Here is a 56,119-nt window from a genome sequence, read left to right as displayed (position 1 = left end):
ATCAGGCACAACGTCATCACTCGCAGGCACACCCAACTCGAATGAAAAGGCATCGGCTGGAATCAAAAAATCACTATCAACATCATAGCTTCTCCAGCTTTTATGCTGTAAACCGTCAATTTCAACCACAACATTATTGAGCGTAAGCATTTAATAAATCTCCCTCTTTAATAAAATTCGGCAATCTGATAGCGGGGTTAAGCAATAACAATTCATCCGCACGGGTATAATCACCATAAAAACGGTGTGCCACTTGGTGGATAGTGCCATTTAACGGGCAAGTCTTAACCACCAGTGGGGGCTTTTTATTGATGACCGAAACCACTAATGCCGTAAAATCGTGTGCCGTTTGGCGTAACTGTTCAATCAACGCCTCTGCACTTTCATAAATTGCTGTGGTTTTCGCATTTTCACTTACCACGCCGTCTGCTTGCTGAGCTTGTCGAATCTTATTAATTAACACCAGCACCTCATTACGCACCACATAATTAAGCTCTTCAAGTTCATAGCTGATTAACGTTTCCTGTTCGTCCTCAATCAACAAGGTGGCATATTCGGTTAATTTAGCCAAACAGATTAAGTCCAACATCATTGACAATTCGCTCACATCGCTCGCCGTCAATTTCACGGTTTTAGAGCGATTAAGCGTTTCATCCTCAGACACCGCCTGCGGAATGGCTTTGATATTCGCCACCGCCTCCGTCACATTGCGTAACCGTGCCGAAAACGTTAAAGCCGTACGGCTAGAGGCAGAATCAATACCTAAATCAATCATCTCTTTTAACTGATTGATAGCCCCACTCGCCTGTGTTGCATAATGTTTGCTTGAAGCATAAGACGACACTGAGTATTTTTTCTTATCCAAACTAAAAAGCGAACGCACCGCTTCAAAGCTAGCGTACAACCCTCCCCAAATACCTAATAAGCGCGCTTTCCAGTTTGCTCCTGCTGAAATGCTACTCATTACTGCATTCCAAAAATCAGCTCCCGTATTAAATAGATCCTCAAGTTGTACAATTAAACCGTCAATTTTGCTGACGATCGCGGACTTAAACACAAAAATCGGCTCGGCTTCGGTTGCCTCTTTAAAGGTTAAATCCAACGTACAATGATTGATATTTTCCGCATCATGTCGTACACGGTGCGAGGAACACATCATATTTGGCATTCGCCCTAAAATAGGGTGTACCAACACCCCCGCCCCTTGTTTTTGCAACACCGCAAGCAACTTAACCAAATCAGTGTAATACCCCTCGCCAAAGAAAATGGCTTGCACTTGCACCGTTTTAGGATTTAACCCCATATCTTCAAGATCGCCACCATTGACGTAAGGATATAAATGCTCAACCAATGCACGTTCGGCACTGTCTTCAATAGAAATAACATCAAAACTCACCCCCTTATAAGAGGCCGTGTGCATTGGCACAACCCAACCACTAAACATTAAGCCACCCCGCGATTTAAAAAGTTAAATTGACGCTGAGATACATTCTCTGCAATCACCGCGCCATCAAGCTCCACTGTAATGCGGTTATCGAGTGTGTGTGATTGTGCCGCCAAGCCTGCTTGTAAACCGGCAGAAATCGTTTCCCCAAAGGCATTAAAATCCGCCTGATATTGCGAAAGCGTACCTGTTGCCGCTTCCACCTGCCCCTGTATAGAGGTTTGAGATAAGGCTAAGCTACTCACTTGTCTTGCCTCCTCATAATCTGCGACCACTCGCTTGGCTCGTTCAATATTTTCTTGAGGGATAAAGAACTGACGAAAACGACTACCTAATAACTCTTTAGCGTGGTCATACTCTCTTTTCTGTTGTGCAGCTTGAATTTTATTAATATATTCTTTCTTCTCTTCCTCTGACATCATTTTCATTTTTGCATGATCTTCATGTCGAGTATTAATCCATTCATTTTCCCCTTTATTTAATTCTTCAGAGTGTAGAATCAAGTCAGCAACCACACCACCTTTAGCTAAAAATCCCACGCCCTTACCAAATTTACCCAGTCGGCTCGCCCCTTTTGCACCTTTACTGCTTCTCCTGAGCAAATCCCCAGCTCCTGCACTTCCACTTTTACCCCCGCCCAACAAACTAATCGAGCCTGCTGCCGCTAGCGCAGCTGCACCAAGTGCAGCAATCCCGGTACCAGCTCCTGCCAATGCAGCGGTTAAATCAGGATATTCAGCCATATAGTCAGATAATTTTTCGCTTGCCGAGCCTAATAAATTATTAAATCCCTTAAGCCCCTCCATTTGCCCAAATTCGGCTTGCGATTTCATCTTATCTACTTTGTAATCATTCGTGTCTGCAATCACTTTATGTGAGGTATCTACAGCACCTTCACTGTTTTTAATTTGTTTTTTAACTTCTTCGCCTAACTCAGCATTGTTTCTAATTCCCACCAATGCCATTACGGCTTGTCTATCCGAGATAATTTGCCCAATTGCTGTCGCCTCAACGATGTCGGTCATTTCATCAAGGATTTTTTTCTGATCTTCTTTTTTGGCTGTTTTTAGCCTCTGTTGTAATGCCTTGTAGTTTTCATCACTCCCCACCACGTTATCCATAATTGCCATAAAAGCTTCAAGTGAGTTTTTACCTTGTCCCTTATAAGCCTCCATTGATTTAGCAAAGTTGATGCTGCGTGTTTTGCCTTTGCTATCAATATATTCATATTTTTTAAAACGTTCGTTAGTTTCTTTTGCTGTAACCTTAGCAAGCAAGTTAACAAGGTTATTACCCGCCTCATCATTTGTCCCTGCGGTAACGCGTGCTTGCTGATTTGCTACAAGTAACGTTTCAAACCCTTCCAACCCTTGTAAACCCATTGATTTTGCAGCAGCCATTTGTTGTGGTAGCCATCGTGCCATATCTTGTAGTTCAAATTGCCCCGCTTGCCCTGCTGCCACAGCCATATCTAACGCCTTGCCAATATCTGCCTGCGCAATCCCATTTTGCAAAGCTGAGATCGTAATCGCCGCTAAGTCCTCCGCACTTGCGCCTGTGGCAACCGCCCCTTTTTGCAACGTTGGTAATAAGTCCATTGCGATTTTAGCGTCCATACCTGAGGCAAGTAACGCATTTAACGAGGCAAGGGCTTCTTCTTTTGTGCCACCAGCTGATTGCACCGCTCCTTTTACCGCCTCGTGTAGCTCTTTCTTGCCTGCAATTCGCCCAGCCACATCACGGTCGGAGAATGCCGTATTTGCCACCATTGCCAATTCACGATCATAGCTCATAGATTTACGCACAGGCTCACGCATTACCATTGCTCCAGCGGCAACGCCTGCAGCAACGCCCATCATCCCACGCCCCACATTCGCTACACGCTGCCCAAGCGGGGTTTTACCCATTTCTGCTTGCAACTCACGTTCTTTGCGAATGACCGCCTCACGAGCTTTCATTAAATCCCGCGCCGATGCCACACCGCTTTTTGCTAAGGTTTGATAAGCCTGACGAGTACGTCTTAACTCCGCCTGCAAATCTTTTTCAGTACGAATCCCCAGCGTGCGTGTCGCCTCCGCTGCACGTTTAGCTCGCATTGTGGATTTAGTCGCAATATCGTCCACCACTCGTGCGGTCTGCTGTTTTGCTTCCTGTTGAGCCTGTTCGTTCTGTTTGGTTGATTGGGTAACGCTATCATTAGCACGCTTTGTTTTTGCTACCACACCGTCCAGCACACGGCTGGCTAAGTCCTCTGCTCTTAGTTTCAGTTTAAGTTCTAAATCCGACATTTAAACGTCCTTTAAATCAACAAAAAAGGGGCGTTAAAGCCCCTTTTATTACCGTTTTAATTCTCTCAGCGGAATGCGTTTTGAATACACCACACTATCACCGCTACCGCCCTCTACTGCCGCTTGTGTTGGTTTAACCCCAAGACTCTCCATATACGTTCGTACCCAAGCCCCAACCTCAAGCGACGGCATTGCCCATACTTCTTTTGCACTAAAGCCCATTTTTGCCATAACAAGGCAAGCCTGACGATAATACTCAAAGGCTTTTTCTACGCAGGCTCGTTCTCGCTTTCCGCTAAGTTCGGGCTTTCCCCAGCGTTTATACGCTTTTTTCGCAAATCCGCAATCAAGCTATTTAACACGGTATAATCATCAGTGGCTAGATGCTCTAACAAATACAGTGCGGTAACTTCATTTTCGGGAATACCCACCACACGAATTTGTTTTGCCATATACGCCAAATCATTCAACACCTGATCTTTGGTGCTAGGTGTTTCAGCGTTTAAGTTGAGAGCTTCAATGCTTTCCAGTACCTCGCATTCTGTTCCCATTGTTAAAACACGAGCTTCAACCTCATAATAGAGCTTGCCGTTATACGGCAAACCTAATAACAACAAGCCTTTTTGTGTTAGTTCCATTATTCAACCACCTTGTTTAACGCACCCATTTGAATATCAATCACTGCCTCATTGTCCACTGTGTAGCTTTCGCCTACTTCAGTGGTAAAACAGCCTTGATAAGTGGTACGAGAGCCATCATCGCCCAATGGATAAAACGTAACTTTCGCGTTGGTAATGTTATCCCAATCAATTTTCGCACCGTCTTTCGGTTTCACAGCCGTAATTGAGAGCGTGTATTCCGCAATACCTTGAATAAAGCCACGCATACGCCCCGTACGGTTTAAGGTTTTCACCCCTTTACGTCCGGTACTGACTTTCGGATCACATTTCGTTACCTCCACCTCAACACCGTCCACTTCAAGCACAATTGCCCCTACATATTCAGCCATTTACGCCCCCTTATGAAACCAACATTACTTTGGTTGCCAACACATGCAACCCTTTCACCACATCCGCAGGCACTTCAGAATCAATACGAGTATCATCTTGTGCATTGATTGTGCAAATCAATTTCGCCTTATTGGCATCAACACTTTGCCAAATTTCCGCATTTTCCAGCCGATACATCACATCTAAAATTTCAGACCGTACCGCCGAAGGCGTTTTTGCTTTCACAAGTTTAGATCGCCCAAAACGTAACGCTAAACGCTGCTCAATCGCTTTTCGCCCATAATCTAACGAACGAATCGTGCCAAGCTCTAAATAACTTGGGTCATCTACACCCGTTGCCGATTTTGTGTAAGTGGTAATCGCACGCATAATCTGCACCGTGCTATTGACGATATTTAACGGGCTTAAGCCGTTATACAACGCTTGGTTATATTCCGCCCACGTTGGTATTTGCGAATCATCAACCAAACTTAACCCTTTCACAGCTAACGTATTAAGCGGACGTGCTGGATCTTCTTCGCTGGCAATAATCGCTGCATAACCTGCTGCAATCAATGCACAAGGTTCAATACAGCCCTTATACCACGCCACAGTTAAACGCTCGAAATTTAATGTGCTGGTAAAGGTTGTGCCTGTGGCAAGCGTTTTTCGCCAGCCCATTACACCAATTGCAGGCTTTTTCGCTGTCGGGGCAGACACCGCCTCTAAATGCTCTTTTAACGCATTGGCATTATCGGTATCCACAAACGGACTAACGATAATGTTGTAATGCGTACCCGCCACACTGGCTAAGGCATCCGTCATATCCGCATTTTGCTGACCGTTCGCCATTGGTGTAATCGTAAGTGACACACCTGTTGCCGTGTTGGTATAGCTTAACGAGATTTCATTACCTGTTTCGCCTTTGTTTTTTGCCGTCAAAGTAATCGTATCTCCCGACACTTTCGCCACTACTGGGCTTGCCTCTTGAGCGTTAATATAAGCATTCAAACGGCGGGCAATATCCGCAGCCACCTCGCCTTTTGAGGTGGAAATAGCATATTTCGTCCCCATAATGACCAGTGTTAATACGCCCGCTGTGCTTGCTGTACCGCTTACTTGTATCGCACCTTCAGCCACTACACCCGCTGAATGGTCAGCCAACCCCACCACCGTTAAATTCATATTTGCGTTATTTTTAAGGGCTTGTCGCACCATTAAATGAGCAAGTGAGCCAGCACCAAATGCCGTTGCCGCTTCAGTGTCTGAATACACTTTCACAGGGGCAGAATAGCTTGCTCCGTTTAAATCCAATGTTTGCGGTGCAATAATCAACACTTCTTGCGGATTAACAGGCAATGCCGTGACTGCCCCTGTTACATCGTATTCCGTGTAATTACCCGGCACACGAATGCTGGCAGGGATATTGTTAAACGTGATATTGGTTTCACTCATTATTTCGCCTCCGCTTCATCGGTTTTCTTGGTGCGTGCTGTGCCAGTTGGCTCAACCACTCGGATTAAATCCCCGTCCGCAATACGACGGCGATAATAAAGTGTGTTTTCCACCTCAACCGCAACGCTATCTGTAATATATTTATGCGGTGCATTCTCCATTGGCACTCGCACGCCACTAATCGCTTTTACTTTCATTCAGTTTTACCTCAAAGCCGACTTCGGCATTGTTTGTCGGATTATAAATCTTGCCTGCAATGGCAGATAAATCAGGGTAAGGTTCATCAAGCTCCGCCTGATAATGTTTAAACAAATACTCAATATTGCTTTCATCATCAGAGCCTTCTGGGTACCTCCCATCCTCTAGCGCAGGGGCCTGTAAATAACTTATTTCAAATTCAATCGCATAGGCAGATAACTTTTCTTTTTTTACTTCCTTATTATTCCAAAGAGTGCGAACCCGCAAAGGTTTAATTGGCTCAACCAACTGCCCAAGCGTTTGATTGATTAACAGATATTTCACCGCCTCAATCAACTGATTCGCTCCCACTCGAATTAATGAGCCATGTCGCCCTGTTTGCTCAGAGTGAAAAGATCGGCTAATAACCAAAACCACGAAAGTATCTACATTCTTAAACCGCTTTCCGCTCGACATTCCGACATTAACACTACTAGATTTAGTCCCACCATACGAGACTAACGCTACAGGCAACCGGCGTATATCAAGCTCGGGATCATCGAATTGCCCTGTATAACTTGACACCCCATACACCAAACCGCCTAAACCACGTTTTAAACGGTCAAGCAATGCGTTCTCTATTTTTGTGATCACGGCTAAAAATCCTTGTATTCCCATTGGAAAACATCACAACCATATCGCCTGTTGGGTCATTCTCAAGCTCTTGCTCAATGCCCAGTGCTGTTATCCCTTTGGCAAGCAACGCAAGCTCTTTTAAAGCCTCTTCATAACGCTCCCGTACCTCATCAGTAATCGTTACATTACTCATACTGCATAAGCGGAAACGAGCTAAATCACAGCAAATTCGCACCAAATTTAACGGCACTTTATCAAGCGGCAACTGGTATCGCCCTGCCAAATAACCATCAATCTGCGAGCTACTATCGCCTAATGCGATATTCAGCACCGTTTCATTTACAGTGTGAGTAAAAGGCTGCTCACGGTCGGTAAGCTCAATTGCTTGTAGCTCACCTACCCGTAAAATAAAGTCTTCAACGCTTGCGTATGCCATTATTCGCCTGCTTTTAATGCTTCATACTCTGCCTTGCTCATCGGCACAACTCGCACACACTCCAGCCATGAGTCATTCAGCATTTCTTCAATTTGCTCAACAGACCAATCAAGATCATTAACCTCAACCTCGACACCTCGCGTAAAATGTACGCCACCACGCCAGTAAGAGCCTGTGGGGTGTGATGCTAATAATTTATAAACAGTCGCTTTGGTTACAACTCCGCCGTCTTCGGTAGCAATATCCTCGCCGCTTTCCTCTTCTTCAAACGAAGGGTTTTCAGTCTTGTTATCTCCATCAGTACCTAACACCCCATCAACCACTTTAGCTTCATCAGGTTTATTTTTCGCTCTTGCCATATACACCTCATATTTCCCCTCTCATTAGAAGATAAGGGGACGTTACTTATTCAATAATTTGTGAAGATACAACGACTTTTAAACGACCTTTTAAAATATTGGTCGTACCGTTAATCAACTCGCCTTCACAAATCTGACGAGCTATAAACTCAAGCGAAGGTGGCACAACAATCACATTCGGACGAATGTTAAGCAATTTCCCACCATCACCTTTAAGAGACTGCATTTCAGCAATCACCTTCATCAAGTTTTCCGCAGTCATTTCAGTTTGCTCAACACGATGAGCTAACTGCCAAAAACCGAAACCTGCTGCACCACGAGCACGCACACCCCATAAATAGACGTCTTCCATAAAGACTTTGTCCGATTTTGACGGGTCGAACTTTGCTTCAATTTCAGGTTTTGTACGTTCCTGCCAAATCAGCGGTTTAATGCCGTTGGTTGTGTCAAAAACATAAAATACAGGAGCGGATGCAGTAGAACCTGTTGTGATATTTTTCTGCTGTTTTACAGTACCTGTACCATCCACGTTTTCATAGACAGGATGTTCTGTATCGAAGAAGTTCTGTCCATCGTAACAAAGTGTCGATTTACCTTCTTTCAATAGGCTAAACACCAAATCATCAGGCAACTCAGCAGCAGACTGCCCCGCCTGCTGAACCATTGGACGAAATAATCCCACTTGGTCATCTTCAATATCCGTACGAGGCACACTCACTGTGCTCTCATAGGTTTTATTTTCGATACTCATTCCTTGAGCCTGCATCTTCTGAATTTGACGCTCACCCACCCATTCACGCATTTTCGGGAATTGACCTAAAAAGCCATAGGTATTCACTTTCGTGTTAGAGGAAACTGTCATTGCAATCTCTTGGTATTGTGGTTTGATCAACCCGATACCTGTTAGAAATTCTTTACGAAACTGGGCATCTAAAATGTTAAGTACATCTGATTTTTTAAACGACATTATTTTGTCTCCTTATGGACTTTAATAAATTCTTCTTCGCTCATACCAAGCATTTTCACTGCTGCTCGCTCTGCCTCACTTAATGCTACGGTCTGTTCGGTCGGTTTATCTTGAGATTGCATACCACCCAACGCAGGATTAGGCGTAACTGTTTTCAAATAATCAGACAGTGCGGTTAAATTGGTTTTAGCTAACTCTTCCGCCCACGCTTTTTGAGCAGGCAATAATTTACCTTCCGAAAGCGCGGTTTCAATTAACGCGGCTGCTTTGTCCGCATTCATCTGTGCTTTTACCTGATTAAGCTCACTTTGCACCGTTTGTAATTCCGATAAAGCAACGTATTTAGCAGGGTCTGGGTTATCGACTTTGGCAGATAACGCCACCATTTGCGTGTCTTTGCTTTTAAGCTCATCATAAACCGCACTTAAAGCCACTTTAGAATCGCCTTTCGATGCCGAAAGTGCGGTTAGTTTTTCTTTCATTTCTGCTTCAGTGGCATTCGGTGTGCCAAAAAGCTGTTGTAAAATTGCTAACATTTGATTGTTATTTCCTGTTTGAGAGTGGAAGTCGGCAGATAAGGCATACACTTCGGCAATTTCGTGGCACGCAGGCGTATTGGTTAATGCTGCGTTCACAATCTTGACGACTTTTCCCTCGCTATCTGCTAAGAAAAGTGGAGAAAGGTATTTATATTCACCGCTTTTAATCTGCTCACGAGCTTTATCAGTCCATTTCACGTCAGCAAATAACCCTTGACCTGAAATGTACTCGACCTTTTTAATCCAACCTGAAGCTGGATTCTCCTCGCCAAACTCTTTCGCCCGTAGTGTCTTATGTTCATAATCCACCATTGGTTCGACTTGGCGAGTATTTAGCTCGTCTGCTAATAAATAACCGTTTGAATCATCTACATACCAGCCCCCTTTATCATCTCGACCGTCTGAAGCAAAGAACCGGCCATAAGGCGTGAGCTGGATACGTCCGTTTACGTCTAATTTGCCAATTTCAAAGCTACAAGCGATAGGTGTTAATGTCATTGATTATCCTTAGTCCGATTAGAGGATGACAGAATAGTCCATTACAACGCAGCAAAAAGGGAAAACAGGTTCAGTTTTTTGAGAATTTTAAGAATAAAGAAATGAAAGAAAGTTAAAAACCGTTTTAAAACCGCTTTAAATCGTTTTAAAAGCGAGTTAAATAAACTAATCGAAAAAACTATACTAACATAAAATAAAAACGCCCTAAATGCGTTTTAAGGCGTTATTTTAAATTATTTAATCAGACTACTGAAATAATCTTGCACATCTTCCAACAAATCCTCTTCATCATCAGGAGTAAGTTTTAAAAATGGACGCGCAGGAATTTTCACTTTTTTACCTCGCCCAGCCATACCACCAAACTGGTGTATCGCTGCATAAGGTTCATTGGTACCGACAATCGCATTATCGTTATCGTATTCACTACTAATACTTTCTGACAATACTTCTGAATCAACCAACGGTTTACCACTACGATATTTTAACCCCAGCCATTTTGGGCGACCACCTTCATGGAAATTAGTTTTTACCGCATATTCCATTCGCCCTGCTAATTTTCTCATAAGATCAGTGCGGTGCTTCGCTTTTTCTGCCACCGCCTGCAATACCTTTGCCACCTCATCGGTGTTTTCAATCTTAATCTCAATCATTGGTTTAATCTCTGCCACACTAAAAAAGCGGATAATCCCGTCCGCTTTTAATTAAGGAAACATCATGGATAACAATACAGAGCTTTTAGAAACCTTGCTCGTTGCCCAAATTGCCACTCTTGCTAAACTCATTGAGGCAGAGAGAAAAGCAAGAGGCGTTACAGGCGGCGATTGCTACCGAGAAGCCATTCAAGAAATCAATCGCAACCGAGATCGCATTCTTGGGCAATGCGTGAATAATCTTTCTCGTTAAACTCAACAATCTGTAATTCGTTAATGTAGGCTTTCACATAGAAAAACACCTCATTAACATCAACTGCCGTTAAGCCGTTAAAGTGTGGCAACAGTTCAAGGGCTTTTTTCATTTGTTCTTTTTTCGTTAAAACCATTTTTCTTTCTCCTATGGTTGATTTTAAAAATAAACAGGGGTATATTGACTTAAGAGGCTATTTGACTCCGCCTGATGAATCTCCCCCGCAGGAGCCGCTTGCTGAAATAGTGCAAGTGAGCTGTAACGTAAGTGTAGGGAGCCTTACCTAATAGCCTCGTATTTCCTTTTTTGTCTTTCTATATCCCACTCAATTTTATTTTGTAGCCTTGCAGATACCATAAATAATTCATTTGTATTTTTAATGTGTTTAACAAATACGGTATAATTCTTAAATTCATCAAAACTTTTCACAAATATATAAGTATTGCCGTTCTTAAAAATACTATCTGCACCATTTAATACATCAGGTATTTCTTGATAAGAATCAATGCTGAAATAAGAGTCATCTAATCGGCTATTAAATTGCTTAATTAGTGATTCATCAGATAACCAAACCGTAGCCGTATGCGAGTTTATAAGCTGTTTATCTTTATTGTTCAAAATGCCTGTAGCAAATTTAAAATTTTTACTAATACTCAGCTCAACCTTTTGTAGAAGCTCTTTATTAGTGATTTTTTTATCAATTCCTAATTTAGCTTTTTCAGTCAAATAAGCTTTTTCTAACTGTTCATAATTAAACCTAAACTCCCCCCCTGCCATTTCCGTTTTTGCAAACTGATGCGCCAACTTTTCAGGATATAAATCCAAGTTCGGGCGATAAATTAAACGCCCAATGTTATAATCAAACCCTTTATCGGTTACACGCACCGAACCATCAATCGCCTTAAAGCCCATTGTCTTTTCACGATTACCCTTTTTATCCACACGCTCCACCTCAACTAAACGAGCTGAGCTATCACCTACCTCATCAATTCCACGGCGAGCCAAATCACGCTTATCTAACGCAATCACAGTACAACGACAATTAAACCCATTCGGCGGATAAAACGTCGCCCAAAACGGATCATCATAACGATAAATCTTGCCATTCATCTCCATATGAGCAGGGCGAGTACGACTATCACCCACCGCAGAATATTGCCAATAAGGGCGATTATCCACATTATCCATCATTCGCTGATAACGTGCCGCTGAATAGGCTTGTTGCATATTGGTACGATAAATCATATTCAATCTGCGAGGCGTGCCAAAATACTCGCCTGTTTTGGGGTCTGCAAGCAATTTACCATCAATGCCGCGACTGACTGCTTTATCGTGTCCAAATACCCAGCCTTTACGCTCAAATTCACCCACTAGCTCCTTTTTCCACTGATTAAAGGCCTTGCCCTCACGCATAGCCTTTTCCATAGAGGCATAAATATCTTTGGTCATCTCAAGACTAGAGAGCTTTGCAATCGTCGTGGCACGAGCAAGGCTACTGGCTTGCAACTCTTGAGCAAATACTTTGCTTGCCAGCATTCTCTTCTGCTTTAAGTATTCAATCGCCTGTGTCGGCTCAATACCAATGGCAAATTTAGGTGCGTTCGGCATTGCTTGCCCCCAATAAATCTGCTAAAAATAACGCACTACTTAAATAATATTCGTGTGCCTCACTCGTTAAATTAGGGTAGGCTTCAGCCAGTTTGTCACTTACCTCCTCATAGGATTGACACGACAACAGTACCGCTGTGAGTTTTTTCACAATCGGGGCAAGCTGCTGATTAAAATCAACCTCCTGTAAAGCATGATCAATTAAACTATCCAACTCCCCTTGTTCGCCTTCTGCCTTCTCTTTTGCACTTAATGCCACCATGTTTTGACAACCGCAAGGGCAATGGCTCTGATGTAATCCTGCACTTAAAGCGGTGCTTTCATTCGATTTAACCTCATTGAAAGCACGTTTTAAAACCGCCTCACCCTCTTTTGCCATTGGAATACCAAGTTTGTTATGCGCCCATAACAAAGGAATTAGCATGCCAGAATCAATTAAATTCGGTAATGCCTCAGAGAATGTTTTAATATCCTCATATTCCTTTACATCAAAGGCAAAATAAGGCAAACGTGCAGGATCAATATTCGGAAAGTTGATTTGTAAAAACGGCAAAATTAACTGCTGATTAATGGTCTGTTCAAGCTGTTTTGCATCGCTGACTAACAAATCACGACGTACTTCGTTATGCACTTTACCTAACGCATTAGTAGAGGTTTTACCATCTGCCCCTGAAGTCAGGGTTTGCCCTAAAATAAACTTTGCAGAAAGCTTTTCCGCCCAATCGGTCATTTGCAAATAAGGGTTATTACTTGCAATAGATTGTGAGGCAGCACTATGCAATTCAATTTGCATTGTATCAGGCATAATCCCTGCAGCATTGTGTCCGATATCCGATAATGCGCGCAATAATGCCCGTTTTTCATCTTTGCTTGCGCCCGCCCCATATTTACCAATGCGGATAGGGAAACCATATAGCTCTAAAAATTCGGCAAAGTCCGTAATAGAGTAATGGTTAAACATATAAATCCACGCAAGCGTTCTCCCCAAGCCATTACGAGCTAATGGCGACGAACGGTTTTTGTGCGTATGTACAATCCATTTTTGTGCAATCAATGGCTCACCCATTGGGTTAGTTGGCGAGATTAACAGTGGATTATCCAAATCATCTAATACAAACCATGAGGCAGGACGGTGAATAAATTTCTTCGGCAACCATAGCTCATTTTCATACACCCACTGGATTTCATTAGCCGAAAACCCTTGCAAACAAGCGTCCATTAAATCCATCACAAGATTATCTAGATAGCCAATTTGCGAAAAGAGCTGCTTAACTTCAGAGGTTAAATGTTCCTCGTGTTCTGTTGGGTTTTCAGGGGCAAAAATAGACCAATCCAACGTAAGCGTGGCGCGTTTGCGAGTGCCAAGATGTGAGCCAATCGCCCCGTCTTGTTCCTCAATATCCATAAATAGTTCAGCCTGTTCACGCACATTGCCACTTTCCGCATCATCAAAAATACGTTGTAATTTTTGTGGGGTGATTTTGCGGGCTGGGTGTCCGTCTAACACTCGCCCCATAGCCATCACTTGTGCTTCATCTGATTGTAACGGCTCTACTTTCTCTGTTTTGCCAAAAATGGCTTGTGTAATCTTATTTAAAAAACTCATTTAGTGTCTCCAGCGTCCACCGCCCCCAAATCCTTCAAAATCGTCATCATCCTCCCAGTCATCGTCATATTCTTTGAGTGATTGCCATTCAATTGGTGCAGAGCTACTCACTGCATTTTTCCACAACATCTCAAGACAGTCGGGACCGTCATCGTGATCTGCCTTTGGAAAATGGCGTAACTGGTTCTCAAGTGTGGATTGTGAGCGGTGCAGTAAAATCAACCCGTTTGCAATATGTGGTTGCAGGCTTTCAATACGTAGCATTTTGTCTGTATGAGGTTTTACGCTTGTTAATGGGACTGGAACCCCTCGCAACGCAGAACGTTTGACGATTTCACTATTTAAAAACTCTTGGAATTGAATCCCCTCCCCAAACCAACGATGGCAACCATATTGCATTTGTAATCTAATAATATCTTCGATGATGAGATCTGGTAGGCGTCGTTTGATTTGAGCCTCAATCACATACAGCTTGCCAGTTTTGCGAGAGTAGCCCCCAATTAAAATTGCACTTGGGTCTCGGCTTGCCCCTGCTTTACCTAAACTCGGGTCTACCGCCCCAAAATAGATTAAATCATCAGGCAAATCGCCCTCAGTCCAATACTGCAAGCTATTGGCAAAAATCGCATCATCGCCACTCACCGGATCATTTTGATACTCGGAATCAAAAGCCGAATGCCCATCACTGGCACGAATTTTCATCAACGCAAGAATAGGACGAGCCAACCACGACACCACCGCCCCTGCGTCCATTTCAGCTTTGTGTTGTTGATAAAATAAATCAGAGAGCGTATCATCATCACCTTCTTCGCTAAGGTAAATATTTTCCCATTGATCCCACAACGCCATATTGTCAGGAAAACGTAAAATCGCCTTAAATCGCACCCGCTTCCAGCCTTTGGTATTGAGTACACGGCTAAGCACGCTGTCATAATGCAGGATGGTTCCGACATAAATAACGTCGAATTTCTCGCCTGCTGCACCAAGTTTTAGCACTGCTTTTAAAACCCAGTTATGTAATTTATTACGTTGTGCGGGGGTTTCTACACTTTCATCATTCTCAATATCATCTAATACAACTAAATCGGGACGATAAGCACCGTGACGACGACCACGCAATTTCTGCCCTGCACCGACGGCTTCGACTTTTTGATTTTTACTGGTAACAATCGCCCCTGTACGCCATACCTTACCTGGTTTCAGCTCAGGGAAGTCAATCGCTAAACGAGGGTTAGATTCAATCTCTACCTTGATCGCCTCAAGCATTCCAAACGCTTGCTCTTTGGTATCCATAGCAATAATGCCATAGCGTTTTAAATCGTTGACTAAACACCAAAGTGGGAATAATTGGGTACAAATAGTCGACTTAGCCTCACCACGAGGAGCAGCAATCGCCTGTCGAACCGATTTATCCACCTCACCCACTGAAGCAGGCAAATGCTCAAACAAATATTCGTGTAACTGAGATTTATGTGGCGAACGCACATAATGCGGAAAATAGGCTTGTACAAAATACTCAAAGCCTGTGGTTTTATCCGCAACCTTTAAACGACGTTCCGCAATGGCATTTGGGCGGTCATCCCAGCCTTCAAAATTTGCCTCAATCGCGCGGAGTAAATCAGCCCGTAGGGCTTCAAGTTGTTTTTCAAAATCCTTTGATTTCATAGTTTACACAGCCACTGCAACAAACAATAACCAACCCCAACCGTCTTGACCGCTTAACATAAGTTTTACCGCCCCGACAATACAGGCGAGCTGCACAACCCAACGAAAATAATAATGTTTATGAATAACCGTCTTTTTACTCTCTTTCATTATTTAAATTCCTTCTGCACAAGCACTTCCAGCTCATTAAGCATTTCTAAAAAATCAGGCAATAAATGGGGCTTCTTCGTTTTGATTAAGTTAGCCATCATCTCAATCACTCTTAACGCATTTGCAATCGCACTGGTTTCAGGCAATAACTTTTTACTTGAGGCAGTCATCTTTGCAAATGAATCAGCCAACGCCGAAAGCGCGTCCACCTTGCTTGCCGTTGTCATTTCGGTGTTTTCCTCAAGTTCTGTCACCAACGTACGGTATTTAATTAAAAAGCCTGCTAATAAACCTTGAGCAATGTTTTCAATCCCACCGCTTGCCATTACCTGCACATCACGGGCTTTTTCCCAGTTATCTCCATTGCTTTCCGCATTCGCTTTCCAGCGTCTTGCCGTACCAAAAGACACGCCTGCCTTTTCGGCTGCCATTTCAAGGCTTAAACGGTCAAAAACGTAATAGCTACGCACCGCCTTTTGTACTGATACATCGTGTGCCATTCGCCTACATTCCCAATTTCATTCGCAGCAGTTCAAAACCAACGGCAACCAAACCACCGCCCACACCACCAGCAATAATCGCTTGCTTGCGGTTTTTGTGAGCTAATTCATCAAGTAACAGGCGAGTTTTATGTAACTCTAATTGCAACTCATCAATACGTTGATTTTGTTTATCCACTTTCTGACTGATTTCATTGGTTGTCGCTAAAATTAAATCTAGTTTTTCTGAATCAGTCTGTTTTTGTTTTCTAAGACTCATTATTTGTCGGCCTTTTTATCTAATTTGTTATTCACTTCTTTTAATGAGGATAATATGTCATCTAGCTTATCCTTAATCCCTCGATTGACTTCTTGAGCAAGTTCTTTAGATTGATACTTTTGTTCCATTTCCTCTCTTAATTCTTTAACTGCTTGCTCATTATTGCTAATCCGATCAAACACCACCTTAATCGTAAAACCAATCAAGGGCGAGACGACAAAAGATATAAGCATCTGAAACAATTTCTCATCAAACATAACGCCCTCGCTTAGCACGACTTACAGGGTTACGATTGCCTTGTTTAATGGCTTCTTTCAAGCAATCACGACGCTCTTTCACTTTAGTGGAATATTTTGCCAAGCGGGGGCTTGATTTGCGTTCTAGAAGAAAAGCTAATATGTAAAACAGCGCACTCAGCCCCAAACAAACAAAAGCAATAACTAACAACATCATTTTCTTTCCTCGCGGGTTTTCGGGTTAAATTTACTCACTACCCCTTTGGTAACAGGGCTACCAAACACACACAAAGATACATAAAGCACCCAGTATTCGGAGGCAAATGTTTTGCCCTCTAAATGCGACCAAATCAGCAACCCTGTCGCTACGGCCCAGCTAAAAAATTGAATAAAGCCAGTAGTGGATAGTCGTCCGTCAGTGTTTGTTATCAACTCTTTTAATTTCATACTCACACCTCGTTATCTTTAGCGGCAAAGCGTAAGTTTTCAGCAACTCGGTTCATCCAGCCTTTGCCGAAAGTGATGAAGGTAGAAAGCTTAGTAAAAAAGTTAATACGTTCTGCGTTCATCAAAATAAGCACATCAGATAGCCCCATTGCATTGATTGCCTTGCGAGTTTGCTCACCAATAATGCCGTCATCAGCCACACCAACTGCCCGTTGTAAAATACGGCTAGCATTGCCAGAGCCATGATTCACAGCCATATCAAAAAACTGAAAAGCCACAGGTGTCGGCAATTTCTCGCACTGATAACGCTCCCAAAAGGATTTTTTATAGATTTCAAACGCTTGCTCGCGGGTCATTGCGCGCATATCACCTGTATAACCATTCGCTACTGCAGTGCGTTTTGTGATACCCCAATTAGTTTCACCACCTGGATCTTTGGGGTGATTGACATAACCGCCCTCGTGTCCGATTAGGCGATTAAAAATTTCAGAAAAGGTTAAAATTTTATAGGTTAAAGACATAAAAAAGCCCCTAAGTATGATTAAACTTAGGGGCTAGAATAAGCTTTTAAAGTGGATTCAAAGCGGTGATAAGGTTCAGTTAAAACAGGCTTGTTTGTTGTGTTTGTTGGTTTAAGCTCGCTAACATTTTAAAGGCAAAACGTTCCGTAAAACCATATTTAGGGCAAAGCTCAAGCATTGCGAAATTGCCCGATTTACCCTCGTTTTTTAGTAAATCATATTCAGCCTTAAAACGCAAATTACGCAACCGCTTCAAAGCAACTTCACAGCGGGGGATATACAACCGCTCACGGTCAAAATAGGCACGCAATTTACCCGCCTGTTCAATGCCAATCACTTTGACTAAGCGTGGGAAGTAATGTTTTCCCAGCGAAAAATAGAAATCCACCCCACCAAAATTGGCGATCACTTTCTCCGTATCGGGAAAGCCGATAACCTCCACCATTTCACGCACAACCTCAGGCAATAATTCTTCAACTTGTTTTAATTCGCTCATAGCACCTCCGAAAATAATAGCTATTCTCTCAGACGATTTTTGAATCTGTGAACTTTTGAGGTATTTTTTGCAAAAAAAAAAGTGAAAAAAAAAGACCGCTTGTTAGGCGGTCTTGAAATTTAAGAGAACATAGAGGAATAAGACTTCACCTTTTAAAAACAAATAGCCTGCAAGTAAGCAGGCTATCTTTTATCAATGTATTCGGTAAATTTTATTACTTGTATTTAGAAATAATTTGAATGGCTTGTAAAGCTATTTCCCAAGACTTTTTATGTTCTTGCATAGATAGGTTCTTACAATCAACATATTCATTACTATAATCTGTTGTATCTATCTCATCCTTATTAACGAACAAGATAACCTTTCTTAATGCACAGGCTGAAACAGGATTTTTATCGTGTCCAAACGTCCCTTCTTTCATTGAGTACGCAACATTTCTTAAAGATTGGTAATCTCCTAACATCGCTTTTTCAAGTTCCTGTTGAGCTTTTTCTGTGGCTGCATACCCTATAGCAGGAAGCATTAACACCAAAGAAGCAAATAATTTTTTCATTTTAAACCACCTTTAAAACTAAACTAAAATTAGAAATTAACATAAAAAAAGCGAGCTATGCAAAATATATCGTAATTTTATCTAGTTCTTCTACCATGCCTATGGCTATAAACCGCTAACATCTGCACCAGTTTATAAAGTTTAGCCACATCAAGGGCATTTACAGGCAAATTAAACGCATTGATTGCAATACGGTCGGCATATTGCCACGAGAGTTTATTTTCTGTTAATAATGCCTCAACTTTATTCATCAACATTACACGATCTTTGGTAATCGGCGGTAGGGTTGGTTTTCTGCCTTTGTGTTTTGATTTTACTCTAAAACCTTTTGCTTGCATTGCTTTTAAAACAATCATCAGCTCGCTATCTGTCATCACCGTACAGCTATGCTTATCCACCGTTTCAAGCAAAAACCGAGTGTAGCATTCACGATCCATTTTAAGCTCTGCCTTGCCGATATGGATTTTCTGAATCATCTGTTTACGTGTTTGCGGTTGCATTTAATTTTTCCTCTTTCCACTGTAACCAAAGCTTATAACTTTCAGTATTCTTTACCGTTTCAAGCTGCCCTAAATTTCGCATGCGTTCAATATATTCCACTGCATCAGATTTTTTTAAGTCTATATCGACCTGCGGGCTTTCAGCGTTTTTAGGCTTGTCACATCGGATAACAGCAAACTGAGGCTTGCAACTCTCATAAACTTTTTTCAAATAATTATGGTTAGCGAGCGGTTCAATTCGCCCATTTTCTTGCCGATTTCTCCGCACCTGTGTCACAGTTTCTGATAACGCATGAGCAAGTAAATTAGATGGAGGGTAAATTTCAAGCAGACTATTTAAAATTTTTAACGCCCGACTATTAGCAAGCGTACTTTTTACGGGCTTAAATAACCCCAAATAACTACTAACCGGGCGAGCACACTCCCCTAAACTCAGTATTTTATGCAATAACTCACGCCCCGCCTCATCTTCCACTAATGCCTCAAGATGTAAATCACTGTGGCAAATCGGACAACGACATAATTTCATATCTCCTCCATTTAAAACACATTATTCAGCCCACTTAAATATGGGTTAAATGGGCTGTAAATGTGGTTTAACGATTTTCTTTTTTTGTAATATCAATTTTTGCCCACCTTAAAAATGACTTAATTGATATTGTTTTCATCGTAGCCACAACGCTGTAACTACTTTTATTTTTGCGCTCTTTCAATTCACAATAAGTCACAAAACCATCACTAGGATAAATCTTTAAAATTTCCCTTTTCCCCAGTAACCCTTCTACTGTTTTTTCAGTGTTTGAAGCATATTTATGTCCCACGATCAAGTCAGATTCTTTTAACATTCTTCCTCCTCATTTTCCCATTCCGCTTCCTCAAGAATATCACTCAATATTTTATTGATTGCTTGCTGCATTCTTTTTTTATAAGCCACTTTGCTGTTTAAAACCGCTAGCTGAATAGGAGTGATAAATTCCTCATAACGTTCTAAAAGTTCAAAGCTATTTCCATTAAAATCAACTCTTGAAACATTACCTCCCCACACTTCCGTTTTTGCCGAAATGCTAAGATTCGATAATGCTTCTTTACTCATCATCACTTCTAAACAGATTTTATTAGCCATATTATTTTCCTTAGAGTTCTTTATGAGCATAAAACCGCATTTTGTAAGATATATGTAATTCCCATTCAGCGTCGTCTTTTTTTTCTAACGAGAAGATATACATTTTCATCTTCGTCATACATTTCCCAATCATCGTATTTATTACACTTACTCCTTACCAGCTAATCCCATTTTTAATATTAAATTTCGCCCTGTTTTTAAGGCACTTTTCCACACTTTTTCAGCTTGCTTAAAGTCATTATCATTCGCAATCCATAATGCAGCTTCTAGCTCGCTAATTACCTCTGCCATTTGTTGTCGTAGGTCGCTTTTTTCGGTATCGGTCATCATTATTCTCCATAAAAAGGGCGGTTTACTTGGCCAAGCAAAAATCACGACGTGCTTCACACCATTTTTTACTCGCCTCAAGTGAGGCAAAAAGTAGTGCGCACCCCCAAAGCTTTGCCGCTTCTGCATAATTGCCTGAACGTTCTTTATTTGCCGCTTTATTCGCATAGTGCGAATAGCAATCAAAAGTCTGTTTCTTTTTCATTGGTTACTCCTATTTAGTTAAAACTCATTACGAACGCCCCTTAAAAAAGGCTTTAAAGAGCGTTTAAATAAGCTTTATTTACTTTCTAAAAAGCTTGCAACATCAACTTACGTCCTGCTCAAAAGGGGTGATCACAAAGTCTTCAATCCCTGTTTTAATCGTTACCCCCGCCACCATGCTGGCAAGTTCAGGTTCGTTTAACATTGCCTCCTTATTTACCTCTTCTTTAGTGCGGATAAAGCGAGTAAGTCCTAGAGTATGCAAGTTCTCAATCACGCTATCTGCACCACGCACGCTGACACTTGGTGGACGCTGGCGCCATTGGACATCCCCAGTATTAAAGTTGCCTGTTTTGGTCTTGCCGTTGTTGGTTAGCTCGTCACGGTGGCTTTCGCACCACGCTTGCACCGCTGCCTGTATTGGTTCAAGTTCTGCCTTAATTTCATTCATTTGTGGCGCGTATTCTTCAGTAATCTCAGCTAAGCGGTTATTTTGCTCAATCACTTTGGCTTCCAACTTGCGCTGTAAATCGCCGATTTCTTTAATTGCCACTTCAACTTCATCACGGGTTTGATAACGCACAGAAAAAGTATTGGTTTTAATTCGAGTTGCTTTTCTTGCCATTGCTTTCTCCTACTTTTCGACAGTTGGACAAGTGTACGGATAATGTTCTGCATTGATTTTCGGTGTAATCCCCCCGGCGTATTGGCTGTTATAAACTAAGTAAATCACACCATCAATACACACTTCTCTGATGTGGTTATAGTAATAAGTTTTTGTCAGTTTATTTGCTGAAGCTGCTACATCACACCCCGCAAGACACATTAAGCTAATCAATATTGCAATGCGCATTTTTACCTCCTAGTGGTTAAATTTCTGTTTTAATTCGTTAGAGTAATTTTGCTTACCTTCCCAAATACATTTCACCCCCCGAACGTGCATTTGATAAAAGTCATAACGCACGCCTGCCTTTGTTTTCACACCAAACATCTGCGCAGAGCCATTTTCCACGAAACGTTTGGTTTTATCGTTTTCTCTTAAAATAATTCTTGGCTGATAACCACCTCCCCATTCCACACCTGTTACCTCAAGATCCATTTCTTCACATTCCAACATTGCAAGCTCCAGTTTTACTGTTGCTTCATAAACCGCTTTGGTCTCTTTATTGAGCGCTCGCCCTGCAAATTCGCTATACACTTTCATCTGCGTCATCCTCAGCCCCTAATTTCACAATCGTTATGCCTGTTTTGCTTCTAGCTTGCTGACTTGGTGTAGCAAGCTTTCTCACACTTGCCACTTTGATTCCCAATGTCTCTGCAACATCTTCCACTGTTCCGTCAAAGATAAATTTTTCTCCCTTATACACTGCATAAATCTGTTTATTTTTCATGTTTCCTCCTTAACTAACCTTAACTAATCAGCATTTTGGCAAATTCTTCAATTACCGCTTTGTTAATCGCTGTGCCACTAATCTCTGCACTTCGCACCACTCCGCGAATTAACTTGCTTAATCGGCGGGCATTGCCGTGACTAGCTTTCACTAATAACTCGTTAAATTCATCTGTCCCCATTGCACTAGAGGCTAACAAGGCTAAATCCTCATCAGGCAAAGCATTACCAAGATCTAATGCAAACCCCACTCGACTATAAAGCTGGGCAAGTTCATTGTTTTTGCCTTTTAAGTTAATCAATAAGCGAGGCATACCAGCCAACACCACACCAACCCCGCTCAAGTCGTGAATACGGCGGATAAACTCAAGGGAACGGGTTGAAAGTAATTCTGCCTCATCAATTAACAGCACCATTTCCGAGCCCTCTAACTTGCTTTTAATCCCATCTAATAATTCGTTATTCACCCCTCGTGTGGTTGCCCCAATCGCTTCGGCAATCTTTTTCAATAGCACTTTAGGTGTACAACTTGGATCAACCTCAATCAAAATGGCGGAGCTATTTTCTTCGGCATACTGTTTCAACATTTTGGTTTTTCCTAACCCTGCTGCCCCGTAAATCACGCTAATATCGCCATCAACGTGGGCATAACGGATAATATTCATCCCGCGACGCGCTGCCAACGTTGGCACAAATTCAGCGTTATACTTCGCCTCTAACACCTTCTCTTTCGAGCGGGCAATCAGCTCGTCCACCTTTTTATCAAGGTTTTCCACATCCCCGTTATATAGACCTTTTAAATACAAACTCACAGTCGTCACCGACACACCTAACAACTGTGCCGCTTGTTTTTGTTGCAGCCCTTTGGCTGTCATAAAATCTTTTAATTCTTGGTTTTTCATCATCAATCCCTAGCCAAAGGCTTTCTGTTGTTTACGTTCCCAATCTTCTTTATCTGCTTCGGTTAAGAAAATTGGCATTGCTTGTTTTGCTGTTTTTTGTACTGGGACAAAGCTAAAATCAGGCTGATTTTCAATCGTTCTAACAGGGTTTAACTCCTTATTATTACGGTCAATCTTCGTTTGTAATCGCTTATTCGCTGTGCGTACCGATTTCTCTCTTGCTTGTTCCATATAGCTTTGCGAGAATGCAGCCCGTTTATTGCCGTCAAGTTCTGCTCGACAAATCCAACGCCCGTCCATTGTTTTTACTATTACATAACTCGGATCGTGTATATCAAAGCCTACTCGCACCTTATCGCCGTGATATTCTGCTAGTGCTGTGCTAAAGTAAGTATTTGTATGCAATTCCACCAACCCGCGACTAACAGTACGAATTTCCTCAGGGCGAAATAACAGCTCAAGCTCAAACTCTGTTAACCACCGCAACTGCGGTTTTTCATTGGCTAAAATCCACTCCTTATACTCAAACGGGCTAAAATGTGTGCCATCCGCCTTTTTCGGTAATTCGCTGTGCGGTGTACGGTTATACTCCTCAAACACCCGCTCAACATCGGTAATAAACACCTCAAAGCGTGGCATTTTGTTATAAAAGCGAGCCTGTTCCGCACTCAACTCCTTGCCCTTTTCAATCGCATTCACTGCACTTTCAATTTTGCGATGAATTAAATGTGCCGAACTTTTATCCACCGATTTTGTAACAGCTGTTTCATACTCCCGAGCCAGCGGAATTAACGTGCTTTTCCAAAGTCGCTCCACAATGCCTCGCCCTTGTGGATTGCCCGCAATCCCTGTGGCATGTGTAATGCCAAGCCGAGAAAACAAACCGGTTACCTCACAATCAAGTCGTTTATTTTTCTCACCACCACCGTTATCTGAGTAATACACCAACGGCAGCCCACATCGTTCAATGCTATGTCGCAACGCATCGCCCACCGCAATCACACTCTCCGATTTCGCTAAGCTCCAACCCACCACATAGCGGGTGCGACCATCTACAATTGCTGTAACCTCAGGCTGAAAGCCGTGTGCGTGGTCAGGGTGTCGCACTTTGGCTTTAAAGCCGTGACCGTCGCCCACATACACCTCAAACAAGCCTAAAACATCCCATTCTCGGCGAGTAAACGGCAATTTCGCTTTATACGCAGCTCCTGTTAATCGCCCACGTTGTAAAACAATCTCAGGCGTTTTTGCCATCATTCGTCGCACTTGCGATAGGCTTGGCACGTCCCCTTGATAGGCTTCAACAAATCGCTTATAAGCGTGCGTAACCGAAACCCCAGTCATTGTTTGGTAAAAGGGCAGAAAATCCCGATACCACGCTGCACTTTCCCAATCTCTCGCTTTTCGCCCCAGCCCTGTGGGTACTAAGGCTTTCAGCCGTTCGGTTGGCGTTTCTGCCTTCTCATATTCCAGCACCCATTCATACAAAGTGCGGACAGACAAGGAAATTTTCTTTCTTGGTTTGGCATTGCCTAAGGCAACCATTTTCATCAGCTCATCAGGCAACTCGCCTAACTTCACCTGGTCACAAAATTGCATCATTAATGCGCGACGCTTGCCTTTTTCAGTTCCTTCAATGGTTAAAAAGTAACTGGCCACTGCCATTCTTGCGTCTGCAATTGATATTTGCTTTGCCTTACAAGCTTTTAAATCCAAATTTTCACGCTCCACCGAAAGCGGTGCTTTCGGTTTATTTGCCAACATTTGTGAGGCAAATTTCACTCTTAACTGTTTTTGGGTTTCAAGGGGGAGGCTGGTAAAGTGATATTCAAAAGCTGCTCCTCTTACACCTTGAATTTGCCGTTTCTGCCAGTTTTCCTTAGTCGCTTTCCTTGTAAGATTACTTGGATTACTTGGTAAACCTCCTAATCCAGAAACCTCTTTAGGAGAAAACCACTCTTTCATAAACCACCTCTATAAATAGCGAGAAGGCCATATATCAACCGGTTTTAACCCCAACGCATCTGCAATAATTTTCTCTCCTTTTGGATAAGGTTTATCTAAAGCATTGCGAACAGTTGTTTTAGCTAACCCGTTTTCAATTCCTAATTGAGCAAATGTTTTACCTTTTTTCATTAGCTCACCTCGAATTTCATGATTAGTCATATCTTGAGATCTTTTCTTTCTACTCATTTTGTGAGATCCTTTAACTAGCTACTCAATCTAGTTAAATGGTGTAAACCACTTAACTATTGAATGCATAATATAGTGAATTCCTTTTAAAATCAATATATGAATTCAAAAGAATTCACAAATATCGCGATTATTTTTATAACTAATTGAATTTAAAATAAATTTATTTTAATCTTTTGAATTCAATATGAATTTTCAAGGTGTTATTATGAATTCATATCAAAATAAAGAATGGTTTAGTGCTTTTGAATTGATTGGAAAGGGAGAATTACCTAATCAAGCTACGAATATCACTAGAAAGGCGACTAAAGAAAACTGGCTAAAACGACAAATAAAAGGCAAAAAAGGAGTTGCATTTGAATATCACTATTCTTCTTTACCTGAAAGCGTACAAAATGCGTTAGGCTTTATCACGAAGCCCACAGAATTACCAACTGATAGAGTTATTAAGACAGCTTTACCGCTTAATTTAGCCCAAAAGGAAAGAGATTGCGTAGAAGTCAGTAAAATGCGACTACTTACCGCCATTGAAACACTAGAGGAAATACTAGAGATAACCCACAAAACCATGAAACCAAAAGCAAAAGCCCAAATGGTGTGGATGATTTATGAATTGCTCAACGAAGAAAGCGCAAACGAAAAAATTGTAGATATGATAAAATTAGTAGCTTAGGAAGAACAATGGATAAACACTCAATTCTTAAATTTTTTAACGATAACAGCCAAACAAAATCAAACAATACCAATGACGAAATGTCATTACAAATAATGAATCACGGTAATATTGTGGTAAACTACGGAGACAACGCCACCACGAACGTGGGGTGTGAAGTTAACAACAACGAGAACCTAACCTGCGAAGATAAGGCCGAAGTAAACGCTCTTATCCGCACGTTAGAAAACAAAAAAGCCCACAAATAAGAATAGTTTATTACGCCATCTTAGCCATTTAAAAACAGTTTAAAATCATTTTAAAACCGTTCTATTCACTGCTCATTTTATGCAAAAATTTGTGCAATTTTTTACTATTTTTGCTCATTTTAAAAATCATTAATTTTTGCATACATTTCCACCCCAAAAAAACACAATCCCAATAAATAAGCCCTTCCACGCTATTTTTTTCGCGCAAATTTTTTATCTTTCTTTTATGCAAAAATAAACACTACCCTACAATTTAGCACAAATTCATTGCTCTGCCAAAATTGCGCATATTGCTTATCTCCCCTTACTGCCAGCACTGCTTCAGCAAGATATCTTAACCTCTGCGCTACATCGATTAAAAGAAAGTGGCTTCTCGATTTCAATTGATTTAGTCTCAGTACAGGACTCTGCTATTTTTCAGGAACAGATTCGCCCGATTTTACCGTATATTGATTTTGTGATTATTAACGATGTTGAAGCCTGTATTTTGGCCAATAAAAATACGAGAAACCTGACTGATTTAGCCAAAATTATTTATCAACTTGGCGTGAAAAATACCGTTATTATCCATAGCCCTCAACAAGCCGTCGCTTATAATGCTCAAGAAATAGTGGTTGTGCCTTCCTATTGGGTGGATAAGCGCAACATTCTTAGCACACTCGGCGCCGGCGATGCGTTTTGTGCTGGAGTGCTATATGGTTTGCATAACAATATGCCATTGGAGGAAACATTAAAATTAGGACATGGTCTTGCTTATTTTAATTTATTTTCTTTATCCGCCACAGATGGCGCCGTTTCTTATTCTGAATTACAGCATTTTATTCAATCACAGGTATAGCCTATTGTAGAGCATGCTTTGACGACAGATTAAACAGACGAAAAACATAATTGATGACTTAGTCAGCAATGTGCTTCTTTACTGAATTCCAGCTCTTCTGTTAACCAATCAACAAAGCATTGTATTTTTCGATATTTCTTATATGAATGAGGAAAAACAATATAATGCGCATTAATCGGAACCATAAAATCTGCTCCAAATACCGGAACCAGTTTTCCCGATTGAATATAAGACTGGGCAAGCAAACTGCTTTCTATAATAATACCTAAATTTTGTTTCGCTGCTTCAAAACTCATATAAGAGCGATCAAAACTGAAAGCATAAGACAAATCTTCCGTTTGAATATTGTGATATGCAAACCATTGCTTCCACTGCATAATCATACATTGTGAGCGAATGAGATCATGTTGTAATAAGTCTATGGGTTTACGGATTTGATGTTTTTTCACAAACTCCGGATGAGCGAATACAACCGCATATTCATTTTTCACCGGAATTGCATGTAGCCCTTTCCAAGAAAAGCTCCCATAACGAATATCCACATCAATTTGTGCCAAATTAAATTGTATATTTTCATATGAGCAATCAATATTAATTTGGTATTCTGGATAATGCTTTTTAAATTTTTCTAAACGAGGAAGCAAATAAAGCAGACCAAAGGTTGGGGCGGTATGAATACGTAAGGTTTCTTGCTCTTGCCTTTCAATAATATCTGTTGTGGCAACACTCATTGCATGTAATGCCCCAGAAATATTTTCAAAATACTGTAATCCAACATCCGTGAGCTTCATGCCTCTTCCCGTTCGAAAGAACAGCTTTTTATTTAAGAAATGTTCCAGTGTGGCAATTTGATGGCTCACGGCAGACGGCGTAATATTCAATGCTTCTGCTGCACTCACAATATTGCCCCAATGTGCAACTTGTTCGAATGCTTGAATAGATTTTATTGGTGGAATAGACCCTTTTTTATAAGTCGACATACATGGTCCTTATTATGTTGTCTTACAATCAATTTTTATTGTTATGATATTGACATGAAAAGTAATAAATGTGCTAGCGTTCCATGCTAACACATTCATCAATGACTTAATAAATGGTCATACTCGGAAGATAAGACATCATTATCAAAACCAATAATGATACAAGATAAAATGGTAATAATTCTTTTGCGACACGTCCCATAGGCTCTTTTGAAATCGCAGTCGCAATAAAGAGCGTTGTCCCCACCGGTGGCGTAAAGAGGCCTATACTTAAATTCACCGCCATCATGACACCTAATTGCACAAGATCTAATCCGATTGCCTGCGCAATAGACACAAATGTGGGTCCCAATAGTAAAATAGCTGCCGGGAGATCAAGAAACATGCCAAGCAACAACATAATAAGATTCAACATTAAAATAATTAATAGCGGGTTCTTTAAGGTTTCTAATGCCCAATTAGCGACTAAAGTCGGGACGGATTCAACTGTTAAAATATAACCCACCAAATTAGAGGAAGTAATCACTAGCATGACTACACCTGTGGTTATTGCGGTATGAACCAGCGCTTTATATAAACGCGCTAATGTCATATCTCGATAAATCAAGGCGCTCACCACCGCACCATAAGTTACCGCGATAATACTCACTTCTGTTGGTGTCGCAATACCTGCGCGCAATAAAACGACAATAAACACAGGCATCATTAAAGCAGGTAAAGATTTCAAAAAGACGAGCAATAAATATGACCACGTCATTTTTTCTGTTAATTTAGGAAATTGTCTCAAACGCCCTGATAAAGAACAAACAATAAGAAATCCGAAGCAAAGTAATAACCCAGGCAATACCCCTGCCATAAATAGCGCGGCAATTGATTGATTAGCGACAACCGCATAGAGAATTAATGCGATAGAGGGCGGAATTAAGCCAGCAATAACAGAGGAAGCCGCGACGGCAGCTGCGCTAAATGCCGGTGGGTATCCTTCTCTTTTTTGCCATGGAATCATCATAGATCCTAGTGCAGAGGCTTCTGCTACTGCAGAACCGGAAACCCCGCCAAATACTGTACACCCAACAACGGTCACTTGCCCTAATCCACCATTACGACGCCCCACTAGAGCGGTCGCAAAATTAATTAACCGTTCTCCCAGCTTCCCGCCCATCATAATATTCCCTGATAGAATAAAAAACGGAATCGCTAATAATGGGAAACTTTGTGTCGGTTGAAAAATCTTAGTCACTGCAACAATTAACGGGATTTCATTCGTTAAAATAATGGCAAAACCCGAACTCATAATCAATGCATAACCTATTGGCATGGCTAACACCAAAAGAACAAAGAAAATCAGCAACATAAATACTGTCATGACTTATCCTCCGCCATTTGTCTAACGCTACTGGGTTCGCTATCCGTATAAAACACACGAATAACCGTTGTTAATGCGGTTATGGCTAAACTCAAAAATCCTACTGTCATTGACAAATAAGCCCAACTGGAACTGATATTCGTCACCGGAAAGGTTTCCTCTCCGACGATCTCAATCACTTCAAAGCTCAACCAAGTCAAATACATAAAAATACCCGCAGCTAATAAGTTTATCGATATGAACAGCACCTTATTCATGGATACATTAAGAAATGAGGGAATAATATTCACACTGACATGCATGCCCTTTTGTGCAGCCAACACAATCCCCATCATGACAAACCAAGGAAACAGTAAATTCGGCATCTCATGTGGCCAGCCAAGACTTTCACTCGTAAAATATCGCACAAATACTTCCAATAATAACGAAGCAAAAATCGCTATAATGGATAAAATCACGGCAATAATGGAAACAGCGGTAATACATTTATCAATATACAGGGTATTTTTCAAAATACCCTTTTCCATATTGCTCAAGTTCCCTTGAGTTCTAATCATTGTGCCGCCTTTTGAACTTCATCCAACAATAATTGAGCAAATGCTTTATTTGTTTTTGTCCATTTGTCATAAACGGGTTTTGTTGCCTCCACAAATTGAGCTTGATTAATTTCATTAATTTTCACACCAAGTTCTTGTAATTTGCCCGTTAACTCACTATCTGATTGCATAGAAAGCTGTCGATTATAATTTTTCGCTTCTTCTGCGGCTCGTTTCACCGCATCTTTATCTTGCTCAGACAGCTTATCCCAAATGCGTTTACTCACTAATAAAGGCGTTGTTTGGTAGGTGTGGCCAGTTAAACTAATATATTTCTGCACCTCATATAATTTAGAAAAATAAATATTCATTAACGGATTCTCTTGACCATCAAATACGCCTTGTTGCAAAGCAATGTATAATTCAGAGAATGCCAACGGTGCAGGGTTTGCGCCTAGCGCTCTCATAATATCCAACGTCATCGGATCCGGCGGAGTTCTAATTTTCAATCCTTTCATCTCCTCTGGCGTTAAGATGGGATGTGCATTATTACTCGTATGTCTAAAACCATTATCCCAAATCGCCAATACCTCTAACCCTTTTTGACGAGCATAGCGATTTAACTCTTCACCAACCGCACCGTCCATCACTTTATATGTATGATTCAAATCTTTAAAAAGAAAAGGCAATCCAATTAATGCAAATTCTTTCACAATCCCTGATGTTGTTCCTTGAGAGTTTGCACTAAATTCTAATGTCCCTAAACGCATATTCGTTAATGCTTCTGCATCATCAGCAAAACGTGAATTCCCCCCAACATCCACTTTAATTCGCCCCTCAGTATATTGTTCAACTAATTCTGCAAATTTAATTGAAGCTAAATCTTTTGGATTACCCGCTGCCGCACTATGCGCTAAACGCATATGCGTGGTGGCATAGGCAGAACTCGTCATCAACGCAAAAAGAGAAGCGGACAAGAAAAGCAGTTTTTTCAATTTCATACATAGTCTCCTACTGTGTTAGTCATCGTGATCTACGATTGAGCGATCAATCTTGATTATTTAAGCCATTGCTTAATTTGCGTACAAATTCTGTCTAATGAAATCCCGTAGCGCTCATGTAATGTTGGTAATGCACCAGCATCAAGGAACGCATCCGGTAATGTAATTTGCTTATAATTAATCTGTCCTAAACCATTATTCATCAAGGTGAGAGACAGAGCCTCACTTAACCCACCAATAATGGTATGGTTTTCTGCACTGACAATTAAGCGATTCGGTTGACTTCCAATCTCTTTCAAAATCGTTTCCGTATCTAATGGCTTAATCGTCGGCACATGTAATACACCTACATCAATCTGCTCTTTTTCCAACGCCTCTGCTGCCTCTAATACTCGCATTGTCATCAAGCCCGTACTCACAAATAACACATCTTTTCCGGTTTTGATTAATTGTGCTTTTCCCAGCTTAAACTGATAATTGTATTTATCTAATACTTTCGGCACTCGACCACGTAATAAACGCATATACACCGGTCCTTGATATTCTGCGATCACCGGCACTATCTGTTCTATTTCTACTGCATCACAAGGATCAATCACCATCATATTGGGAATAGCACGCATTAACGCTAAATCTTCACAAGCTTGATGACTCGGTCCATATCCCGTTGTCAATCCCGGCAATGCGGCACAAATCTTAACGTTTAAATGTTCCTCTGCGATTACCTGATGGATAAAATCAAATGCACGTCTTGTCGCAAATACGGCATAGCTTGTCACAAACGGGACTAAACCTGTTTTCGCCATACCACCGGCAGAAGCCAATAATAATTGTTCAGCCATTCCCATTTGATAAAAACGCTGTGGAAACTCATCTCTGAAAATATGTAAATCTGTATACTTGGCTAAATCTGCGGTTAATCCAACAATATTCGCATTTTTCTTTGCAACTTCAACTAAAGCATGTCCAAAAGGCGCTGAAATCGTTTCCTGTCCCTCACTTGCGATAGAAGCTATCATGGCAGAGGTTGTTAATTTTTTCTTGGTTGCTGACATCATTAATTCTCCCGACCATACCGTTCATCTAATAAACTCATTGCTAACGCCCATTCTTCCGCTTCAACTCGAATAAAATGATTCTTCTCACGCTGTTCTAAGAATGGCACCCCTTTCCCCATTAATGTATCGAAAATGATCACTCGCGGTTGTTGATGTTCATACTCTCTTGCCTGATTAAACGCCTGATACACCGCCTGTAAATCATTGCCATCAACCCGCTGAACATACCAACCAAAGGCAGACCATTTCTCCACTAACGGTTCAAAATTCAAAACTTCTTTTGAAGGCGCATCCGCCTGCTGATTATTCACATCAATCAAACAGATTAAATTATCTAACTTATGGTGCGCCGCAGACATAGCCGCCTCCCATGTTGAACCCTCGTCTAGCTCACCATCAGACATGGAGTTATACACAAAACTTGTTTTACCTGTTTGTTTTAGCCCTAACGCAATCCCCACCGCAATAGACAAACCCTGTCCTAATGAACCGCCAGACATCTCCATACCCGGTGTATAAGCCGCCATACCTGACATGGGTAAATGGCTATCATCAGAACCATACGCAGCGATATCTTTAGGATCCAATATCCCTGCTTCCATCAATGCTGCATAATGCGCAATAGCATAATGACCATGGGACAATAAAAACCAATCCCGCTCCTCCCATTCCGGATTTTTAGGATCGATGTTCAAAGCATGGCAATAAGCTGTCGCTAATACATCTGCATAACCTAATGCCTGTCCGACATATCCTTGCCCTTGTACTTCTCCCATCTGTAATGCATAGCGTCGAATGTGATACGCATGCTGCTTAAGTTTTGAAATATCAGTCATTGTAGTCACCTCTTTCATTCCGATTAATGCATATGCATTCCACCATTCACATCTAATGTGATTCCTGTTGAATAAGAAGCTAAATCACTCGCTAAAAACAGGGCGGCGCGGGCAATATCAATTGCCTCTCCCAATCGATTCAAAGGAATACCTGCAATAATATTGGCTTTTTGTGTATCAGATAATTTACCTTGTGTAATATCCGTTTGGATCAAACCAGGTGTAATGCAATTTACCCGAATACCATCATTTCCTAACTCACGAGCCATCGCTTTAGCCAAACCCAATACCCCCGCTTTTGCTGCACTATAGTGTGGACCACCAAAAATACCGCCACCACGCTGGGCCGATACAGATGAAATACACACTATACTGCCTGATTTCTGTTTACGCATAGAGGGGATAACCGCCTGAGACATCAGCAATGTACCACGCAAACTCACATCTAAAACCGCATCATAATGACCCGATTGAATATCCATCACTTTTAATGGCTGTGTAATACCCGCGTTATTGACCAATACATCAATGCGTCCATATTTGGCCAAAATCTTTTCCATCGCCTGCTGAACCTGAGCCTCATCAGCCACATTTATCGCAACGCCTAAATGGCCTTCACCAGGTAATGCTTTCGCAGCATTAATCGATGCTTGTTCATCTAAATCAGCAATCACCACTTTTGCCCCTTGTTGAGCAAATAACACTGCGGTGGCGCGCCCTAAGCCTCGAATAGAAGCGGCTCCCGTAATAATTGCAACTTTGTCTTTTAATAACATAAATAAAACCCCTAACAATAATGACTTTGATTGATAGGCATACCATAGAGGAATATTATGTTGAGAGGAATACACAAATTCTCATGTGTCGTTGAGAAAAATTGAAAGCGTGATAGAAATAACAAAAAAATAACAAAATCTATCGTCTCTCTACTTCAATTTAATACATGTTAGACTTGCTGTATGCTGGATAGGAACGATACTCGCCGTTCTTGTTTGGCAATGCGTTTATTTGACAATTATTCGTATAATAAAAAACGGTCAAAATTGACCGCTCTTTTACTATTTTTCAACGGCTATTAACCGATAATTCAACGACTTATCAATCACATTAAATAAGAAATCAATATTTGGATGTTTGCCTATATTCGCTTTTGCATCAAGGGTGTGCTCCGCAAATAAGGCCAAACCTTTTTCTGCCGAAGTGCGGTCCAATTGACCTGAAAATGCTAAAGCCAGGGCATAATATACCCGTAACGATCCCAATTTTCCCTCAATGGCTGGAATGTGGTGGATAACTTGTTGGTTAACATCTACGATGTCTAAGCCACTTAAATGATCTACCGTCGGTAATGTTGTCAATATTTGTTTAAAATCCATCTTTACTCCTTAACTAATGGCTTGTTCACTATCGATTTCTCCCCTTAGACCAATAAAACGGACTTCAGGTTGTAAGCAAACATTAAATTTTGTCGCAACACATTGGCGGACATGATGGGCAAGTTCAACCACATCGGAACCTGTGGCATGACCGGTATTGACTAAAACAAGCGCTTGATTTTGGTGTACGGCTGCGCCACCAATTTGAAATCCTTTTAATCCACATTGATCGATGAGCCAACCTGCCGCTAATTTTACTGTTCCATCATGCTGGGGAAAATAAGGCATATTAGGATAATCTTGTTTAAGCGCATCTGCTAATTTAGCCTCCACCACTGGATTTTTAAAAAAGCTCCCTGCATTACCCAATATATTGGGATCAGGTAATTTTGTCCGTCGAACTAAACAGACTTCGTCAAAAACTTGCTGAGCCGTCACCGTATTGGGATCAAAGGTTGATAATGAACCATAACCTAACACAGGAGACCACTGCTTAGCGAGTTTCAATCCGACCGCGTAAATAAAATACCCATCACGATATTGATGTTTAAAAATACTTTCTCGATAACCAAATTGGCAGGCCTGTGCATTTAAACGAAATTGTTCGCCATTGTGTAAATTCATGATATCCACATAATCGCATACATCTTTAAATTCCACACCATATGCGCCAATATTTTGAATAGGGGCTGTGCCAACACAACCGGGGATTAACGCCAGATTCTCTAATCCTCCGATGCCATGCTGTAAAGTCCACTCCACTAACCCATGCCAATTTTCACCCCCTTGCACATGCAAATAATGAAATTGGTCATCTTGTTTATGCTCAATACCACGTAAGTGATTAATAAACACCGTGCCATGAAAATCGTCTAAAAACAACACATTACTACCCTGCCCTAGAAAAAGGACTGGCTCATTTTGTTGCTGACATGCCAACCACTGAGAGCGAAGCGCTGAAAGTGCGGTAACTTTTACAATATTTTTTGCTTTGGCCGGCAAAGAAAAAGTATGGAAAGGTTGTAAAGTCTGCATAGCATCTCCTATTCATTAATGTGTCGAGAGGCGGAAATCCATGCGGAGGCATAACCCACAACCGAACAAATCACTAATAAAAACAATACTTCACCAAAACTTAACCCGTTAAGCATAAATTTCACCGCAAAAATATCCGTGACGTATTGAACTGCACTCGTAAAATACCCAATTAAAAGGCTACTTAATAAACAGGCAAATAACCCGCCAAGAAAACCATAAATCACGCCGGTATACAGAAAAGGGCGTAAAATAAATTGTTCTGTCGCCCCCAGTAATTTCGTGACTTCAATATCCGCGCGGCTACTATACACATCTGATCGTATGCTGTTAGCAATCACTAAACATACTGCAAGCGTCATTAGTACAGCGCAAAAAATCGCCACATGCGCAATCAACCAAGTTAATGCCGTTAATTTTTCCATCCAATCATTATCTAAACGAACTTCTTGTACACCTTTAATTTTATTTAAGTTTTCTCGCAAGGTATTCCGTTTGGATAATTCATTATATTCCGTTGTTGGTGTAATCATAACAACAGCTGGTAAAGGGTTATCGTCCAAAATATCTAATTCTTCGCCAAACCCCGACCATGACCGAAATTGGTTAAGGCTTTCTTGGCGTGAAATATAAGTTAATGATTCCACCCCCTCTTGAGCGCGAATTTTTTCGACCACACTATTTGCATCCTCTTCACTTAAATTTTTATGCAAATACACAGTCAATTCACTTTCAGGATAAAACTGTGTCGCGGCTAAGTGCGTGTTTTTCCACAATAAATAACTTACCGTTGGAATTGTTAACGATACAGTGATCACTAAAATCGTCAGCAATGTGCCAAACTTTTTCTTCATTAAATCCGTCCAAACAGAACGGAATACATACTGCATTTGCAACCAAAATGGTGCATCAATACGACGACTCATAACCGGTTCCTAATAACGTAAATGCCCTTGCTCTAGAATAAGGCAAGGTTTGGGTTTCTGTTGAACTAATGCACGATCATGAGTAGCAATTAACACGGTCACGCCGGCACGATTAAATTCTTCAAATAAGGAAAAAATATCTAAGGATAAGGCTTCATCAAGATTACCCGTTGGTTCATCAGCCAATAACAGCTGCGGACGATTCACAATAGCACGAGCAATATCCACGCGTTGCTGCTCGCCCCCTGAAAGATGAATAGGTAGATGATTTGCTCGATTGAGTAATCCCACCCGATCTAAGGCAGCTGAAGCGCGGCGCTTGATTTCATGAGGATGCATACCACTAATAATTAACGGCAAAGACACATTATCCAAAATAGAACGATCAGATAATAAGCGATAATCTTGGTGTACCATACCAATCTGACGGCGTAAAAAAGGAATTTCGTGCTTATTTAAACGGGTAATATCATGGCCGTTAAACCAAATATTCCCCCCATTCGCACGCTCTATTCCCATAATCAATTTCAATAAGGTACTTTTCCCTGCACCAGAATGCCCCATTAAATAAGTCATACTGCCTACAGGCAAATGAAAAGTCAGCCCTTGTAATGCAGGTTTACCGCCTAAATAGGCTTTGCTGACATTTGAAAATCTAATCATAGCGTTACTCTATTCTTCTTCCTGTACAAAAAGGGCATCAATAAATTCGTCAGCATTAAACTGGCGTAAATCCTCGATTTTTTCACCCACACCGATATAACGAATCGGTAAATTAAATTGGTCAGCTATCGCAAAAATGACACCGCCTTTGGCAGTACCATCTAGTTTAGTTAAGCTAATCCCCGTTAAGCCTACAGCCTCATGAAAGATTTTTGCTTGGCTAATCGCATTCTGCCCAGTTCCAGCATCAAGCGTGAGCATAATTTCATGTGGGGCGGTTTCATCATATTTTTTCATCACCCGAACAATTTTCTTCAACTCGTCCATCAGATTATTTTTGTTTTGCAAACGTCCTGCCGTATCCGCAATCAGGATATCTGTGCCACGTGCCGCTGCAGACTGCATGGCATCAAAAATGACTGAAGCCGAATCAGATCCTGTACTTTGAGCAACCACTGGAATATGGTTACGTTCGCCCCAAACTTGCAATTGCTCCACCGCTGCCGCACGAAAGGTATCTCCGGCCGCCAACATAACAGATTTCCCTTGAGACTGAAATTGACGAGCAAGCTTACCAATAGTCGTTGTTTTCCCCACACCATTGACACCCACCATTAAAATGACATACGGTTTTTTATTGTGATCAATCACTAACGGCTGTTCTACTGGCTTTAAAATCTCAGACATTTCAACTTTCAATTGCTGATAAAGCAAATCCGCATCTTGTAATTGTTTACGGCTAGCATGTTGCGTTAAATTATGAATGATCTTATTGGTAGTCGGCACACCAATATCCGCGATCAATAGCTGTTCTTCTAATTCCTCAAACAACTCATCATCAATTTTTTTGCCCCGAAATAAACTGCGAAAGCCCGCCCCAATATTCTGTTTAGTCTTGAGCAATCCTTTCACTAAGCGACTAAAAAAACCACCTTCACTGGGTTTCTCTTGGGTATCACTAGACATCTCTTGAGGCGCTACAACCTCAGAGGCTTCTTCCTCTTCTGAAAAAAGTGGTTCAATATCGACCGCACTTTCTACAACCTCGACACTGGCTGACTTCACGTCCTCTTCAGTAGGCTCTGGCAACACTTGTTCAAGTTCTATAGGCTCAAGCGCCGTCGCATTTTCTTCTAAAATAAGCTGCGTTTCTTCTTTCGCAAAATTTTCCACAACCTCTGTCAGTTCTGGCACAACATCCGCTTGCGTTGTAGATTCATGCGACTCAGGCTCTGAATCAACCTGTTCTGCCTCAACAGGCAATTCTGCTTCTTGTGTTTCCTCAACGCGTTCTTCTACAACATTCTCTTCTTTCTGCTTGCCTAAGCCTAGCCAAGACCAAAAACCTTTTTTCTTCTCTGACATATACTACCTTTCCGCTTGAACAATAGCTCAAAATCTTAAAATAGACTAAAATATGCTTATATTATCATTTATTTGCATATCCGACATGAAAAAAAACCATTCCAACCAAATTTCAAACAATAAGGGTGAAGTCCGTATTATCGCTGGAAAATGGCGTGGGCGAAAACTGCCGGTCTTAAACCGCGAGGGTTTGCGACCAACGGGGGATCGGGTTAAAGAAACCCTATTTAATTGGTTGATGCCTTATATTATTGATGCACATTGTTTAGATTGTTTTGCCGGTAGTGGTTCATTAGGATTTGAGGCATTATCGCGCCACGCGAAAAGTGTCACCTTTGTTGAATTAGATGCCCGCGTAGTCCACCAATTAAAACAAAATCTCGCGACCTTGAATTGTTCACCTGAACAAGGAAAAGTGATCCAGCAAAATAGCTTGGACTTCTTAAAACTTGCAAAAAACACACCGCACTTTGATATTGTTTTCCTTGATCCACCCTTTCATTTAGGACTAACGGAACAAGCCATTCAACTACTCCAGCAACATGATTGGTTAGCGGATAATGCCATAATTTATGTGGAAACCGAAAAGGTTCAGCCCCTCACCACACCGGCTAATTGGCGATTATTAAAAGAAAAAACCACAGGCATGGTATGTTATCGCTTATACCAAGTAGTGCATTAATCCCTGTCTCTAAGGCTTAGGAAAAATCGCCCCCAAACTAACGGTTCGCTGCGCACCTGTCACGCTAGGTAAGTTTGATGGCAACCCTTGCAAACGTTGATACGCTAGCCAAGCAAATGCGGCAGCTTCCACATCATCGGGGTGCAAGCCAAATGCCTCTGTCGTTGTGACATGCCATTGTGGTAATAACGCTATTAAGCGCTCCATTAATAATGGATTGCTTGCTCCACCACCACAGACTAATAAACGACAAGGCAACGATGTATGAATCGTCATCAACGCATTCACAATACTTTGTGCAGTGAACTCAACAAGTGTTGCTTGAACATTTTGTGGTAAAAGTGCGGTATGTTTTTGTAGTTTTTTTTCCAACCATAAAAGGTTGAACAATTCTCTTCCTGTACTTTTAGGGGGAGCCAAGTGGAAAAACGGTTCGTCGAGCAAATCCGCTAACAATTGATGACAAACTTGTCCTGTTCGCGCCCAAGCTGCATCTTTGTCATAGCGTTGCTGTTGATGTTTTTCAATCCATTGATCTAACAAAGTATTACCTGGCCCAACATCGTAGCCTAAAACAGGCTGATTGGGTATGAGACAAGAAACATTACTGATCCCACCAATATTTAATACTACCGTGCCTTGTGTTTCATCTGCAAATAATGCTTGATGAAATGCCGGAACCAATGGCGCGCCTTGTCCACCGTAAGCCATATCTTTGCGACGAAAATCTGCAATCACCGTAATCTGCGTTTTAGCCGCCAAAAGATGCATATCGCCAATTTGTAATGTAAAAGGAAAATTCCCCTGTGGCGCATGCCAAATGGTCTGTCCATGACACCCTATCGCGATAATAGACTCGGGGGGCAGCTGTTGTTTGACTAAAAATTGATTCACACAGTCCCCATACAGCAGACCCAACTGATGATCAATCTCGCCTAATTGTTGTAAATTAACTTCACCAGTACGTAAAAGTGCGGTCAGTTTTTTACGTAAATTTTCCGGCATGGGAACAAAATCTGCGGTAACAAATCGCGGTTCTGATTGTCCAAAATCCATTAAAGCCAAATCTACGCCATCTAGACTCGTGCCGGACATAATTCCAATGTAATATGCTGTACTCATAATATCCTCGCTTAAGGCATATATTATGCGAAATTGACATATTTTCATAGGGCTGGCAATCTATGGCTTGAAAAGGTAAACTACCTGAATTAGTAAAAGAAAAATTTCAATGGTGACCCAGTGCAGTTTCGAAAACTATCCCAACTCACATTTATGCTTTTCTTCAGTGCAAATATTGCTTTTGCAGCGCAATCTGTGTCACTGAAAGTAGAAGGTATTCATAATGCCGCATTAAACGATAACGTGCGTATTCATGTGAATGCTATTAACCCAGAAGAAGCCGACGGTTCTGAACGCTATCAATCTCTTGTTAGCGAAGCCATTGATAAAGCATTACGAGCAGAAGGGTATTATGGTTCTATCATTAGCTATCATCGTAACGGCCAAGAATTAATCGCAAATGTACAAGTTGGCGAGGCGGTTAAAATTGCAGAAGCGGATGTACTTATCATCGGTCAAGCAAGTGATGATGAAGCATTTCAAACCTTAGATAAAGAATTACCTAAACCGGGTACTCAGTTAAACCATGGTACCTATGATGATTATAAAAGTGCGCTCAATACCTTAGCAATCAAGCGCGGCTATTTTGATGCTGAATTTTTGGTTCATCGTTTAGAAGTCATGCCATCAACACATCAAGCATGGTGGCGTTTACTTTTTGATAGTGGCGATCGTTATCATTATGGCGATATCCGTTTTCATCATTCTCAAATTCGAGAAGATTATTTACGCAACATGCTGAAGCTAAAATCCGGAGAGCCTTATTTAATCAATGATTTATCGACTCTGACTTCCGATTTTTCTTCATCTAATTGGTTTTCATCGGTACTTATTCAACCGGAGCTCAATGATAAACAAAAGATCGTGAATCTTGATGTATCCTTGTATCCACGCAAAAAGAACAGCATGGAAGTCGGGATAGGTTATTCTTCTGATGTCGGCCCGCGTTTTCAATTGGGCTGGTCAAAACCTTGGATCAATAATCGTGGACACAGTTTTCGTAGCGACCTATATCTTTCTGCGCCAAAACAAACCTTTGAAGCCACGTATAAAATGCCATTGCTAAAAAACCCATTAGATTATTATTATGAATTTGTGGCAGGGGTAGAAAATGAAGATAAAAATGACACAAAATCCCTCGCTGCAACAATGGGGGCATTGCGCTATTGGAATCACCCAACAGGCTGGCAATACTCTCTTGGTATGCGAGCGCGCTACGATTCATTTACTCAGGCGAATCAATCAGAAAAAACCCTATTACTTTATCCCACGGCCTCTGTCAATCGTACTCGTCTTCGTGGTGGGTTATTTCCTGACTGGGGAGATGCTCAACGTTTAACCGTCGATCTAGGGCGTAAATTATGGTTTTCTGATGTGAATTTTCTAAGCATCCGCGCCTCAACCAGTTGGATCCGTACTTTTGCTGATAACCATCGTTTCTATGTGCGTGGTGAACTCGGTTGGTTGCATACTAATGATTTAGCCCGTATGCCACCGGCATTACGTTTCTTTGCAGGTGGCGATCGGAGTGTACGAGGTTATGGCTATAAAAAGATTTCCCCCAAAAATCATGAAGGGAAATTAGTCGGTGGCTCCCGTTTAGCCACAGGCACCTTAGAATACCAATATCAAGTCTATCAAGACTGGTGGTTAGCGACTTTTGCCGATACGGGTTTAGCCGCTAACTCTTTTAGTACAGATGAACTACGTTATGGTGCGGGCATTGGTTTACGCTGGGCCTCGCCTGTCGGTGCAGTAAAAATTGACATTGCTACCCCAATTCGTGATAAAGATAACAGCAAGAATATCCAATTTTATATTGGCTTAGGATCGGAGCTATAAATGACTAACAGCGAAAACGTTTCTCAGCAAACAGAAGATACTAAAATAACACCGACCAATAAACCTCATAGTAAGAAAAAGCGTTGGTGTTGTGTACTAGGTGGCATAAGTGCGGTCATTTTGGTCCCTGTTTTTGTCTTAGTCGGTATGTTATCCACTAATGCCGGCCAAATAAAACTGATTAAACTTGCAGATCAGTGGTTAGATGCCCTGAGTATTGAACAAGTCAGCGGAGGATTACAAGACGGATTAACATTACAGCAGATCCGTTACCAATCTGAAGGAGTAGATACGCTAATTGAGCAAGCGCATTTACAGCTTGATTTTCATTGTTTATGGCAACGTAAGATCTGTTTAGAAGACCTGAGGATCACACACCCACAAATTCTGATTGATACCGCGAAATTACCGCCATCTCCAGAAGAGGAAGACAAAGACACAACCCCAATGCAGCGCATAAACTTACCGATTTCTGTTGAGGTGAAAAATGTCGAGGTCGATAACCTGTTGGTGAAAATTGATAACAGCGAAATCCAACTTGGCCTCTTTAAAAGTGCGGCCACCTTAAATAATGCATCAGGGCTAACCCTCTTACCAACCCAGTTTGAGCAACTTTATTTTACCGTCCATGACCAAGAGGATGTACAAAAAGTTATTGATGCGACCGCCAATGCCGCCAAAGAAACGGCTGCGAATGTAAAAGATGCTGTGGTTAATGCACAGCAACAAGCCGACAATACGCCTTTAAATACACATTGGAATGAAATAGAACAGCAACTTGCCGCACCTTTATTAGCCAATTTACACCAAATTGAATTGCCTTTTGATATGCACATTACCAATATTCAAGGCAAAGATTGGCGCTATGTCCACCATACTGGTGATAGCCAACAAACGATTACCATTCCACATGTCCAGCTACAAGCTGATGCGACAGATTACACTGTGCAATTAACAACTTTTGACATAGAAAGCTCTTTAGGCAATCTGCATAGCCAAGGAACGATTCAACTCAATGAAGACTTCCCACTCAATTTACACTTACACGGTAATATCCACGAGTTCAACACAGAACAAGAAACGTTACTACCTGACACCACACTTGATTTAACGCTATCAGGATCTTTACGAAAACAAACCGCACTTGAGTTAAAAACCACAGGTATTGATGCTTTATTAACTGCTAACGTATCGTTGAACGAACCTAAAACACCGTTTCAATTACAACTAAGCAGCCCGCAAATACGTTATCCATTTAAAGGCAACGATCCATTTATTGCCAAAAATATCGACCTAAATGCACAAGGCAATCTATTAGATTATCAAATTCAGTTTTCCGGTAATGCTCAGGGTATGGGTATACCCGCGGCACAATTAAAGCTCGCCATAAGCGGTGGGCTGACGCAAGCCAAAATTGACAATGCCCAATTAAACGCCCTTAATGGTACAACAACACTCACAGGGCAAGTAGATTGGAAGGAAGGGTTGCAATGGCAAAGTGCGGTCAATTTAGACAAAATAAATACTGCAACCCATTGGAAAGATTGGGCAGCCACCTTATCCGGCACATTAGAATCCTCTGGTTATGCGAAAAGTCATGACTGGCTGGTAAAACTACCCGTTTTAGATCTTCAAGGCACTTTTTCAGGTCGACCATTGAGCCTCAAAGGACAACTTGATGCCAGCCAAGATAACTTACTGACTATTCCTCAGTTAACCTTGAACTATGGCGACAACCATATTCAAGTAAAAGGTCATCTTAACGATACGTCAGACTTAAAATTGACCATAAATGCCCCGAATTTAAGTGGTCTATTACCCAATTTTAGTGCTGCATTATCCGGCAATGCCCATATTCAAGGCAGTATTCGTGAACCACAACTGAATATAGATTTAGTGGGAAACAATATCCGCTTCCAAGATATGCAGTTAACCAAAGCAAGCATACAAAGCAATATTCACAGCCAACAACAAATTCAAGGACAAGCAGACATTAAGCTAAATGGCTTTCAATATGGTGAAACGAAAATTAGTCAATTAGCGTTAAATCTACAAGGTAATGAACAACAACACACACTCACCCTGCGTTCACAAGGTGATCCTGTGGCCGCAAATTTAGATTTATCCGGCAGTTTTGACCGCACTTCACAAATTTGGAAAGGTAGCCTTGGACAAACGAATATTCGTTCACCTATTGGTAATATCAGTAAAAATCAAGCCGTCAACATTGAATATGATAATACACAATTAAGCGCTACTATCGCGCCTCACTGCTGGCATAGCACTGAGATTGAACTGTGTTTTCCTCAAACCTTTAAAGCCGGTGTCACAGGAGAGGTCCCTTTCGATATCCGCAAGCTTGATCTCACACTGGTCAATAAACTGACTGAACAAGATCAGCTACTGACTGGACAGCTGAAGAGTCAAGGTAAGGTTGCTTGGTTTAGCGATAAACCTTTCACGTTTGACATTAACGTTGAGGGAAATAATTTAGCCGTATCGCAAAAAATCCAACATAATACCTTTAAATTAGCGATTCCATCGCTGAACGTAGAGGCCAAATTGGTTGATAATAATGCCAATCTAAAATCCCAAATTCGTTTGCAAGACCAAGCAACCATCAATGCGGATTTACAAGTTCAAGATATTCAGCAAAAACGTCAATTAGGCGGAACATTAGATATTCGCCAATTAAACTTACGTTTATTTAATCAACTACTCTCCCGTGGGGATAACATTAATGGGCAAGTAAATGCTAACTTACGCTTTGGTGGCAACGCAGAAACACCATTACTCAACGGCTCTTTTAATGCCAATAACTTAAAAATGAATATGGCCAGTTTGCCATTAGAAATCAGTGATGGTGAATTAAACATTGATTTTCATGGAAATCGCTCTACCTTACAAGGTAATATCCAGAGTAACAATAGCCGTTTATCTCTTGAAGGCGACGCCAGTTGGCACGATATCAATCGCTGGGAAGCGAATTTGGCGGCCAAAGCCAACGAGTTTCGTGTCGATATTCCGAATATGGCACGCTTAAGAATTAGCCCTGATGTCCGCGTTACCGCGACACCGACTTTACTCGAGCTATCCGGTGAAATTAACATTCCATGGGCGCGAATTGAGGTAGAAGAACTGCCTGAAAGCGCTGTGACTGTCAGTAGTGATGAGGTTATTTTAACCCATGCGCCAACAGAACGCGTGCATATTCCTACTACCCCACGCCAAGGGCCAGAAGGCATGTTGATTAAATCCGATCTTACGATTAATATCGGAGATAATGTTTGGCTTGATGCATATGGGTTAAAAAGCGGTTTAACTGGATTACTTTCCGTCCGCCAAGAGAAGGGAAAACTCGGTTTATATGGACAAGTTAATATGAAAAATGGGCGCTATGCCTCATTTGGACAAGACTTGTTAATCCGTAAAGGACAAATTAGTTTTTCAGGGTTACCATCACAACCATTATTGAATATTGAAGCAATCCGTAACCCAGAAGCAATGGAAGATACAAATGTTACAGCAGGGGTTAAAGTAACAGGGGTCGCGGATTCCCCAGAAGTCAGTATTTTCTCGGAGCCGAGTATGCCACAAGACCAAGCCCTTTCTTATATTTTAACTGGGCGCTCCTTAGAAAACAGTGGCGATGCGGGGTCTAGTGGTTCTATCGGCGCAGCATTATTAGGACTCAGTCTAGCAAAAAGTGGAAAATTAGTCGGAGGCATTGGCGAAGCCTTTGGTATCCGAGATCTCAATTTAGGCACTCAAGGGGTGGGGGATAGTTCAAAAGTCGTTGTCAGTGGCTATATCACTCCTCGTTTACAAGTGAAATATGGTGTGGGATTATTTGATGGCCTAGCGGAGTTTACACTGCGTTATCGTTTAATGCCCCAATTATATTTGCAATCTGTATCAGGTGTAACCCAAGCCTTTGATTTATTATATCAATTTGAATTTTAGAGAGAGTGATTATGATAGAGAATAATTTATTTCCCAAAGCCGCTGAACTACTCGCTAATCACAACAATGACGGGCGGGAGATCGCAGCCATTGATTTAGGCTCCAACAGTTTTCATATGATTATTGCGCGGATTATCAATGGCTCTATTCAAATTTTGTCACGTTTAAAACAACAGGTACAATTAGCAGAAGGTCTTGATGAAAATAATGTTCTCAGTCAAGCCGCTATTCAGCGTGGTGTGGAATGTCTCGCACTATTTGCTGAACGTTTACATGGTTTCGCCCCCCAAGATGTCCGCGTAGTCGGCACTTACACTCTCAGAACCGCAGTTAATAATCAAGATTTTTTACAACAAGCTCAACAGGTTTTTCCCTATCATATCAATATTATTTCTGGCCAATCTGAAGCAGAATTCATTTATGCCGGTGCCTCACATACCCAGCCAGAAATGGGGCGAAAATTTGTTATTGATATTGGCGGCGGTTCCACCGAAATGATTATTGGTGACGATTTTTTGCCACTCATTACCCAAAGCCGTCACATGGGGTGTGTCAGTTTTGCTAAACATTATTTTCCTAATAACATCATCTCTAAAGCGCATTTTGAACACGCTTATCAAAGTGCGGTGAAAAAAATTGAAGATCTTGCCGAAAAATATCAGCATCTTGGTTGGAAATCCGTTTTAGGATCATCAGGCACGATCAAGACAGTGACCCAAGTCATCAGCCATACGATTAACAATGATGGGCTAATTACACGCCCTCGCTTACAACAACTTATTGAGCGAGTACTTCGTGCAGATCATATGAATAAGCTCATGATTCCAGGCCTACTTGAAGAACGAGTGAACGTTTTTGTACCCGGCTTAGCGATTCTCACCGCGATATTTGACGTGTTTAAAATACGAAAAATGCGCTATTCTGACGGTGCTTTACGTGAAGGAATCATTTATAGCTTAGAACAAGGCTTTCAGGTCAGTAATATTCGCCAACGCACCGCCAAAGGTTTAATGGAACAATTTAATATTGATGAAAATCAAGCACATCGAGTCTATCAAACCGCAGTGTTGCTCAGTCAAGAATATCAAAGTTGGAACAATGCCCATTTGAGTCAAGAAATGCGTAGTATTTTATTATGGGCCGCACAATTACATGAAGTCGGTATTGTCATTAATCATCGAGGCTTGCAGCATCATTCTGCTTATATATTACAAAACACTGAATTACCTGGTTTTGATAAAGCTCAGCAGGAATTGTTAACCACATTAGTGCGCCATCATATCGGCACGTTTAAACGTCGCGAATTACCCAAATTTTCACGCTATGACTATATGGATGTTTTGGCCCTAATCCGCTTATTACGTCTAGCGGTGCTGTTAAATAAATCACGGCAAGCCACAGAGAAGGCCGAAAAATTCTCCTTGAAATTAAACCGCACTTTGACTAATTGGCAGTTAACCTTTGAAAATGACTATCTCTCTCGCAATCCATTAATAGTACAAGACTTAATCGCGGAGAAACGCTTTTTAGAAACCATCGGAACATTAAAATTTCGATTTGCAGATAAGGTAAGCGATTAATATGGCAAAATAAAATGGGCTAATACCTTAGCCCAAAACATCTCATACAAGGGCGTTCTTACTGCCCTCGCGACTATTATCGTCATTAAGACTTATGTTGAAAATATAATACTGTAGCAGCCACTCTAGAATGCACATTTAATTTACGTAACAAATTACGAATATGTACTTTCACGGTTTCTTCTGAAATAAATAATTGCCCAGCAATTTGTTTATTTGATAGTCCCTTAGCGATCAGCTGTAATACATCCATTTCACGATCAGTGAGTGAATAAATCGGATCATGTGAAGGGTGACGCTCTAATAAAAGATTTTTGATAGAGTCACTTAAAATCACTTCACCGCTGGCAATTCGCTTCAATTGCACCAATAACATATCCGGCTCAGTATCTTTCAACAAATACCCATCAGCGCCGGCATCCACTAAAGCGAAAATATCTGCTTTAGCATCAGAAACAGTCAAGATCACAATACGTGCATCAATATCTTCATTACGCAAAGCTCTTAATGTGTCTAAACCGGACAGGCCTTTCATATTGAGATCCAAAATAATGAGATCAGGATTGGTTTGCAACGCTAATGCAATTCCTTCATTGCCACTGCCTGCATCACCTACAACTTCAAAACTGTCTTCCAGTTCAATCAATTGTTTAATGCCGCGACGCATAAGTGGATGATCATCGATAATTAAGATTTTGATTTTTTCCAGCATAGTTCCCACCGAATTTATATGGCTCCAATATGCTTTTTACCATCATACAAAAGCATAAAACGCTATTATAGAGCAAGATAGAAAAATCTGCTATTTTTCTGTCAAAAATCCTTGTTTTAGTGCGCGATTCGACTATGAAATGGCACAATGCGCGCTTGGCCATTTTGGGAGATTAATTGATAAAATTGCGGATAGTTAAAATCATGTTGCACAATACAATAAGGATTTTCTCCATTGCCATTTGCTGTCGTATAGATACGATTGATTTCCCGAATTTTCTGTTCTTTTTCACCTTCGCAATTACGATAAATTTCAATGCGATTGAGTTCATCAAGAATATAAACATTAAAAGTCTGGTCCTGATTATCTTCAAAAAAGAACTGCAAAAACCCCTCACTAGCAAAAAAATCAATTTCAAACGGGTATTTCAATGTGCGATCGACTTTAACCTCAGGTGGAGTAATTTTCTGTTGCAATGTCTGTCCAAACGGCGTATCTCCAAGAACAGGCACACCTTTAATTTCTTGCAAGTTAATCCCTTTCTCTTCAAAAAAGAATTGCCAGGTTTTACCGGCTACGCGCAACATATTAATCGGTTGCTGATTAATTGCGTAACCTGTTTGAACATTAACACATTTATGAATTAAAACGGACAACACGTTGCGTAGCGCCTGACGATAATACTGACTATAACAAAAAACATGGATTGTCGGCGCCGTTGCCCCCTTATGAATTTTATAACTTAAGGTTTTTAAGGCTGTTAAAATTGCATTCGCCCCTTCAAAATGTAAGGTTCTGATTTCATTCCACATATTGCGGTAAATCAGTGCAACACTTCCAACCAAACTTTTTTCCTCTGCACCAAAGCTAAACAAGTCAGACTGCTGAATCTGTTGTTTTAAACTGTCATTAGACAAATGTTGAGTTGGATCAGTATTTAAATTCACCACCACCATCAAATCACGAATTTTACAATTACGCTGCAAATCCGCATCTGTCGCGGGTGGCATGGTTGCTGGCAGCGACAAGCGTAAATCCGCCACAAATTCACGCAGGGTCTCTAAACTCACCCGTCGACTGGAAATATGCAATTCCGTATTCGCTGTTAATAGCCCATTAAAATATGCCCAAGCGACTAATTTATGTAAATGAGGATTAAACTCCACATAGCGCATTTGAGAAAGCTCATTAATATAAGGTGCTTGATTAACGAGATACCAACCGGCTTTTAAATGTCGACTGTCATTGACTTCAATAAAGGTCAAATGGTTTTCTGATAAATCATTAGAAATCTGCGGATTAAGTAGGGTGATTTTATTAGGTAGCTCTTCAAAAGCCGTATACAGTTTTCGTGTTAATACCGTAATATCTTGCGGCATAATACTGGCATCCACTTTGTGTTTGCGAGCAAAATTAACCAAGTTACGATAACTTAGCATTAACACTTGCACCAAACGATTATAAGTTTGCTTGACGCGTTTAATTTTCCATTGCCCGCGCTGATTAAGCTCTTCGATTAATGCCGGAGGCCATTGCCAGTTTTCCACTAACTGTGCTAACTGTTGGTTACGCCAATTGGCAATATGTTCATTTTTACTATCATGGGCTTTTGCATAAAAACAGCGGCGAACAAAATCTAGCCTCGAAAAATCCTCAATTCGCGTCAAATATTCGGTTACTCTATCTAACATGGCCATATAGGGATCGAACTGTTCAAAATGACCATTCTCCCCATGCAAAAAACGCTGTTTAAAATCTAAAGCAACTAAATTTGTTTGGGGATATTCCCATGAGTAGGCCTCTAATAACAAAATTTTTATTACTGCTTTGTAAGGCGAATCAATGCCCTTGAATAACTGCCATAATGTTGCCCCAAAATATTCATTTGCCGATAACGCACCTAAACCACCAAAATCCACCCACTGATTTAAATCTAATTGCTGTTCCTGTACTAAGCGCTGTACTTCTTTGTCATAATATTGTTCGTCTTTTACCGCTAGATGTAGCCATAACAAAGGCTTACCTGCCAGTCTAATGGTCGAACGATAAAACTCATCAAGCAATAAAATATGTTGTGCTGAACCACTATTTTCCGTACTCAAAGAATCCACATGTTGAAAAGAGCGGAAACGTTGTTGATCCATGAAAAAAAGATTCATTTCTACTTTGAAATTCCGCGCCCAATTTTGCAAAGCTATCGCCTTTTGCAAAAGTTTGTCGCGTTCATTGGAAGATAACTGGCTTCGGTGGCAAACCCAAATATCTAAATCAGACTCGGTCGTTTGAGCAACAGAGGAAATACTCCCCATCACATACACACCTTCAATCACAGGCAAAAGCGCGGTTTGTTTTTGCGTAATTTTTTGAATTAAGGTATTCGCTTGCTCTGTGGGCAAGTTCATCATTAAATATTTTCGTTGATAATCAGACAAGACGAAATCGGCAATCCCTTCTGCAGCATCAGGCAAAAAACCTGGCAAACCAGAATGATTGAGGTGTAACAATAATGGTAGAAGCTGAAAAACGTGCTGAAACTCTGTCGTCGCACCCTCTAAGGCTCTAGCTATTCTCGCCTTATCTAATCGTTCAATACGTTTTTTTGCTAACTCAAGATCATAATGCAAGAGTCAATCCTAATGTTATTGTGATTTCCATAGCCTGTGGACTGTAACATGTTCCTATCACTATGTAAAGAAAAGTGGCATTTTTACACCGCACTTCAGAGCTGTGAGGGAACATACCCGTTAAACGCATATTGAAAATCCCCCCGTTCATTTCACTCTGTGATACACTGTCTTTATTATTTACTCATAATGTTTTAAGTGAGGATTTGTAGTGCGTATCAAGCGTTCTGTTTCCACTCGTATTGCACATTATTTACTTATCATCATCGTCTTTGCAGGGCTTATCACTACCCTCAGTTTTGTGATTATGACCAGTAATCGTTCCGACGCCGAATCTATCAATGTATCCGGTTCTTTGCGTATGCAAAGTTATCGCTTAATCTATGAAATACAAAATCATCCTGATAATGTCGAACGTTATCTACAACAATACCAAACCACCTTACATACTCATGCTTTGACGGAGTTGAACAATAGCCTACTTGTCCCGAATACAGTCAAAACAGAATACCAAAGTGTTATCCAGCGCTGGCAAACCCTTGAAAATTATATACGCCATGGTGATATTGAGGCTTATCAACAAAATATTGAACAATATGTGGCACAGCTCGACAAATTTGTCTACGTTTTGCAACAATTTGCCGAGAAAAAGTTAACGCTTGCAACCACTGTTATTAGTGTCTCAATGTTATTGATCGTTGCAATGGTGTCTTATGTGATTTGGTATACCCATAAACAAGTCGTTAAACCGTTACACCGCCTCGCACGGGCGAGTTCACAGGTGCAAATGCGTATGTTTAATCACATTTCTTTAGATACTAATAAAAACGATGAACTGGGTATGTTGGCATTAGTCTTCACTCAGATGGCCAGTGATCTACAAAAACTCTACAGCGCCCTCGAAAAACAAGTGGACGAAAAAACAAAAAAATTAAGCCAAGTGAACCGCTCTTTATCGATGTTATATTACTGCTCACAACAACTCAGTGGCAATGAGCTGGATCGCACGCGCTTACAACAAGTGCTCAATCATGTACTACTTAATGAGCATTTACGCAGTCTTGAAGTACATATTTATCAAAATGAGCAATGGAATATTCACTTAGGTAAAACCGTTGAAGCCTTGAATTGGCAAACTAATCCTATTGATGTTGAAGGACAGGTACTCGGAGAATTACGCTGGCAAGCGGGTTTGCCTTGCCCTGATTACCGTACCATGCAAAATATTGCACAAATGTTAGGCCGCGCACTATACTTTAGCCATACTCAGCGCCAACAACAGCAACTTCTGTTAATGGAAGAACGCGCAATTATCGCACGAGAATTGCATGACTCATTAGCTCAAGTGTTATCATTTTTGCAAATTCAACTCACTCGACTAAAACATACTATTCGCAAAAATAACACAAGCGCCCAAGAAAAAAGCTTAGAAATTATTACAGAATTTGAACAGGCATTAAGCGATGGTTATATCCAACTGCGAGAATTACTCGCAACATTTCGCCTCACCATACAAGAAGCCAATTTACAGCTTGCATTAGAGCAGGTGATTGAAAATTTACAAAACCAAACTGAAATAAAAATCACTTTGGCTTGCTCACTGCCATCACAAACATTTAATGCCCAACAGCAAGTGCATGCTTTACAAATCGTGCGCGAGGCGATTTTAAATGCCATAAAACATTCGCAAGCGTCATTAATTGAAGTCATTGCTCACACCAATGAGGATGGCGAAAATGAGCTTATCGTGCAAGATAATGGAATTGGGATCCCTAGTTTAGAAGAACCTAGTGGTCATTATGGATTGAATATTATGCATGAGCGTGCAAAACAACTTAATGCGCATTTAAGTATCCAAGCACAGCCCACAGGAGGAACACAAGTAAAAATTACGCTTCCTTCATTTACGCCGACAAATCAGGATCACACATAAAAGTGCAGCGCATTTTATCTTCTAATGCGCTGCCCCTTTGGCTAACATTCGTAGCTGCAAAATAACGCGTTCTTTTAACTGGGCACGTTCTTTACTATTCATATCGAGCGCATTTGCCCCAGCCGTAAACACAATAGTCACCATGCCTTCAGATTGCACATAAGCCAACTCAGGTGAAATCGTATTACGATGCATAATATATTCAGCTAATTCATCAACAAAATGTTTAATTTCTCGTGCAGCGGCGGTACGAAATGCTTGTGATGACCCCGAACTTTCACGTAATAACAAACGAAAAACATTCGGGCTATTGTGGATAAATTCAAAAAAAGTTTCGACTGAAATCACAATAACACTGCCACCGCTTTCTAAACGTTTACGCGCTTGGCGCATCAACTGACGAAGAATCAACCCCGCCTCGTCAACCATCGTCAACCCTAACTCATCCATATCGCGAAAATGACGATAAAATGAGGTTGGTGCAATACCGGCTTCTCTTGCTACCTCACGCAAACTTAAATTAGAAAAACTTTTTTCCGCACTTAATTGATTAAACGCAGCATCAATTAACGCTCTACGAGTTTTCTCTTTTTGAATTGCTCTCACACCCGCCATAACTCACCTGTTATTTTGTTGCTAAAATGGGTTTAACTGCTTCACTCACTGCTACCGCGACTTTTTCATAACGATTACGCAGTGGAGAGCCCGGACGATATACAAGTGCAATCGTGCGTGCAGGCTCTGGCGCTTGACAAGGAATGTATTTGACCCCTTTTCGATCTCCTTCATTTAATACCGCTAATTCAGGCATTAAAGTCACCCCGCCATCTGCGGCCACCATATTACGCAACGTTTCTAAACTGGTTGCTTGAAAATGGGCATTTTCTTTGGCTCCTGCAGCAAAACAATAACCTAAGGCCTGTTCACGCAAGCAGTGGCCATCATCTAACATCAGCATTTCTAAACCACTTAACCGCTCAATCGCAATTTCCTTTTCATGTGCCCAAGGGTGATTATCCGGCACAGCAAGTAACATTTTTTCAGTAAAAATAGGCACTTCAATAAACGGTTCTGTTTCAGGGACTAAAGCTAAAATCGCACAATCTAGTTGCCCTGTTTCCAGTTGATCTAATAATTGTTGAGTTTGTGCTTCATACAAATAAAGTTCCAAATCCGGAAACTCTTTTTTCAATGTAGGCACAATATAAGGTAACAAATAAGGCCCTACCGTTGGAATAACGCCAATATGCAATGGCCCTGTCATATCTTTGCCTTGATTACTTGCCATTTCACGCAGAATTTTCACTTCACGTAGAATGGTTCTTGCTTGATCCACCAAGACTAGACCTGATTGAGTAAACAACACCTTTCGACTAGTTCTTTCTAGTAAAATAATACCCAGTTCATCTTCAAGCTTACGAATTTGTCCACTTAAAGTAGGTTGGCTAACATGGCAAGCATCAGCGGCACGACGAAAATGTTTGTGTTCTGCTAAGGCAACTAAATATTCTAGATCCCGAATATTCATTTTTGACCTCACTATAGAAATAAGCGATTAAAAGAATAGAATTAATTGATTGTAACTATATCACATCTTTTCCTATAATACAGCACATAAATTAATGTTCATTTTAACTACTATTGGAGATTATACAATGTCAGCAACAATGGAAGGAAAAAAAGTTCCTCAAGTTACATTCCATACCCGTCAGGGTGATGCATGGGTAGATGTAACCAGTGCAGAATTATTTGATAACAAAACCGTTATCGTATTTTCATTACCAGGTGCATTTACACCAACTTGTTCATCAACTCATTTACCGCGTTATAACGAACTTGCTTGTGAATTCAAAGCGTTAGGGGTAGATGATATTATTTGTATGTCCGTTAACGACACCTTCGTAATGAATGCTTGGAAAGCAGATCAAGAATCTGAAAATATCACCGTGATTCCTGACGGTAATGGTGAATTTACCGAAGGCATGGGAATGTTAGTCGGTAAAGAAGATTTAGGCTTCGGCAAACGTTCATGGCGCTATTCTATGCTTGTGAAAAACGGTGTGGTAGAAAAAATGTTCATTGAACCAAATGAACCAGGCGATCCGTTCAAAGTCTCTGATGCCGATACGATGATCAAATACCTAAAACCTGATTGGACAGCAAAACCGTCAGTATCGATCTTTACTAAACCTGGTTGCCCATTCTGTGCAAAAGCAAAAGGTTTATTAAAAGTAAAAGGCTATACTTTTGAAGAAATCGTATTAGGCCGAGATGCAAGCACTATCTCTGTGCGTGCAATTACTGGTAAAACCTCTGTACCACAAGTCTTTATTGGCGGCCAATACATTGGTGGCAGCGAAGAACTAGAAGCTCACTTTGCGAAATAATGTGAACTGAAAAAGGCGAACGTTGAAGTTCGCCTGTTCTGTTTTTACTATTTTACAAACTCACTAAATGTCAGTTCATAATCATCACCATCACGGCTATAAGAAATAAAACGTGGGAATTTCTCTCCCTTATGTTTTTTGACCATCATATCCTTATCGCCGGTAGAAAATTTATATGTAATCTCTTCGATACCATTTGATAATGTTTTACGACTTGTCTGCAAACGGACATTTTTCATAGGATACAGTTTTTTGCCGTTTGTAATTTGAAAATTCGCCGGCAGCTTATCATAATAACTTAACTGAAATGCTACACTAAATAAATCAAATGTTGGCAAAGTAAAAGTCTCTGTTTTTTGCTCTTTTACTTTACCATATTGAATGGTGTTCATATCAATACGCGCTGTCGCATAATCTTTGCCATTACGACTATCCCGATAACTCAACATATTAAATTGGTTATTACGTTGATAGCCTTGAGTTGTAAATTGAATTTTATACAATGGTACATTTATATTAGCCGTTATCGTATATTGACTATCTGCGCTTTTAAAATGCACATAAGCTGGCATCAAATAATTTGAACTATATTTTATATTAAAATTCTCACTGGCCGCCCAAGCCGTTGGCAAATAACTCAATAAACCTAATATCAATACCTTAATTAATTTCATTTAGACTCCTTTTACACGCAATAATGAAATATATGATCATGTATGATTTTCGCATAAATACAACTGTTATCGCAATTTAGACAATATATAATCAAATAAATTCATTTTTTGAGACAAAGAAAACAAACGCGGATCGTTCATTTTCTCTCATTAGCGATATGCTTTCCTATTATAGTCCGCGATGTATAATGAATTTTACAGAAGAATAGTTGAGGATACGATCTGACCGACCAAATAAAAAGGGCGGTCAATTACCGCCCAAGTTTTTAGATTATTCTACGCGCACACCATAGAACGAGCTATAACCAAATGGACTTTGTTTATAATC

The 56,119-nt window shown here is 40.9% G+C and carries 67 protein-coding genes and 1 pseudogene (2 of these 68 running past the window's edge); 10 read left to right on the top strand and 58 right to left on the bottom strand.

Going from position 1 to position 56,119, the window contains the following annotated elements; genetic code table 11:
- The 14 genes and pseudogenes from CVP05_RS03350 to CVP05_RS03285 all read right to left on the bottom strand — a co-directional run.
- Window positions 1–150, bottom strand: a pseudogene (locus CVP05_RS03350) (phage baseplate assembly protein); it reaches 971 nt to the left of the window's first position.
- Window positions 134–1,444 carry a DNA circularization protein gene (locus CVP05_RS03345; RefSeq protein WP_100288153.1) on the bottom strand — a complete coding sequence of 437 codons (1,311 nt, stop codon included), beginning with the start codon at window positions 1,442–1,444 and terminating at the stop codon, window positions 134–136. Before CVP05_RS03345 ends, CVP05_RS03350 begins: the two are co-directional and overlap by 17 nt.
- Entirely contained in the window at window positions 1,444–3,732 is a 2,289-nt protein-coding gene (locus tag CVP05_RS03340; protein ID WP_100288152.1) for a phage tail tape measure protein, read from the bottom strand. The genes CVP05_RS03345 and CVP05_RS03340 overlap by 1 nt, the downstream gene beginning before the upstream one ends.
- Before the next feature lie 48 nt (window positions 3,733–3,780).
- Window positions 3,781–3,963, bottom strand: coding sequence for a hypothetical protein (locus CVP05_RS03335; protein WP_100288151.1), 183 nt, complete (start codon window positions 3,961–3,963; stop codon window positions 3,781–3,783).
- A 38-nt stretch (window positions 3,964–4,001) separates the two neighbouring features.
- Window positions 4,002–4,370, bottom strand: coding sequence for a hypothetical protein (locus CVP05_RS03330; RefSeq protein WP_100288150.1), 369 nt, complete (start codon window positions 4,368–4,370; stop codon window positions 4,002–4,004).
- The gene (locus tag CVP05_RS03325) at window positions 4,370–4,741 is read right to left on the bottom strand and encodes a phage tail protein (RefSeq protein WP_100288149.1); all 372 of its coding nucleotides are present in this window, start codon (window positions 4,739–4,741) and stop codon (window positions 4,370–4,372) included. The genes CVP05_RS03330 and CVP05_RS03325 overlap by 1 nt, the downstream gene beginning before the upstream one ends.
- A gap of 10 nt (window positions 4,742–4,751) precedes the next feature.
- Window positions 4,752–6,176 (bottom strand): phage tail sheath subtilisin-like domain-containing protein, encoded by a 1,425-nt coding sequence (locus CVP05_RS03320; RefSeq protein ID WP_100288148.1) that lies wholly within the window; start codon window positions 6,174–6,176, stop codon window positions 4,752–4,754.
- Entirely contained in the window at window positions 6,176–6,373 is a 198-nt protein-coding gene (locus CVP05_RS03315) for a DUF2635 domain-containing protein (RefSeq protein WP_100288147.1), read from the bottom strand. The genes CVP05_RS03320 and CVP05_RS03315 overlap by 1 nt, the downstream gene beginning before the upstream one ends.
- Window positions 6,354–7,007, bottom strand: a complete 654-nt coding sequence (locus CVP05_RS03310; protein ID WP_100288146.1) for a DUF1834 family protein — start codon at window positions 7,005–7,007, stop codon at window positions 6,354–6,356. Before CVP05_RS03310 ends, CVP05_RS03315 begins: the two co-directional genes overlap by 20 nt.
- Window positions 6,976–7,425 (bottom strand): gp436 family protein, encoded by a 450-nt coding sequence (locus tag CVP05_RS03305; RefSeq protein WP_100288145.1) that lies wholly within the window; start codon window positions 7,423–7,425, stop codon window positions 6,976–6,978. The genes CVP05_RS03310 and CVP05_RS03305 overlap by 32 nt, the downstream gene beginning before the upstream one ends.
- A complete protein-coding gene (locus CVP05_RS03300; protein WP_100288144.1) occupies window positions 7,425–7,784 on the bottom strand; it encodes a hypothetical protein in 360 nt (119 codons plus the stop codon). The genes CVP05_RS03305 and CVP05_RS03300 overlap by 1 nt, the downstream gene beginning before the upstream one ends.
- Window positions 7,785–7,830: 46 nt before the next feature.
- Window positions 7,831–8,751, bottom strand: coding sequence for a Mu-like prophage major head subunit gpT family protein (locus CVP05_RS03295; protein ID WP_100288143.1), 921 nt, complete (start codon window positions 8,749–8,751; stop codon window positions 7,831–7,833).
- Window positions 8,751–9,788 (bottom strand): phage protease, encoded by a 1,038-nt coding sequence (locus CVP05_RS03290; RefSeq protein ID WP_100288142.1) that lies wholly within the window; start codon window positions 9,786–9,788, stop codon window positions 8,751–8,753. The genes CVP05_RS03295 and CVP05_RS03290 overlap by 1 nt, the downstream gene beginning before the upstream one ends.
- A gap of 233 nt (window positions 9,789–10,021) precedes the next feature.
- Window positions 10,022–10,438, bottom strand: coding sequence for a phage virion morphogenesis protein (locus CVP05_RS03285; RefSeq protein ID WP_100288141.1), 417 nt, complete (start codon window positions 10,436–10,438; stop codon window positions 10,022–10,024).
- 64 nt (window positions 10,439–10,502) lie between these two features.
- On the opposite strand from CVP05_RS03285, the gene CVP05_RS12535 reads away from it, so the two are divergent.
- Window positions 10,503–10,691: a hypothetical protein gene (locus CVP05_RS12535; RefSeq protein WP_133118696.1), complete on the top strand. Its 189-nt coding sequence runs from the start codon at window positions 10,503–10,505 to the stop codon at window positions 10,689–10,691.
- Window positions 10,692–10,970: 279 nt separating this feature from the next.
- Here CVP05_RS12535 and CVP05_RS03275 read toward each other — a convergent pair whose 3' ends face one another.
- From CVP05_RS03275 to CVP05_RS03160, 25 genes are all read right to left on the bottom strand, one after another.
- A complete protein-coding gene (locus CVP05_RS03275) occupies window positions 10,971–12,299 on the bottom strand; it encodes a phage minor head protein (RefSeq protein ID WP_100288139.1) in 1,329 nt (442 codons plus the stop codon).
- Window positions 12,283–13,905 (bottom strand): DUF935 domain-containing protein, encoded by a 1,623-nt coding sequence (locus CVP05_RS03270; protein WP_100288138.1) that lies wholly within the window; start codon window positions 13,903–13,905, stop codon window positions 12,283–12,285. Before CVP05_RS03270 ends, CVP05_RS03275 begins: the two co-directional genes overlap by 17 nt.
- Complete coding sequence (gene terL, locus CVP05_RS03265) at window positions 13,906–15,570, bottom strand: phage terminase large subunit (protein WP_100288137.1); 1,665 nt, start codon at window positions 15,568–15,570, stop codon at window positions 13,906–13,908.
- A gap of 3 nt (window positions 15,571–15,573) precedes the next feature.
- Window positions 15,574–15,720 (bottom strand): hypothetical protein, encoded by a 147-nt coding sequence (locus CVP05_RS12575; protein WP_165773113.1) that lies wholly within the window; start codon window positions 15,718–15,720, stop codon window positions 15,574–15,576.
- Window positions 15,720–16,220: a DUF1804 family protein gene (locus CVP05_RS03260; protein WP_100288136.1), complete on the bottom strand. Its 501-nt coding sequence runs from the start codon at window positions 16,218–16,220 to the stop codon at window positions 15,720–15,722. Before CVP05_RS03260 ends, CVP05_RS12575 begins: the two co-directional genes overlap by 1 nt.
- Before the next feature lie 4 nt (window positions 16,221–16,224).
- A complete protein-coding gene (locus CVP05_RS03255) occupies window positions 16,225–16,479 on the bottom strand; it encodes a hypothetical protein (protein WP_100288135.1) in 255 nt (84 codons plus the stop codon).
- Window positions 16,479–16,712, bottom strand: a complete 234-nt coding sequence (locus tag CVP05_RS03250; protein ID WP_243389193.1) for a hypothetical protein — start codon at window positions 16,710–16,712, stop codon at window positions 16,479–16,481. The genes CVP05_RS03255 and CVP05_RS03250 overlap by 1 nt, the downstream gene beginning before the upstream one ends.
- Window positions 16,713–16,728: 16 nt before the next feature.
- On the bottom strand, window positions 16,729–16,932 hold the full coding sequence (locus CVP05_RS03245; RefSeq protein ID WP_100288133.1) for a hypothetical protein: 204 nt from the start codon (window positions 16,930–16,932) through the stop codon (window positions 16,729–16,731).
- Complete coding sequence (locus CVP05_RS03240) at window positions 16,929–17,162, bottom strand: DUF2644 domain-containing protein (protein ID WP_100288132.1); 234 nt, start codon at window positions 17,160–17,162, stop codon at window positions 16,929–16,931. Before CVP05_RS03240 ends, CVP05_RS03245 begins: the two co-directional genes overlap by 4 nt.
- A gap of 2 nt (window positions 17,163–17,164) precedes the next feature.
- On the bottom strand, window positions 17,165–17,683 hold the full coding sequence (locus tag CVP05_RS03235) for a glycoside hydrolase family 108 protein (RefSeq protein ID WP_100288131.1): 519 nt from the start codon (window positions 17,681–17,683) through the stop codon (window positions 17,165–17,167).
- A gap of 79 nt (window positions 17,684–17,762) precedes the next feature.
- Entirely contained in the window at window positions 17,763–18,179 is a 417-nt protein-coding gene (locus CVP05_RS03230; protein WP_100288130.1) for a mor transcription activator family protein, read from the bottom strand.
- A gap of 214 nt (window positions 18,180–18,393) precedes the next feature.
- Window positions 18,394–18,732 (bottom strand): hypothetical protein, encoded by a 339-nt coding sequence (locus tag CVP05_RS03225; protein WP_100288129.1) that lies wholly within the window; start codon window positions 18,730–18,732, stop codon window positions 18,394–18,396.
- Window positions 18,733–18,809: 77 nt separating this feature from the next.
- Window positions 18,810–19,232, bottom strand: a complete 423-nt coding sequence (locus CVP05_RS03220; protein ID WP_100288128.1) for a phage protein GemA/Gp16 family protein — start codon at window positions 19,230–19,232, stop codon at window positions 18,810–18,812.
- Window positions 19,213–19,761, bottom strand: coding sequence for a hypothetical protein (locus CVP05_RS03215; RefSeq protein WP_100288127.1), 549 nt, complete (start codon window positions 19,759–19,761; stop codon window positions 19,213–19,215). The genes CVP05_RS03220 and CVP05_RS03215 overlap by 20 nt, the downstream gene beginning before the upstream one ends.
- A gap of 67 nt (window positions 19,762–19,828) precedes the next feature.
- Window positions 19,829–20,077: a hypothetical protein gene (locus CVP05_RS03210; RefSeq protein ID WP_100288126.1), complete on the bottom strand. Its 249-nt coding sequence runs from the start codon at window positions 20,075–20,077 to the stop codon at window positions 19,829–19,831.
- The gene (locus tag CVP05_RS03205; RefSeq protein ID WP_100288125.1) at window positions 20,071–20,355 is read right to left on the bottom strand and encodes a hypothetical protein; all 285 of its coding nucleotides are present in this window, start codon (window positions 20,353–20,355) and stop codon (window positions 20,071–20,073) included. The genes CVP05_RS03210 and CVP05_RS03205 overlap by 7 nt, the downstream gene beginning before the upstream one ends.
- 147 nt (window positions 20,356–20,502) lie before the next feature.
- Window positions 20,503–20,685: a hypothetical protein gene (locus CVP05_RS03200; protein WP_133118695.1), complete on the bottom strand. Its 183-nt coding sequence runs from the start codon at window positions 20,683–20,685 to the stop codon at window positions 20,503–20,505.
- Between the two features lie 22 nt (window positions 20,686–20,707).
- A complete protein-coding gene (locus CVP05_RS03195; RefSeq protein ID WP_100288123.1) occupies window positions 20,708–20,887 on the bottom strand; it encodes an ANR family transcriptional regulator in 180 nt (59 codons plus the stop codon).
- Window positions 20,888–20,989: 102 nt separating this feature from the next.
- Window positions 20,990–21,511 (bottom strand): host-nuclease inhibitor Gam family protein, encoded by a 522-nt coding sequence (locus CVP05_RS03190; RefSeq protein WP_100288122.1) that lies wholly within the window; start codon window positions 21,509–21,511, stop codon window positions 20,990–20,992.
- Window positions 21,512–21,520: 9 nt separating this feature from the next.
- Entirely contained in the window at window positions 21,521–21,739 is a 219-nt protein-coding gene (locus CVP05_RS03185) for a hypothetical protein (protein ID WP_100288121.1), read from the bottom strand.
- 9 nt (window positions 21,740–21,748) lie between these two features.
- Window positions 21,749–22,090: a hypothetical protein gene (locus tag CVP05_RS03180; RefSeq protein ID WP_100288120.1), complete on the bottom strand. Its 342-nt coding sequence runs from the start codon at window positions 22,088–22,090 to the stop codon at window positions 21,749–21,751.
- Window positions 22,077–22,277: a hypothetical protein gene (locus CVP05_RS03175; RefSeq protein WP_100288119.1), complete on the bottom strand. Its 201-nt coding sequence runs from the start codon at window positions 22,275–22,277 to the stop codon at window positions 22,077–22,079. The genes CVP05_RS03180 and CVP05_RS03175 overlap by 14 nt, the downstream gene beginning before the upstream one ends.
- Window positions 22,278–22,296: 19 nt before the next feature.
- On the bottom strand, window positions 22,297–23,178 hold the full coding sequence (locus CVP05_RS03170; RefSeq protein ID WP_100288118.1) for an AAA family ATPase: 882 nt from the start codon (window positions 23,176–23,178) through the stop codon (window positions 22,297–22,299).
- Between the two features lie 9 nt (window positions 23,179–23,187).
- Window positions 23,188–25,143, bottom strand: a complete 1,956-nt coding sequence (locus tag CVP05_RS03165; protein ID WP_100288117.1) for a Mu transposase C-terminal domain-containing protein — start codon at window positions 25,141–25,143, stop codon at window positions 23,188–23,190.
- Between the two features lie 9 nt (window positions 25,144–25,152).
- Window positions 25,153–25,371 (bottom strand): helix-turn-helix domain-containing protein, encoded by a 219-nt coding sequence (locus tag CVP05_RS03160; RefSeq protein WP_100288116.1) that lies wholly within the window; start codon window positions 25,369–25,371, stop codon window positions 25,153–25,155.
- Window positions 25,372–25,579: 208 nt separating this feature from the next.
- On the opposite strand from CVP05_RS03160, the gene CVP05_RS03155 reads away from it, so the two are divergent.
- From CVP05_RS03155 to CVP05_RS03145, 3 genes are all read left to right on the top strand, one after another.
- Window positions 25,580–26,044: a DNA-binding protein gene (locus CVP05_RS03155; protein WP_100288115.1), complete on the top strand. Its 465-nt coding sequence runs from the start codon at window positions 25,580–25,582 to the stop codon at window positions 26,042–26,044.
- An 8-nt stretch (window positions 26,045–26,052) separates the two neighbouring features.
- Window positions 26,053–26,292, top strand: a complete 240-nt coding sequence (locus CVP05_RS03150) for a hypothetical protein (protein WP_100288114.1) — start codon at window positions 26,053–26,055, stop codon at window positions 26,290–26,292.
- A 262-nt stretch (window positions 26,293–26,554) separates the two neighbouring features.
- Window positions 26,555–27,130, top strand: a complete 576-nt coding sequence (locus CVP05_RS03145) for a PfkB family carbohydrate kinase (RefSeq protein ID WP_100288113.1) — start codon at window positions 26,555–26,557, stop codon at window positions 27,128–27,130.
- A gap of 62 nt (window positions 27,131–27,192) precedes the next feature.
- Here CVP05_RS03145 and CVP05_RS03140 read toward each other — a convergent pair whose 3' ends face one another.
- The 12 genes from CVP05_RS03140 to ftsY all read right to left on the bottom strand — a co-directional run bounded on the left by CVP05_RS03140 (window position 27,193) and on the right by ftsY (window position 38,272).
- Complete coding sequence (locus CVP05_RS03140; protein WP_100288112.1) at window positions 27,193–28,110, bottom strand: LysR substrate-binding domain-containing protein; 918 nt, start codon at window positions 28,108–28,110, stop codon at window positions 27,193–27,195.
- Window positions 28,111–28,216: 106 nt separating this feature from the next.
- Window positions 28,217–29,476: a TRAP transporter large permease gene (locus tag CVP05_RS03135; protein WP_100288111.1), complete on the bottom strand. Its 1,260-nt coding sequence runs from the start codon at window positions 29,474–29,476 to the stop codon at window positions 28,217–28,219.
- The gene (locus CVP05_RS03130; protein ID WP_207761342.1) at window positions 29,473–30,033 is read right to left on the bottom strand and encodes a TRAP transporter small permease; all 561 of its coding nucleotides are present in this window, start codon (window positions 30,031–30,033) and stop codon (window positions 29,473–29,475) included. The genes CVP05_RS03135 and CVP05_RS03130 overlap by 4 nt, the downstream gene beginning before the upstream one ends.
- The gene (locus tag CVP05_RS03125; protein WP_100288110.1) at window positions 30,030–31,013 is read right to left on the bottom strand and encodes a TRAP transporter substrate-binding protein; all 984 of its coding nucleotides are present in this window, start codon (window positions 31,011–31,013) and stop codon (window positions 30,030–30,032) included. The genes CVP05_RS03130 and CVP05_RS03125 overlap by 4 nt, the downstream gene beginning before the upstream one ends.
- Before the next feature lie 56 nt (window positions 31,014–31,069).
- Window positions 31,070–32,071, bottom strand: a complete 1,002-nt coding sequence (locus CVP05_RS03120; RefSeq protein ID WP_207761341.1) for a transketolase family protein — start codon at window positions 32,069–32,071, stop codon at window positions 31,070–31,072.
- Window positions 32,071–32,907 carry a transketolase gene (locus tag CVP05_RS03115; RefSeq protein ID WP_100288109.1) on the bottom strand — a complete coding sequence of 279 codons (837 nt, stop codon included), beginning with the start codon at window positions 32,905–32,907 and terminating at the stop codon, window positions 32,071–32,073. The genes CVP05_RS03120 and CVP05_RS03115 overlap by 1 nt, the downstream gene beginning before the upstream one ends.
- Window positions 32,908–32,930: 23 nt before the next feature.
- Window positions 32,931–33,683, bottom strand: a complete 753-nt coding sequence (locus CVP05_RS03110; protein WP_100288108.1) for an SDR family NAD(P)-dependent oxidoreductase — start codon at window positions 33,681–33,683, stop codon at window positions 32,931–32,933.
- Window positions 33,684–33,965: 282 nt separating this feature from the next.
- Complete coding sequence (locus tag CVP05_RS03105; RefSeq protein ID WP_100288107.1) at window positions 33,966–34,283, bottom strand: DUF2322 family protein; 318 nt, start codon at window positions 34,281–34,283, stop codon at window positions 33,966–33,968.
- A 9-nt stretch (window positions 34,284–34,292) separates the two neighbouring features.
- The gene (gene murB / locus CVP05_RS03100; protein WP_100288106.1) at window positions 34,293–35,318 is read right to left on the bottom strand and encodes a UDP-N-acetylmuramate dehydrogenase; all 1,026 of its coding nucleotides are present in this window, start codon (window positions 35,316–35,318) and stop codon (window positions 34,293–34,295) included.
- 8 nt (window positions 35,319–35,326) lie between these two features.
- On the bottom strand, window positions 35,327–36,244 hold the full coding sequence (gene ftsX, locus CVP05_RS03095; RefSeq protein WP_100288105.1) for a permease-like cell division protein FtsX: 918 nt from the start codon (window positions 36,242–36,244) through the stop codon (window positions 35,327–35,329).
- A 9-nt stretch (window positions 36,245–36,253) separates the two neighbouring features.
- Window positions 36,254–36,907 carry a cell division ATP-binding protein FtsE gene (gene ftsE, locus CVP05_RS03090; RefSeq protein ID WP_100288104.1) on the bottom strand — a complete coding sequence of 218 codons (654 nt, stop codon included), beginning with the start codon at window positions 36,905–36,907 and terminating at the stop codon, window positions 36,254–36,256.
- A 9-nt stretch (window positions 36,908–36,916) separates the two neighbouring features.
- Window positions 36,917–38,272 carry a signal recognition particle-docking protein FtsY gene (gene ftsY / locus CVP05_RS03085; protein WP_100288103.1) on the bottom strand — a complete coding sequence of 452 codons (1,356 nt, stop codon included), beginning with the start codon at window positions 38,270–38,272 and terminating at the stop codon, window positions 36,917–36,919.
- 85 nt (window positions 38,273–38,357) lie between these two features.
- Between ftsY and rsmD the strand changes: the two genes are divergently transcribed.
- Window positions 38,358–38,954, top strand: a complete 597-nt coding sequence (gene rsmD / locus CVP05_RS03080) for a 16S rRNA (guanine(966)-N(2))-methyltransferase RsmD (RefSeq protein WP_100288102.1) — start codon at window positions 38,358–38,360, stop codon at window positions 38,952–38,954.
- Window positions 38,955–38,963: 9 nt separating this feature from the next.
- Here the strand turns inward: rsmD and CVP05_RS03075 are convergent, their stop codons facing one another.
- Window positions 38,964–40,076, bottom strand: coding sequence for an anhydro-N-acetylmuramic acid kinase (locus CVP05_RS03075; RefSeq protein ID WP_100288101.1), 1,113 nt, complete (start codon window positions 40,074–40,076; stop codon window positions 38,964–38,966).
- A gap of 153 nt (window positions 40,077–40,229) precedes the next feature.
- On the opposite strand from CVP05_RS03075, the gene tamA reads away from it, so the two are divergent.
- The 3 genes from tamA to CVP05_RS03060 are packed head-to-tail and all read left to right on the top strand — an operon-like array spanning window position 40,230 to window position 47,461.
- Complete coding sequence (gene tamA / locus CVP05_RS03070) at window positions 40,230–41,918, top strand: autotransporter assembly complex protein TamA (RefSeq protein WP_100288173.1); 1,689 nt, start codon at window positions 40,230–40,232, stop codon at window positions 41,916–41,918.
- A complete protein-coding gene (gene tamB, locus CVP05_RS03065) occupies window positions 41,919–45,881 on the top strand; it encodes an autotransporter assembly complex protein TamB (RefSeq protein ID WP_100288100.1) in 3,963 nt (1,320 codons plus the stop codon).
- An 11-nt stretch (window positions 45,882–45,892) separates the two neighbouring features.
- The gene (locus CVP05_RS03060; RefSeq protein ID WP_100288099.1) at window positions 45,893–47,461 is read left to right on the top strand and encodes a Ppx/GppA phosphatase family protein; all 1,569 of its coding nucleotides are present in this window, start codon (window positions 45,893–45,895) and stop codon (window positions 47,459–47,461) included.
- Window positions 47,462–47,546: 85 nt separating this feature from the next.
- On the opposite strand, the gene narL is transcribed toward CVP05_RS03060, so the two are convergent.
- On the bottom strand, window positions 47,547–48,173 hold the full coding sequence (gene narL / locus CVP05_RS03055) for a two-component system response regulator NarL (protein WP_100288098.1): 627 nt from the start codon (window positions 48,171–48,173) through the stop codon (window positions 47,547–47,549).
- 116 nt (window positions 48,174–48,289) lie between these two features.
- Window positions 48,290–50,797, bottom strand: a complete 2,508-nt coding sequence (locus CVP05_RS03050) for a class I adenylate cyclase (protein ID WP_100288097.1) — start codon at window positions 50,795–50,797, stop codon at window positions 48,290–48,292.
- A 211-nt stretch (window positions 50,798–51,008) separates the two neighbouring features.
- On the opposite strand from CVP05_RS03050, the gene narQ reads away from it, so the two are divergent.
- Entirely contained in the window at window positions 51,009–52,730 is a 1,722-nt protein-coding gene (gene narQ / locus CVP05_RS03045) for a nitrate/nitrite two-component system sensor histidine kinase NarQ (protein ID WP_100288096.1), read from the top strand.
- Between the two features lie 21 nt (window positions 52,731–52,751).
- On the opposite strand, the gene fabR is transcribed toward narQ, so the two are convergent.
- Window positions 52,752–53,345: an HTH-type transcriptional repressor FabR gene (fabR, locus tag CVP05_RS03040; protein WP_100288095.1), complete on the bottom strand. Its 594-nt coding sequence runs from the start codon at window positions 53,343–53,345 to the stop codon at window positions 52,752–52,754.
- Between the two features lie 10 nt (window positions 53,346–53,355).
- Entirely contained in the window at window positions 53,356–54,258 is a 903-nt protein-coding gene (oxyR, locus tag CVP05_RS03035) for a DNA-binding transcriptional regulator OxyR (RefSeq protein ID WP_100288094.1), read from the bottom strand.
- 127 nt (window positions 54,259–54,385) lie between these two features.
- On the opposite strand from oxyR, the gene CVP05_RS03030 reads away from it, so the two are divergent.
- Window positions 54,386–55,117, top strand: coding sequence for a glutathione peroxidase (locus tag CVP05_RS03030; protein ID WP_100288093.1), 732 nt, complete (start codon window positions 54,386–54,388; stop codon window positions 55,115–55,117).
- Between the two features lie 47 nt (window positions 55,118–55,164).
- Here the strand turns inward: CVP05_RS03030 and CVP05_RS03025 are convergent, their stop codons facing one another.
- Together CVP05_RS03025 and CVP05_RS03020 are read right to left on the bottom strand one after the other, a co-directional pair.
- A complete protein-coding gene (locus CVP05_RS03025) occupies window positions 55,165–55,791 on the bottom strand; it encodes a hypothetical protein (RefSeq protein WP_100288092.1) in 627 nt (208 codons plus the stop codon).
- 271 nt (window positions 55,792–56,062) lie between these two features.
- A protein-coding gene (locus CVP05_RS03020; protein WP_100288091.1) for an ABC transporter substrate-binding protein crosses the window boundary here: on the bottom strand, window positions 56,063–56,119 show its final stretch. The gene runs 1,536 nt beyond the window's last position; the window shows 57 of its 1,593 coding nt (coding positions 1,537–1,593); its start codon lies off the right edge, out of view; its stop codon occupies window positions 56,063–56,065.

Source organism: Conservatibacter flavescens (assembly GCF_002795425.1).
Classification (GTDB): Bacteria; Pseudomonadota; Gammaproteobacteria; order Enterobacterales; family Pasteurellaceae; genus Conservatibacter; species Conservatibacter flavescens.
The sequence above is the reverse complement of the archived record's forward strand: the minus strand, read 5'-3'. Positions and strand labels throughout refer to the sequence as shown.

Excerpts from the sequence above, each read along its gene's own strand:
- CVP05_RS03210 (WP_100288126.1), bottom strand. The coding sequence starts at position 20,077 with ATGTTAAAAGAATCTGACTTGATCGTGGGACATAAATATGCTTCAAAC.
- CVP05_RS03305 (WP_100288145.1), bottom strand. The coding sequence starts at position 7,425 with ATGGCATACGCAAGCGTTGAAGACTTTATTTTACGGGTAGGTGAGCTA.
- CVP05_RS03330 (WP_100288150.1), bottom strand. The coding sequence starts at position 4,370 with ATGGAACTAACACAAAAAGGCTTGTTGTTATTAGGTTTGCCGTATAAC.
- CVP05_RS12575 (WP_165773113.1), bottom strand. The coding sequence starts at position 15,720 with ATGAAAGAGAGTAAAAAGACGGTTATTCATAAACATTATTATTTTCGT.
- CVP05_RS03300 (WP_100288144.1), bottom strand. The coding sequence starts at position 7,784 with ATGGCAAGAGCGAAAAATAAACCTGATGAAGCTAAAGTGGTTGATGGG.
- ftsX (WP_100288105.1), bottom strand. The coding sequence starts at position 36,244 with ATGAGTCGTCGTATTGATGCACCATTTTGGTTGCAAATGCAGTATGTA.
- CVP05_RS03165 (WP_100288117.1), bottom strand. The coding sequence starts at position 25,143 with ATGAAAGAGTGGTTTTCTCCTAAAGAGGTTTCTGGATTAGGAGGTTTA.
- tamA (WP_100288173.1), top strand. The coding sequence starts at position 40,230 with ATGCTTTTCTTCAGTGCAAATATTGCTTTTGCAGCGCAATCTGTGTCA.
- CVP05_RS03215 (WP_100288127.1), bottom strand. The coding sequence starts at position 19,761 with ATGAAATTATGTCGTTGTCCGATTTGCCACAGTGATTTACATCTTGAG.
- CVP05_RS03185 (WP_100288121.1), bottom strand. The coding sequence starts at position 21,739 with ATGCGCATTGCAATATTGATTAGCTTAATGTGTCTTGCGGGGTGTGAT.
- CVP05_RS03220 (WP_100288128.1), bottom strand. The coding sequence starts at position 19,232 with ATGCAACCGCAAACACGTAAACAGATGATTCAGAAAATCCATATCGGC.
- CVP05_RS03245 (WP_100288133.1), bottom strand. The coding sequence starts at position 16,932 with ATGATGTTGTTAGTTATTGCTTTTGTTTGTTTGGGGCTGAGTGCGCTG.
- CVP05_RS03060 (WP_100288099.1), top strand. The coding sequence starts at position 45,893 with ATGATAGAGAATAATTTATTTCCCAAAGCCGCTGAACTACTCGCTAAT.
- CVP05_RS03320 (WP_100288148.1), bottom strand. The coding sequence starts at position 6,176 with ATGAGTGAAACCAATATCACGTTTAACAATATCCCTGCCAGCATTCGT.
- CVP05_RS03295 (WP_100288143.1), bottom strand. The coding sequence starts at position 8,751 with ATGTCGTTTAAAAAATCAGATGTACTTAACATTTTAGATGCCCAGTTT.
- CVP05_RS03230 (WP_100288130.1), bottom strand. The coding sequence starts at position 18,179 with ATGAGCGAATTAAAACAAGTTGAAGAATTATTGCCTGAGGTTGTGCGT.
- rsmD (WP_100288102.1), top strand. The coding sequence starts at position 38,358 with ATGAAAAAAAACCATTCCAACCAAATTTCAAACAATAAGGGTGAAGTC.
- CVP05_RS03075 (WP_100288101.1), bottom strand. The coding sequence starts at position 40,076 with ATGAGTACAGCATATTACATTGGAATTATGTCCGGCACGAGTCTAGAT.
- CVP05_RS03175 (WP_100288119.1), bottom strand. The coding sequence starts at position 22,277 with ATGAAAAATAAACAGATTTATGCAGTGTATAAGGGAGAAAAATTTATC.
- CVP05_RS03110 (WP_100288108.1), bottom strand. The coding sequence starts at position 33,683 with ATGTTATTAAAAGACAAAGTTGCAATTATTACGGGAGCCGCTTCTATT.
- CVP05_RS12535 (WP_133118696.1), top strand. The coding sequence starts at position 10,503 with ATGGATAACAATACAGAGCTTTTAGAAACCTTGCTCGTTGCCCAAATT.
- CVP05_RS03325 (WP_100288149.1), bottom strand. The coding sequence starts at position 4,741 with ATGGCTGAATATGTAGGGGCAATTGTGCTTGAAGTGGACGGTGTTGAG.
- CVP05_RS03135 (WP_100288111.1), bottom strand. The coding sequence starts at position 29,476 with ATGACAGTATTTATGTTGCTGATTTTCTTTGTTCTTTTGGTGTTAGCC.
- CVP05_RS03290 (WP_100288142.1), bottom strand. The coding sequence starts at position 9,788 with ATGACATTAACACCTATCGCTTGTAGCTTTGAAATTGGCAAATTAGAC.
- CVP05_RS03270 (WP_100288138.1), bottom strand. The coding sequence starts at position 13,905 with ATGAGTTTTTTAAATAAGATTACACAAGCCATTTTTGGCAAAACAGAG.
- CVP05_RS03205 (WP_100288125.1), bottom strand. The coding sequence starts at position 20,355 with ATGGCTAATAAAATCTGTTTAGAAGTGATGATGAGTAAAGAAGCATTA.
- CVP05_RS03240 (WP_100288132.1), bottom strand. The coding sequence starts at position 17,162 with ATGAAATTAAAAGAGTTGATAACAAACACTGACGGACGACTATCCACT.
- CVP05_RS03315 (WP_100288147.1), bottom strand. The coding sequence starts at position 6,373 with ATGAAAGTAAAAGCGATTAGTGGCGTGCGAGTGCCAATGGAGAATGCA.
- CVP05_RS03285 (WP_100288141.1), bottom strand. The coding sequence starts at position 10,438 with ATGATTGAGATTAAGATTGAAAACACCGATGAGGTGGCAAAGGTATTG.
- CVP05_RS03180 (WP_100288120.1), bottom strand. The coding sequence starts at position 22,090 with ATGAAAGTGTATAGCGAATTTGCAGGGCGAGCGCTCAATAAAGAGACC.
- CVP05_RS03155 (WP_100288115.1), top strand. The coding sequence starts at position 25,580 with ATGAATTCATATCAAAATAAAGAATGGTTTAGTGCTTTTGAATTGATT.
- CVP05_RS03150 (WP_100288114.1), top strand. The coding sequence starts at position 26,053 with ATGGATAAACACTCAATTCTTAAATTTTTTAACGATAACAGCCAAACA.
- CVP05_RS03275 (WP_100288139.1), bottom strand. The coding sequence starts at position 12,299 with ATGCCGAACGCACCTAAATTTGCCATTGGTATTGAGCCGACACAGGCG.
- CVP05_RS03025 (WP_100288092.1), bottom strand. The coding sequence starts at position 55,791 with ATGAAATTAATTAAGGTATTGATATTAGGTTTATTGAGTTATTTGCCA.
- CVP05_RS03105 (WP_100288107.1), bottom strand. The coding sequence starts at position 34,283 with ATGGATTTTAAACAAATATTGACAACATTACCGACGGTAGATCATTTA.
- CVP05_RS03190 (WP_100288122.1), bottom strand. The coding sequence starts at position 21,511 with ATGGCAAGAAAAGCAACTCGAATTAAAACCAATACTTTTTCTGTGCGT.
- CVP05_RS03200 (WP_133118695.1), bottom strand. The coding sequence starts at position 20,685 with ATGATGACCGATACCGAAAAAAGCGACCTACGACAACAAATGGCAGAG.
- CVP05_RS03260 (WP_100288136.1), bottom strand. The coding sequence starts at position 16,220 with ATGGCACACGATGTATCAGTACAAAAGGCGGTGCGTAGCTATTACGTT.
- CVP05_RS03235 (WP_100288131.1), bottom strand. The coding sequence starts at position 17,683 with ATGTCTTTAACCTATAAAATTTTAACCTTTTCTGAAATTTTTAATCGC.
- CVP05_RS03195 (WP_100288123.1), bottom strand. The coding sequence starts at position 20,887 with ATGAAAAAGAAACAGACTTTTGATTGCTATTCGCACTATGCGAATAAA.
- CVP05_RS03115 (WP_100288109.1), bottom strand. The coding sequence starts at position 32,907 with ATGACTGATATTTCAAAACTTAAGCAGCATGCGTATCACATTCGACGC.
- CVP05_RS03120 (WP_207761341.1), bottom strand. The coding sequence starts at position 32,071 with ATGATGTCAGCAACCAAGAAAAAATTAACAACCTCTGCCATGATAGCT.
- oxyR (WP_100288094.1), bottom strand. The coding sequence starts at position 54,258 with ATGAATATTCGGGATCTAGAATATTTAGTTGCCTTAGCAGAACACAAA.
- CVP05_RS03335 (WP_100288151.1), bottom strand. The coding sequence starts at position 3,963 with ATGGCAAAAATGGGCTTTAGTGCAAAAGAAGTATGGGCAATGCCGTCG.
- CVP05_RS03340 (WP_100288152.1), bottom strand. The coding sequence starts at position 3,732 with ATGTCGGATTTAGAACTTAAACTGAAACTAAGAGCAGAGGACTTAGCC.
- CVP05_RS03125 (WP_100288110.1), bottom strand. The coding sequence starts at position 31,013 with ATGAAATTGAAAAAACTGCTTTTCTTGTCCGCTTCTCTTTTTGCGTTG.
- CVP05_RS03130 (WP_207761342.1), bottom strand. The coding sequence starts at position 30,033 with ATGATTAGAACTCAAGGGAACTTGAGCAATATGGAAAAGGGTATTTTG.
- CVP05_RS03250 (WP_243389193.1), bottom strand. The coding sequence starts at position 16,712 with ATGCTTATATCTTTTGTCGTCTCGCCCTTGATTGGTTTTACGATTAAG.
- terL (WP_100288137.1), bottom strand. The coding sequence starts at position 15,570 with ATGAAATCAAAGGATTTTGAAAAACAACTTGAAGCCCTACGGGCTGAT.
- CVP05_RS03030 (WP_100288093.1), top strand. The coding sequence starts at position 54,386 with ATGTCAGCAACAATGGAAGGAAAAAAAGTTCCTCAAGTTACATTCCAT.
- CVP05_RS03140 (WP_100288112.1), bottom strand. The coding sequence starts at position 28,110 with ATGTCGACTTATAAAAAAGGGTCTATTCCACCAATAAAATCTATTCAA.
- CVP05_RS03170 (WP_100288118.1), bottom strand. The coding sequence starts at position 23,178 with ATGAAAAACCAAGAATTAAAAGATTTTATGACAGCCAAAGGGCTGCAA.
- CVP05_RS03255 (WP_100288135.1), bottom strand. The coding sequence starts at position 16,479 with ATGAGTCTTAGAAAACAAAAACAGACTGATTCAGAAAAACTAGATTTA.
- fabR (WP_100288095.1), bottom strand. The coding sequence starts at position 53,345 with ATGGCGGGTGTGAGAGCAATTCAAAAAGAGAAAACTCGTAGAGCGTTA.
- murB (WP_100288106.1), bottom strand. The coding sequence starts at position 35,318 with ATGCAGACTTTACAACCTTTCCATACTTTTTCTTTGCCGGCCAAAGCA.
- CVP05_RS03345 (WP_100288153.1), bottom strand. The coding sequence starts at position 1,444 with ATGTTTAGTGGTTGGGTTGTGCCAATGCACACGGCCTCTTATAAGGGG.
- narL (WP_100288098.1), bottom strand. The coding sequence starts at position 48,173 with ATGCTGGAAAAAATCAAAATCTTAATTATCGATGATCATCCACTTATG.
- ftsE (WP_100288104.1), bottom strand. The coding sequence starts at position 36,907 with ATGATTAGATTTTCAAATGTCAGCAAAGCCTATTTAGGCGGTAAACCT.
- CVP05_RS03160 (WP_100288116.1), bottom strand. The coding sequence starts at position 25,371 with ATGAGTAGAAAGAAAAGATCTCAAGATATGACTAATCATGAAATTCGA.
- ftsY (WP_100288103.1), bottom strand. The coding sequence starts at position 38,272 with ATGTCAGAGAAGAAAAAAGGTTTTTGGTCTTGGCTAGGCTTAGGCAAG.
- tamB (WP_100288100.1), top strand. The coding sequence starts at position 41,919 with ATGACTAACAGCGAAAACGTTTCTCAGCAAACAGAAGATACTAAAATA.
- CVP05_RS03225 (WP_100288129.1), bottom strand. The coding sequence starts at position 18,732 with ATGAAAAAATTATTTGCTTCTTTGGTGTTAATGCTTCCTGCTATAGGG.